Raw genomic sequence first — 57,671 nt, forward strand, 5'->3', positions numbered from 1 at the left:
AGGCCAGCCTGCAAAACTCAAGGAGAAAATTGTTCTGCATTATCCCTGAGCCAAGACCCTGTGGCATAGGGGATTAAAAAAAAACTACACGCCAGCATTGTAAAATGCTGGCGTGTCGGTGATGTTGCTTAAAAACAAAGAATCATGGGTGCTTGTCAGGCTTATTCCAGCACATAGGTGCCCGGCGCTGCGCACAGCTTGGCGTATTTGCGGCTGGAGAGCTTGGGTTTGACCTGCGCACCCGAATACGGGCGCAGCCACTCCACCCAGTTGGGCCACCATGAGCCTGCCACCTGGGTTTTATCCTGCAACCACGCTTCGGCATCCTGCCCTGCAACGGGCTCGCCCTGCCAGAAGCTGCGTTTGCATTTGGGCCCCGGCGGATTGATGATGCCGATAATATGGCCCGACGTTGACAGCGTAAATTGCACCGGCCCAGAGACCCGGTCTGCCAGCGTGAAGGTTTGCTTCCACGGCGCGATGTGATCTTCTTCGGCGCTGACCATATAGATAGGCTGGGTAATTTGCGCCAGATCGATGGGCTGCCCCGCCAGATTCAAAGCATCAGGCTGTACGAGTTTATTCGACCAGTACAGATCACGCAGATAGCTGCGGTGCATTTTCTTCGGCATCCGCGTGGTATCCATATTCCAGTACAACACGTCAAACGCCATCGGCGTTTCACCCATCAGGTAGTTACCAGCCCAGTAATTCCAGATCAGGCTGTTGGAGCGCAGCAAACGAAAGCTGGCGGCCATTTCCTTGCCGTCCAGATAACCTTTTTTCTCCATGACCGTATCAATAAAATCCAGACCGTCTTCGTCAATAAACACTTCGATATCGCCGGGGCGTTCAAAGTCGGTCAGCGTGGTCAACAGTGTTGCCGATTCGACCGGCACGGATTTGATCGCCCCCGCCGCCGCAGCGCGATTGGCCCACGCCAGATACGTTGTGATCAGCGTGCCACCAATGCAGTACCCCAGCAGATTGACCTTGTCACTGCCGCTGATTTCCAGCGCAACATCAATAATTTGCGCCACACCATCGGTCAGATAATCATCAAAGCTCACCTCGGCCATGCTGCTATCCGGGTTTTTCCAGCTGGTGACAAACACCGAAAACCCCTGATCGACGAGGTACTTGATAATGCTTTTTTGCGGGTTCAGATCGAGCACGTAATATTTATTGATCCACGGCGACACCAGCACCAGCGGCACTTGATGCACCGTGGGGGTATTGGCCTCATAGTGAATCACTTCAAGCAGTTTGCCGCGATACACCACGGCACCTTCGGTAGTGGCCAGATTTTCGCCAACGGTAAACGCGTCCAGATCGGTCATCGCGATATCGCCATTGGCCATGTCGCGCATGAAATTATCCAGCCCCTTGACCAGACTGACGCCACGGCTTTCCAGCGCTGTTGCCAGCGCAGTGGGATTGGTGAGCAGGAAATTGGTTGGCGCCATGGCGTTGAGCACCTGACGCAACCAGAAGGCCGAAATACTGCGCTCCTGTTCGCACAAATCCGGGGTGGCGTAGAGATTGTTTTGCAGCCAGCGCGTATTGAGCAAATACCATTCTTTCAGGCTGTCCCAGAAAGGCGAGTCGCACCAGATCGGATCGGCAAAGCGCGGATCATCGGGATGCGGCGGGATTACATCGGTATCGGGCTCGCCCCAGTAGCGGCGCAAGGTAAAGCCTTGCAAGCGCAGCAGATCATTGGCGTAGCTGGTGTAGGCCTGATACAGCTTATCCGGGTGGCGCAGCCAGGCCTTTTGCGCTTTCAGTGTGGTTTCACCCAGACCAAAGGGATCAAAAGTCTGTCGCAACTGGTGTTGCAGCAGCTCAAAGCGCTGCTGTTGATCGGCATAAAACTGGGAAAAAGTGGTTTCAGGCATGACTGACATTGTATGACTCCCCGCTGGCGATATCTCTTAATCTACGCTGCGGTGCAGCATAATTCAATGCACTTTTTCCCGTCCCGGTATTTTGCTTCTTATTGCGGCAAGCTGGCCAGGGCAGCATGTTCACGCGCCAGTGCCAGCCGCTCAACCGTACCGACATCCAGCCATGTGCCGGTATGCAAAGAAGCACTCACCCGGCCTTGCGCCATCGCCTCACGCAACAGCGGCGCCAGCTTTGCTGCTTGCTGCGGCGGCGTCTCGGCAAACAGCGCCGGATGATAAAGACCGACGCCGCTAAAGGTGTATTTTTGCTCGCCATCTACCGCCGCTTTCCCGTCAAGCAGCGCAAAGTCACCCGCCGGATGTTGCGGCGGGTTGGGCACCAGAATCAGATGCGCCAGCATGCCCTGCTCCAGCGTCTGCAGCACAGCTTGTGCAAAGTCGATATCGGTAAATACATCGCCATTAACGACCAGAAAAGGCGCATTACCCAAGATTGGCAATGCAGTGGCAATCCCGCCCGCCGTTTCCAGTGCACTCATTTCCGCCGAATATTGAATTTGAGCGCCATACGCCGCGCCATCTTGCAGGGTGTCTTCAATCTGCTGCCCCAGCCAGGCGTGATTGATCACAATCTGCTCAATCCCGGCAGCGACCAGACGTTTAAGATGCCAGCCGATTAACGGCGTTCCGGCAACATCAAGCAAAGGTTTGGGTGTTACATCAGTCAGCGGGCGCATGCGCTCGCCACGGCCAGCGGCCAGAATCATGGCTTTCATAGGGATGTGAGGAGTAAGGTATTAGAGGTAAGGCGTGAAGAGCGGCGTGACATTCTCCTTCACGCCTCCCCTCACCGTTCAGTCCATCAAAAACTGAATCCGGTTTCTACCGGCGTGCCGTGCAGATTGAGCAGCAAACGACCCAGCGGCGTTAGTTCGCGGTAACGCAGACAAACCTGACGCACATATTCAAACACGCGTGGTTGGTCGGCCAGATATTGTGCTTTGCCATCGCGGTAATTCAGCCGGGCAAACAGGCCGAGGATTTTGATATGGCGTTGCAAGCCCGCCCATTCGAAGGCGCGGTAAAAATCCGAAAAGTCTTCGTGCACCGGCAAACCGGCGTCACGCGCCATTTCCCAGTAACGAATCGCCAGATCAAGCACAAAGGCCTCGTTCCATGTGACATAAGCATCACGCAACAGAGATACCAAGTCGTAAGCAATCGGACCTTTCACTGCGTCCTGAAAATCGATCAGACGCAGCCGATCGTCTTTCACCATCAAATTGCGCGAATGATAATCGCGGTGCATAAACACGGTGGGTTGCTGCAACACTACCTGCGTGATCAGCGCACATGAGCGCTCCCAGACTGCCAGCTCTTTACCTGTCAGCTCGGTATTGAATTGCTGGCCGAAATACCACTCCCGACAGATATCGAGCTCGCGCTGGACAAAGGCTGCATCAAATAGTGGCAGGCCTTCATCGAGGGTATGTGCCTGCAGCTGAACCAGATCATGGATTGCACGCAGATACCACCCCTTGGCATTCTCTTCGTCCAACATACTCGCCAGCGTGGCATCGCCCAGGTCCTCCAATGCCACCAAGCCCAATGCCAGCGCTTGCCCAAGCAGCGCAGGCACGGCTGCGCCAGCACCCGCTAATTGGGCCTGGCGCGCCAGAAACGGCTGCACGTCAAAGCTGGCCGGGTCAAAATCCATCACGATCAGGCTGCGATCATCCCAGCTGGCGCGCCAGTATTGACGCACGCTGGCATCGGCAGCGGCAATCGCCAGCGAAACGGGAGCGCTACCTTGCTCGGCTTGCAACCAGTTGGTAATTTGTTCTTGTCTGTTCATAGGAAGAATTACTCTCAAATCTGCTAATATCACGCAATTCTACCAGTTAGCTGAACAAGGCCACATGCGGGTGCATCATTCACCACCATTTCACCTCACAATTTTAAAGCTTTCGCTCGCGATCCTGCCCGGTTTTGCCGTGGCGCAAACGCCGCAGAGCACGCCCGAACCGCCGATTTTTATCGAAGCTGATCAGGCCAATGTGCAGGAAGGCGATTACACCGAGGCCAAAGGCAATGTCATCATCACCCGCGATACGCTGGAGGTAAAGTCCGACTGGGTCAAATACCAGCAACAAACCGATATGGTGCACGCGGGCGATCAGGTGATCCTGAACAAGGATGGCGACACACTCACCGGGACACGCCTTGATATTGCCGTCACCGCGCGCGAAGGCGAGCTGGAAAACGCCACTTATCTGATGGGGCAAGGCCTTGCGCGTGGCGAAGCGGTCAAAATCCTGTTTGAAGGCAAGGACAAATACCGCATCCAGACTGGTTCGATCACCACCTGCACGCCCGAACAAAACGCCTGGCATCTGCATGCCAAGGAAATGCAGCTCGACTATACGCAAAATTATGGTCAGGCCTGGCATGGCTGGCTGGAGTTTCAATCTGTCCCCGTTTTCTACTACCCGTGGATGGATTTTCCGCTCGATGGCGGCCGCAAAACGGGCTTTCTGATGCCCAATATCGGCTACAGCAGCAGTAATGGTCTGGAGTACAGCCAGCCGTTTTACTGGAATATTGCCCCCAACTATGACGCAACAATCACGCCGAGCTATTTGGGCGAACGCGGCGTGATGCTCGGCGGCGAGTTTCGCTATCTGCAACCTAGCTACACCGGCAGCATCAGGGCCGAAGGCATTGATGATCGCAAAGACCATGATCGCCGCTACAGCGTTGCACTCTCACACAGCCATCTGCTGGCAGACCGGCTCCGGCTTGATCTGACATACCAGAAAGTCTCCGACGATTATTATTTCAGCGATTTTAGCGACCGGCTGGCCGTTGCCTCGCAAGTCAATCTTGAGCAAGGCGCTTTACTTTCGTATAGCGGCAGCAACTGGTCCAGCTATTTGCGCGTACAGCAATATCAGACACTGCAAAGTAGAACCACGCCAGTCGATGAACCCTACGCGCGCTTGCCACAATGGTATGGCAGCTATTCACCCAAACTGGGTGGCGGGACTGAAACGCAGTTTAATGCCGAATTCACCCGTTTTACCCACGACAAAAAAATCCAGGGTGATCGCACGTGGATCTATCCCAGCATGAGCCTGCCACTGGCCAATGCCTACAGCTTTATCACACCCAAGCTAGGTCTGCATGCAACGCATTACCGCAATGAAAGCGCATCAGGCCGTGATCTGGGTACTGAAAGCCGGGTGTTGCCGATTGCCAGCGTCAATACCGGTCTGTTCTTCGAACGCGAAGGCCAGCTGTTTGGCAGCAAGATTTTGCAAACACTGGAGCCTCAGCTCTACTACCTGTATGTGCCATTCAAAGATCAGTCCAAGCTGCCCAATTACGATAGCGGCACGACCGACCTGTCGTGGTCATCACTGTTTGCTGAGAATAAGTACTCAGGCAATGACCGCATTAATGACGCAAATGAAATTACCCTGGCGCTCAATTCACGTATTTTTGCCGACGAAGATGGCGTTGAGCGCTTTTATGCCGGACTAGGGCAAAGGATTTATTTCAAATCCCCCAAGGTGGGAATTGATTCAAATCGCGAATCGAACTCGGAAAAATCGTCCGATCTGTTATTGACGCTGGGCGGCCAGCTACCCTACGACATCCGTGCCAACTACACATTGCAACAGGATATTCGGCACGATAAAACGGCCCGCGCCGATCTGAATTTCAACTGGTCACCGGGTGCCTACAAAACACTGAATCTACGCTACAGCGTTAACCGTACCGCCAATACCGAACAGCTGGACGCCAGTGGACAATGGCCGCTGGGCGGTGGCTGGTACGGTGTAGCCCGCTATAATTACTCGCTCAAGGATAATCAGGCGCTAGAGACCCTGGCCGGACTTGAATACAATGCAGGTTGCTGGGCTCTGCGCCTGGCTGCGCAGCGTTATGTCACCACCGACAGCAAGTACAAAACAAATTACTTTATTTTGCTCGACCTTGGCGGATTGGCCGGGATAGGGATGAACCCCATTTCCGTGTTGCGGCAATCCATTCCTGGCTACGCCAACACTTACTCTTCGCCCAAACTGCGTTAATAGGCATACCGTATGACATTTGCTCTGAATTCAGCTAAGAAACTCAGCTCCACTTTGCGCATTCTGCCTTTACTGGCCGTCTTGCTCGGCAGCACCGTGCAGGCGCAGGTGCTTACCGTTGATCGTGTCGTGGCAGTAGTCGATCGCAATGCCATTACCCAGATCGAGCTGGAGCGCAAACTCGGCACGATCAAGGCCAATCTTGAGCGTCAGCAAGTCAAGCTGCCACCGGAAGACGTTTTGCAGCAGCAGGTGCTCGATCGCATGATCATGGATCAACTGCAGCTGCAGTACGCCGAAAAAACCGGTCTGCGTGTCGATGATCGCCAGCTGGAAGCGAGCATTACCCGCTTGAGCGAGCAAAATAAACTCTCCCCCGCCGCGTTTCGCAAACAGCTGGAGGCCAATGGCGTTAGCTGGCGCGAGTTTCGCGATGATATCCGGCAGGAAATCCTGCTGGCGCGCCTGAAAGAGCGCGAAGTCGATAGCAAAGTGGTCGTAACCGAATCGGAAATTGACGACTACCTGCGTATTTCAGCCGGCAAAGCCAAAATGGAATACGAATTGGCGCAAATCCAGATCAATATTCCGGAAAACGCCACACCGGAGCAGATTGCGGCCAAGCGCGCCCGCATCCAGGCCGCACGGCAGGAAATCGAAGCGGGCAAATCATTTGCCACCGTGGCCGCCAGCTACTCCAATGACGCCAATGCCACCAAAGGCGGCGTGCTTGGCTGGCGCCCTGGCGCAGCCTTGCCACCGGCGTTTACCAGCCTGCTCGACAAACTGCAGCCGGGCGAATACACCGATATTGTCCGCACCCCTGTGGCGTTTCACCTGTTCAAGCTGCTGAACAAACGGGCGCAAGAACAGCGCGTGATCGTCAAGCAAACACGGGCACGCCATATTCTGATCCGCAGCAATGAAGTGGTGTCCATGACCGAAGCGCGGCAGAAATTGCTCCAGATGCGTGATCGCATTCAGGGCGGCCAGGATTTTGCCGTGATGGCCAAATCTTTCTCTGACGACGCCAGCGCCAGCAATGGCGGCAATCTGGGCTGGCTCAATCCGGGTGAAACCGTGCCTGCCTTTGAAGAGGCCATGGAGGCGCTGGCGATTAATGAAGTCAGCATGCCCGTGCAATCGCCATTCGGTTTTCACCTGATTCAGGTGCTTGAGCGCCGTGATCAGGACGTCACTCAGGAACAAGCCCGCTCTAAAATCCGTCAGGAATTGGCCCAGCGCAAAGCCGAAGAGCAGTATGACGACTGGCTGCGCCAATTGCGTGATCGCTCGCGCATTGTCATTCGCCTGAAGGATGAATAATGCCGGCATTGAGTAAACCACTGGCGGTTACCACCGGAGAGCCTGCAGGTATTGGCCCGGATATCACGATACAGATGGCATTGGGCGGCATACCCCACCCGATAGTGATTCTGGGCGATCGCCAGCTTTTACTCCAGCGCGCCGCGCTGCTCGGCCTGGACTGCGGCCAGATCGCAGCCTGGCTCGACTACGATGCCCAGCAGTCGCCCCCGCCTGCGGTGGCGATTTTGCATTGCCCTCTTAAAACCCCGGCGATTGCCGGCCAGCTTGATCCAGCCAATGCGCAATACGTGCTGGATCTGCTCGATCGCGCAACGCAAGGCTGTGTGTCCGGCGAATTTGCCGCCATGGTCACTGCGCCGATCCACAAAGGCGTAATTAACGAAGGCATTCACGCCAACAACCAGGGGTATTTCTCCGGACACACTGAATACCTTGCCGAACAGACACATACCCCACAGGTGGTGATGATGCTGGCGGGCGAGTATGGCAGCGAGAAAAAATCAATCCGCGTGGCACTAGCCACCACGCATTTACCACTGAAAGACGTCGCCAGCGCGCTCAATGCGGCATCGCTCACAACCACTTTGCGTATCCTGCACGCCGATTTGCGCAGCAAATTCGGCATTGCCGAGCCGCGTATCATTGTCGCAGGCCTGAATCCGCACGCCGGTGAATCCGGCCATATGGGGCGCGAAGAAATCGACATCATCATTCCGGTACTCGAAGCCTTGCGCGGCGAGGGAATGAAGCTGATCGGCCCGCTACCGGCAGACACGCTATTTAATCCACCCATTCTGGCGCAGGGCGATGCGGTATTGGCGATGTACCACGATCAGGGTTTGCCGGTGCTCAAATTTGCCACCTTTGGCGCAGGGATCAATATCACACTCGGCCTGCCGATTATCCGCACCTCGGTCGATCACGGCACGGCGCTCGATCTGGCAGGCACCGGCAAAGCCGATATCGGCAGCCTGATTGCGGCCACGAAACTCGCCGCCGAATTATCAACCCATTCATAAAAGCATCCCGGACAGGTACGCACGGAGCATATCGGCCCCGCGCCCGCAGCCTGCTTCGTGGAGCAAGGAATCAAAACCATGGCACACATTCCACGCAAACGTTTTGGACAAAACTTTTTGCAAGACCAAGGCGTGATTGCCAGCATTATCAATGCAGTTGATCCGCACAAGGAAGACGCGATTGTCGAAATCGGGCCCGGTCTGGCAGCGCTGACTATCCCGCTGATGGCACGCATCCCGACGCTGCATGTGGTTGAAATCGACCGCGACATCGTGGCGCATTTATCGGCACGCTACACGCCTGAGCAACTGGTCATCCACAATTGCGATGCGCTGATGTTCGACTTTGGCGCCTTAGCACGCGAAATTGCGCCGGGTGGCCGCATTAAACTGGTTGGCAACCTGCCCTACAACATCTCAACGCCGCTACTGTTTCATCTGGCCAGCTTTGGCGATGTGATTTACGACATGCATTTCATGCTGCAAAAAGAAGTGGTCGATCGCATGGTGGCTGAGCCCGGCACCACCGATTACGGCCGCCTGTCCATCATGCTGCAGTATCGCTATCTGATGGATCATATCCTTGACGTGCCACCAGAAAGCTTCGATCCGCCGCCGAAAGTTGATTCAGCCGTGGTGCGCATGGTGCCTTACGATGTACTGCCACATCCGGCCAAGGACGAAGAACATTTGCGCAATTTGGTGCAAACCGCTTTTGCACAGCGACGCAAAACCATCCGCAATAATCTGAAAGGCATCGCCAACGACGAGGTGCTGGCCGCAGTAGGAATCGAGCCAAGTATGCGACCAGAAAACGTCAGCGTGGCACAGTACGTCGCGCTATCGAACGCGCTGGTCAAATCATAGGGATTTCCCCGCTAGGCTTGACGCCCGGAAGATTGCAAAATCAAAGGCTTGATTGATGAATACAGACACCACCATGATCCGCTTTCAGCAAGTTAATAAATGGTATGGCCCGCACCACCATGTATTAAAAAACCTCAACCTTGAAGTCAAACAGGGTGAGGTGGTTGTGGTGTGCGGCCCGTCGGGTTCGGGCAAATCTACGCTGATTCGAACGATCAACCAGCTGGAAGCCATCAATGACGGTGAAATCTGGGTTGACGGCGTACAGGCCAACAATCCGAAAACCAATATCAACAAATTGCGCGAAGAAGTCGGCTTTGTTTTCCAGCACTTCAATCTGTATCCGCATCTGTCGGTACTGGAAAACATCACGCTGGCACCGATCCAGGTCAAGAAGCAATCGATCGAACAAGCCAATGCCAAGGCGCTGGAGCTACTCGAGCGTGTCGGGCTGGCCCATAAAAAAGACGCCTATCCGAGCAATTTATCGGGTGGGCAGCAGCAGCGCGTGGCGATTGCTCGCGGGCTGGCGATGAATCCGCGCGTCATGCTGTTTGACGAGCCGACCAGCGCGCTCGACCCGGAAATGATTGGCGAGGTGCTAGAGGTGATGAAGTCACTCGCCGAATCGGGAATGACCATGATGGTAGTGACGCACGAAATGGGCTTTGCCCGCGAAGTGGCCGACCGGATTCTGTTTCTGGATCAGGGTGAAATTCTGGAAGACACGACACCCGAAGCGTTTTTCACCCAACCCCAAACCGAGCGCGCCAAACAGTTCCTGCGCCAAATTCTGGCACCGATGCATCAATAAATAGCAGGGGTATATTTATTTAAATCAATGATTAATTAGGTTTCAATCATATACCCCATTAGTATTTAGCTTTCTGCTTTTCTGGACTACCATACAAATTATGGTGGTTTTGAGAGTCAATTATGAAGTGCTGCATTGCCCTCCTTCTGCTGGCCAGCAGCCATCTCAGCCTTGGCAGCGAGAAAGTCATTGTATATACCCAGTACGACTCACCCCCTTTCTGGTCTGCTGACTCGGGCTTGAGCCATGAATTGGTCAAAGAACTCAGTGCCCGCAGCAAAAATCGCTATCAGTTCGAAATCCAGATCACACCGCGCAAGCGCATTGATCTGATTCTGGAAGATCCGCACTGGCAAGGACTCATCCCGTGGTCCAGCCCTAGCTGGTTTCAGGATGCAAAACAACAACGCTACCTCTGGTCAGCGCCACTGTTTCGCGATGCCGACTTGGTAATCAGCCATGTGCCGCTCGACTATACAGGTTCATACAGCCTGCACGGCAAAGTCTTGGGCGGCATACTGGGACACCGGTATAGCGAGCTGGAAGCGGATATTGCGGCCGGGAAAATCATCCGGGATGACGCGCCCAATCAGCCAAGTAATTTGAAAAAACTGCGCAGCCTGCGGGTGGATGTGATTTTCATCCCCAACAGCAGCTGGGGAGAGCTGCGGCTCAAATCCCCCGAGCAGCTCCGCGGCTTATGGGTGGCCAATCAGGTCAGAAATACCTACGAGCGGCGGATTTTGCTTAGCCCGAACAATCCGGAGCTGGCCAGATACGTGCAGGCCACAGTCCTTGATCTTGCTAAAGATCAGAAGTGGCAACAGAAAATAGCCCCTTACCACTTCAACAGCCCGGCGGCGCACTAAAGCCCTACATCTTGGCCTGCAAGCCCAGCCGCATCCATAGCTCGGCGACACCGGGTGGAACGGGCTGGCTAAAGTAAAAGCCCTGCATAAAGTTAACGCCCAGCCCCTGCAAAAAGCGCACGGTTTCCAGGCTTTCAACGCCTTCAATGACCAGATCCAGCTGCAGGCCTTGCGCCATCTGGGCAATCGCCTGCATCACGCGCCGCCCTTCATCGGTGTGCAGGCGCTGGGCAAACGAGACATCAACCTTAAGCATCTGGGCGGGCATATCGTGCAGTTGCGACAGAGATGAATATCCGGTGCCAAAATCATCAATCGCGAGCACAAAACCGGCGTCGCTCAACTGACGCAAATGCCGCATCTGGCGGGCATAATCGGTCAATGCAACGCTTTCGGTAATCTCCACAATCACATCGCTGGGGCGCAGTTTGAAATTCGCCAGCCGCTCGACCAGCGTGGTAACAAAGGTTGGCAAATACAGCTGGCTGCGCGAGACATTGATCATCAGCTTCTGGCTCAAGCCCGATTCGCGCCATTCGCGCAATTTGGCAAAAGATTGCAGCATGATCTGTTCGGACAATTCCTGAATCAGGCCAACCTTCTCTGCCATCGGGATAAACAGCTCAGGGCTGATCCAGCCACTTTTGTCGTCCATCCAGCGCGCTAGCGCTTCAACGGCAATAATGTCCCCGCTGCGAGCGTTGACAATCGGCTGATAAAAAACCTGCAGGCCGCCATGCCGGATGGCGCTGGACAGGCGCGACTGAATCGCCACATGCTCACGCCCCAGCGCTTTCAAATGCACAATGTCACTGTAGAAGCACACACTATTACGCCCGGCATGCTTGGCGTGATACATCGTGTGATCGGCAGCTGAAAGCAGCTCTTCGCCACTTTCGGCATTATCGGGATAGATGGCAAAACCGACGGAGATGGTCGGCTGGGTTTCCATGCCGTTGATCAGCATGCTTTGCCTTGCCGACAGGCGCAATTGCTCGGCAATCTGTGCCAGCTCGCGCTGATCTGCCAGATCGGGAATCAGCGCGACAAACTCATCACCACCCCAGCGGGCGAGTACGGCGTTGTCAGGCAAGGCATCGCGCAGGCGCTGCGAGAGCAGCACCAGCAGATCATCGCCGGTTTTATGGCCAAAAGCGTCGTTAATCTGCTTGAAATGATCCAGATCGACAAAACCCAAACCCACTTTGCGCTGTGCACGGGCGGCTTCATCAATGGCACGGTGGATTTCCGTATCAAGCAGCAGACGATTCGGCAAACGGGTCAGCCCGTCATACAGCGCCATCTGCGTAATATTCTGCTCGTTCAAGTGCGCCACCGTCACATCACGCACCACACCACGCAGCGCAGTGGCGCGCTCATCCGGGCCAAAGTGCGTAACCAGACGCAATTCAACCCAGATAAAGTCATGATCGGCTCGCAGCAGACGGAAACGGACGCTGCTGGCTTCGCGCGACTGCAGCTGCCGCTCGATCAGCTGCGTCACCAGATTCAAATCTTCCGGGTGTACCCATGAATACAGCGTGCGCCCCAGCTCGGCACTTAAATCACGCGGTTCAAGTGCACGCAGCTGCCCCCAAGCGCTGGTGACTTCGGTCAGTACGCCGTTGGGCAAAACATCCACAATCGCTTCGTCGAGCAGATTCAGCGTTTCGAGCAGGGTTTTCTTGCGCGCAGCATCGTGCATTAGCGCCGAAACGTCTTGCAGCAAGACCACCACGCTGCGCTGATGCTCAACGCCAACAGGCTGCATGCGCACCAGTAAACAGACATTCTGCTGCGGCAAGACGCAATTGAACTGCTTGCTGCTTTGCCCAGCCAGTACCTGCGGCAGGCTGCGGATCAGCTCGTGCGCCAGCTCATAGGGCAGCACAGCAGCCATCGGCCTGTCGAGCAGGGTTTCGCCGGCGGGCAAGGCCGGATGGCCTGACCAGACATGCCGGATCACACCATGCGCATCCAGCTCGAAGACCATATCCTGCGTTGCGCCCACCAAGGCACGCAGCCGATGCTGGTTGGCCAGCGATTCGGCTTCCAGCTTGGCCTTGCCCAGCGCCTGGGCAATGTGATTGGAGAGCATGGCCAGCAGTCTTAGCTCGATGGTGTCACGCTGACGGCTATCGCTATCGTTGAGAAAGGCCAGAAAACCAAACAGCTCGCCGCCTTGCAGCAAGGGAATACAGAGCAGCTGGCGTATGCCCACCTGCGCGAGCAACATTTGCTCGGCCAGTGGCAATTCAAGCAGCGATTTATTGAGCACCATACCAACCGCTAGGGTATCTGCCAGCAGAGCATACTGATCATAGTCCAGCGACAAAAACGGGGTGGGGGTATATTCAAGCAAACGGCAATCGGGATCCCGCCACGCGGCAACCAGCTTGGCCAGCTTGCCTTGCTCATCATTCAGATACAAACCGGTCATGCTGCTGCGCGAGGCTTGCCCCAAGACCTGCAGCATATCCACCAGACAGTCCGGATCATGCGCAGCGCTTAAAATGCTGACCACGCTGTCAAACGCATTGAAGTAAGTATGGTAAGTCCCCAAGGCTTGCTGCTCGGACATTGCCAAACCGGAAAAAACAATCGAATCGGACAAAGGAGACCTCGGGTCAAAAAATAGTCAGCTTGTGTCAAGCCAAGGTAAAACGGGAACTCTTCCGAATTCCCGCTAGGCTGCGCAATTACTCTTTTGCCGGAGGCGGGATCAGCACTTCGCTGTAACCGCACTCCTTCTGTGGACACACTTTTTCAGTCCCACGGCGCTTGGTGACCTTGATCGTCATAATCGGCCATTTGCACTGCGGGCAGCTTTCTGCCACCGGCGGGTTCCACGTTGCATATTTGCAATCAGGATAGGTATTGCACGAATAGAACATCTTGCCGTAGCGGCTTTTGCGCTCGATCAGGCTGCCTTTATGGCATTCCGGGCATTCAATGCCGGTATCTTTTGGCTTTTCCAGCGGCTCGATGTGTTTGCACTTCGGATAGTTGGAGCAACCGATAAACTTGCCGTAACGACCCACCTTGATGTGCAATGCCGATTCACACTTCGGACAAGTACGATCGGGTACCACTTCAGGCTCTAACGGCGCTGCATTCGGATCATCGCCAATATTGCGCGTGTAATCGCATTCCGGGTACGAACTACAGCTAATAAAGCGACCACGACGACCGAGACGAATCGATAGTTTATGCTTGCCACATTTCGGACAATCTTCATCCATCGCTTCGTGTGTGACTTCGGCACGCGATAAAGCCTGCTTTTCTTCGCATTGCTTATGGAATTTCTTCCAGAATTCATCCAGTACCGGAACCCATTCGCGTGAACCGGTTGAAATCTCGTCGAGTTTGTCTTCCAGCTTCGCGGTGAAATTGTAATCCACGTATTGCGTGAAATGCTCGGTCAGGAATTTATTCACCACTTCGCCGGTATCGGTTGGCGTGAAGCGCTTTTTATCCAAAATGACGTATTCGCGATCTTTGAGCGTGTAAATAATCGACGCATACGTGGAAGGACGACCAATACCGAACTCTTCCAGTGATTTAACCAAGCTCGCCTCGGTAAAGCGCGGTGGTGGCTGCGTGAAGTGCTGCTCGCCGTAAATTTTCTCTACCGGCAAGGCATCACCTTCGGTCAGAACTGGCAAGCGTGCTTCGTCTTCATCGTCTTCAACATCATCAGCATCTTCCTGATACACGGCAATAAAGCCGGGGAATACCAGCGTTTGCCCCGTCGCGCGGAACAAATTCTCTGCGCCGCCAACGGCAATATCAACGGCGACTGTATCGAACTTGGCCGGCGTCATCTGACACGACAGCGTACGCTTCCAGATCATTTGGTAGAGCTTGAATTGCTCGGGCGACAAGAAGGTTTTCACCGATTCTGGCGTGCGCAGAATCGAAGTAGGGCGAATCGCTTCGTGCGCTTCTTGCGCGTTTTTCGCTTTATTCTTGTACGTAATCGGCGCGTTCGGCAGATACTCTTTGTCGAAATTGCTCGAAATATAATCTCGAATCTCGGCCAGCGCATCGTTTGACAAGGCGACCGAGTCGGTACGCATATAGGTGATCAGACCGACCGTTTCACCACCGAGATTCACCCCTTCATACAGCGATTGCGCCGTGCGCATTGCTCTATCGGTGGTAAACCCGAGTTTTCGTACCGATTCCTGTTGCAGCGTCGACGTTGTAAAAGGCGCAGTTGGGCTGCGCGATTTCTTTTTCTTTTCGACCGAATGAACCACAGCTTCTTTGCCGGCGAATCCATTCAGGATACTTGTTTGCTCTGCTTCGTTCGGAATATCGAACTGATCGAGTTTTTTACCTTGCCAAGTGGTGAGCTTGGCGGCCACTTTGCTGCGGCCTTTTTTAGTATCAAGGTGAATCGTCCAGTATTCCTGCGCAGTAAACGCACGAATTTCGATTTCACGCTCACAGATTAGTCGTAACGCCGGGCTTTGTACGCGCCCGGCCGACAAACCGGTACGCACTTTGCGCCACAGCAGCGGAGACAAATTAAAACCAACCAGATAATCGAGCGCACTTCGTGCTTGCTGGGCATTAACGAGGTTGAAATCCAGATCGCGCGGATTGGCCACCGCATTCAAAACTGCGCTTTCGGTAATCTCATGAAAGACCACGCGCTTGAATTGTTTTTCTGGCTTGAGTAATTTTTTGGCTTTCAGGATTTCCAGAATATGCCAAGAAATTGCCTCACCTTCGCGGTCCGGATCGGATGCGAGATAGACGTTATCGGCTTGTTCGACCGCCTCGCAAATCGCGTCAACGTGTTTTTTATTTTTGTCGATCACCTGATACTTCATTTTGAAGTCGTTTTCAGGATCAACCGAACCATTTTTACGGACTAGGCCGCGCACGTGACCGTAGGAAGCCAAGATCTGGAAATCTTTGCCTAAGTATTTTTGCAGCGTCTTCGCCTTGGATGGCGACTCTACGATTAAGAGATTTGCGGGCATGGTTCCCCGTTATTTTAGATTCAATAGTTTTAATGGTCTTTGTGCCCAATGATGGCGCTTTAATTAATGCAGCGCTGCACCATCGCGGCCAAAGAGGAGGTCTTCGATCAGGAGATTAGACAATGCATCCCGCTTTTGCCAAATCACCATCAGTACAATCAGTTTAATCCGCTCGGCACTCACTTCGCCTTCGGGCTCGCGCCAGACACGATCAAGCACCAGCTCGCGCTCACCTGCGCTTAATATTTTTGCCGCATCCAGTGCAAACAGAAACTGGGCAGCTTCATCGCTAAATCGGGCCAACTCCATTGGTTGCAAGCTGCGCAATGCGCCGGAATGCGTATCCAGAGCGCGATAGGGCGTGACATCAATCTGCTTTAACTCTCCCAGCCAGGCCAGAGCATCATGAATATCTTCGCCTTCAAATCCGGCCAATGACAGTTTTTTGGCCAATTGTGAGACATCGGGCAGGCCATCTGCGTTATAAAACTGCTCAAAAAGGTAGGCCAGCACTTCTAGCATAATCAGCTTTTTACAGCGCCTGCCAGCCTTTGGTAGCGATTACCCGGCAAGCAAGACAACTGCCCTTCTAATTCCAAACCCAACAGAATCGCGCACAGCGCCTCACTAGTCAAGCCAGTCAGCTCAATCAGTGAGTCAAAATCAACCGGATCCCAACCCATTTTGCCCAATATCGGATCGACATCACTTGCTCTTTTGGCCTTCTTGGCAGGTGCTACAGTAGCGTGCTCGGGCAAAGCAAACAGAGAAAGCGGCGCAGCCAGTTCTTCGAAAATATCAGCCCCCGATTCGACGAGTTTGGCACCATTCTTAATCAAGTGATGACAGCCTTTGCTCAGCGGAGAATGAATTGAACCGGGGATAGCAAAAACTTCACGCCCCAAATCAACCGCCTGACGTGCGGTAATCAGTGAGCCACTACCAAGCGCAGCTTCAACCACCAGGCAACCCAGACCTAAAGCGGCAATCATCCGGTTGCGGCGCGGAAAATGCTCGGCCTTCGGTGGGGCACCCAATGCCAGCTCGGATAAAATCAAACCCTGAGCAGCCAGTTGATGCGCCAACTCCCGATTGGATGCGGGATAAACCCGATCAAGCCCGGTACCGACAATAGCAATGCTAGATCCAGCTGCGCTGAGCCCACCGCGGTGCGCCGCAGCATCAATACCACTGGCCAAGCCACTAATGATGCAGATTCCTTGGGTTGAGAGGTGTTGCGCAAAGGCTTGGGCATTTTGCAGACCTTGCATACTCGCATTACGGCTGCCGACGACACTCAAAGCGGCTCGCTCCAGCAAGGCAAGATGACCCTTGGCATAAATCAGGGCTGGCGGATCAGGTAAATTCAGCAGTTTTTTAGGATAGGACTCATCGGCCAGAGTCAGAATGACATGGCCTTCTTTCGAGAGCCAGTCCAGCGTTAAATCGATTTGAGCTTGGGGGATTTGATTTGCGGCCGCGTGGATGGCCTCGGCCACCACAGGAGACACGTACTGCGCCAGTCTATTTTTGCTCGCAGCAAAAATGGCCGCGGGCTCACCCAGAGCCCGCAAAAGTTGAATCTGCCCCCGCGCGCCCAGCCCATTAACTAGACTGAGGCGCAACCAGAGTAGCAATTCATCAGGATGCAATTACTCCTCCGTGTAAGCTGCTTCTGCGCGAACCACATCACCCACGTTCACGGGCTGTGTGCTATCGAGCACCAATGCATAGGAAAGATTAGGAAAAACGCGGTAAACAAACAGGTTGGCGTTCTTGATCGGTGGCGTTAAGCGATCTGGTTCAGTTTGTTCTTCTTTCTTGATCGCACGTGGCGCTTTGTAACTAAAGAAAACTGTTCCCAGGTCAACACCATCCAAAGCACCTTTATTAAGCACGACCGTCATCAGGGAGCCCACGTCGGCTACACCAGCATAAGATGAGGCTACTTTGCCTTCCATCGCCTGCGCAGGCAAATGCGGGGCATAGTTCAGAAATGTTCTTTCTGGTGATTTAACCAAACGGTCACCGATCTGGATTTCGCGGGAGTTTGAGACCACATTCAAAGTGACAACATCGCCGGAACGATTGATGCGCACGTCGCCCAAATAGGTCACCTCCATTCCCAAAAGTAGTTTTGGCTGGTCAGGATCCATGATTTCTTTACCCTGGCGGAACACTTGGAATGTCTCTCCCGCCTCGGCCTCAGGCAAACCTACTGCATAAATTTGATCACCAGCGGTATACATCACGCGGTTATCGGGGCCTGCAGCGATGCGCGGTGCAGCCTTGAAGCTGGCCATATCCATAATCAACGGTTTGTACAGGAAGGGCTCAATCGACGTCATGGCAATACTTGGCGTTGCATCGCCATCCAGGCTGGAAATACGAATACGCGGGCTAAGTTTGCCATTACCACCACGTCCGTCAGCTTTTGCGTTCTTTAGCAGGCGCAAACATGGCTTGCCATTACAATTGCCCAGTACAATAACGTCACCGGGGTAAATCCAGTGCGGGTTTTTGATTTCGGCTTTGTTCAAGCGCCAGATTTCCGGCCAGCGCCACGGCTGCTTCAGAAATTTGCCCGAAATATCCCACAAAGTATCGCCTTTCACGACTACGTAGCTGTCGGGCGCATTATCAGCAAGCTTGAGCTCATCAGCGGTTGCGGTACCTGTGATAAAACCGGCAAGCAAAAGAAAGGATATAATTGATTTACGCATAGTGTGAGCCCAGTTCTCGCCGCTAGCGCGACAAGTGATTTTCGACTTGGATAGGATCAGTGCAGTAAAATGCCGCCCTATTCAAATATCTATATGATGAATTAAGCTTAAGCAATAATTTAACCGATTCTGCAGTATAAACTTTTGGTCTAGCAAGCAAAAATGGCAATTCTTAATATTCTGCACTACCCCGACGAGCGTTTGCACACAGTTGCGCAGCCAATCACCGAATTTGATGCAGCTTTACAACGGCAAATTAATGATATGGCCGAAACAATGTACGCTGCGCCAGGCATCGGTCTTGCCGCCACCCAGGTGGATTATCACAAACGGCTGGTCGTGATCGACATTTCGGAAAACAAAGACGCTCTGCTGGTGCTCGTCAATCCGGAAATTATAGAGCGCGACGGCATCACCACCTATGAAGAAGGTTGCTTGTCTGTGCCCGGCATTTATGAAGAAGTCGAGCGTGCCGAGCGCGTCAAGGTCAAGGCACTGAATGCACAAGGGCAGCCATTTGAATTTGACGCCGATGGCTTGCTCGCCATTTGCGTTCAGCACGAAATCGATCATCTGGACGGCAAGGTATTTGTCGAAAAGCTCTCGCGCCTCAAACTCAATCGCATCGTCCAGAAGCTGAAAAAACGCAAAGCGATGTAAATCCAAGCGGGCCTCTGGCCCGCGATTTTTTGATAGCGAGTGTGATTGACTTATGAAAATAATCTTTGCCGGCACGCCCGATTTTGCCGCCAGCGCCCTGCAAGCTTTAATTGATGCAGGCCATGAGATTGCCCTGGTGCTAACCCAACCTGATCGCCCGAGCGGGCGCGGCATGAAGCTGACTGCGTCAGCAGTAAAAGAAGTCGCAGTCGCTAACCAGATCCCTGTGTATCAGCCGGAAAAACTGCGCACCGCCGAGCAGCAAGAACCCCTACAGGGTATTGACGCAGACATCATGGTAGTTGCTGCCTACGGGATCATACTCCCCCAATCTGTGCTCGACCTACCCCGCCTTGGCTGCCTGAATATTCACGCCTCGCTCTTGCCGCGCTGGCGTGGCGCAGCGCCGATCCAGCGGGCGATTCTGGCTGGCGACACTGAAACCGGTATTACGATTATGCAAATGGATGCCGGGCTCGATACCGGCGATATGCTGTCAATTCACCGCACGGCCATTGAGCCCACCGATAACGCCACCAGCTTGCACGACAAACTGGCCATCAAAGGCGCGCAAGCCATCGTCGCTGCGCTAGCCGATTTGCCACCATTACAAGCCCAGCGCCAAGTTCAGCCTGCAGCTGGCGTGACCTACGCCGAAAAGCTGAAAAAAGAAGAAGCACAAATCGATTGGCAGCAGAATGCCGTGCAACTTGATCGCATGATCCGCGCCTTTAACCCCTTCCCCAGCGCACAGAGCAACTGGCAAGGGCAGGCGGTTAAAATCTGGCAAGCCAGCGTCTGCGATGGACAAGGCCAGGCCGGGCAGATTCTGGCGCTGGAAAAAGACGCGATTGTCGTTGCCTGCGGCGCGGGCGCATTGCGGATCACCGAGCTGCAAAAAGCTGGCGGCAAACGACTGGGCGCACAAGCTTTTTTAAGCGGCAATGAATTGAGCATTGGTCAGTTTTTCGGCCAGTAAGCAACACAACCAACTGGGTATATTGATGCAGACCATATTAAACAATGACCTCATGGATATACCCAAGCCACTGGATGCCTGAATGTTAGTAACACAAACCCTCGCCTGCGAAACCGTCTATGCGGTGCTGTCCGGGCAAAATCTGACCGAAGCACTGAATACCACTTGGCGCCAAAACCCCAGTATCACGCCACAGCAGCGCGGCGCAGTGCAGGACATCGCCTACGGCACGCTGCGCCATCTGGGCTTACTTGAGGCCTTGCTCAATACGTTGGCGAGCAAACCGCTCAAAGAGCTGGAGCTCAAGGTTTTGCTGCTAACAACGCTGTATCAGTTGCAATTTACCCGCGCTGGCGCGCATGCCGTCGTTGATCATGCGGTGAATGTGGCGGCCAAGATTGGTCAGGGCAAAGGCAAAGGGTTGGTCAATGCGGTATTGCGCAGCTTTTTGCGCCAAAAAGATGAATTAGTCACCGCTGCACAAAAAAACGAACGTGCCAAGTTCAACCACCCGAAATGGTGGATGACCGAAATGAAAAACGCCTACCCCAAGCAGTGGCAACAAATCTTGCAGGCCAACAATCAGCACCCGCCGATGACCTTGCGTGTTAACCGCCGCCATTGCGATGCCGATCACTATCTGACGCTACTGGGTGAATGCGGCATCGGCGCACGCCGCCTGGGCGACTTCAGCATTCAGCTGGATAAGGCCCAGCCGGTCGATGCGCTGCCGCATTTCTTTGACGGCTGGGTATCGGTACAAGACTGGGGTGCGCAGGCTGCCGCGCATTTACTTGATGTTAAAGATGGTATGCGTGTGCTGGATGCGTGCGCTGCACCGGGCGGAAAAAGCGGCCATATTCTGGAATTGGCCGCTGTTGAACTCACCGCCATTGACGCCGATGCTGGCCGCCTCAAGCGCGTCGATGACAATCTGGCACGCCTTAATCTAAGCGCTAAAGTGCTGGCTGCCGATGCCAGCAATCCTGCCGCGTGGTGGGATGGCAAACCGTTTGACCGCATTCTGGCCGATGTGCCCTGCTCGGCCACCGGCGTGGCGCGCCGCCACCCCGATATCAAATGGCTACGCCGCCCTGAAGACTTTGCTGAATTCGCCCGTCAACAAGAAAAAATGCTGGATGAACTTTGGCCGCTCATAGCGTCAGGCGGCAAACTCCTGTACGCTACGTGCTCCGTGTTTCCGGCGGAAAACACATTGTCCGCCGAAGCCTTTGCCCGCCGTCACCCTGATGCACGGCGTGAGGAGCTAAGTTCCGAGCATATTCCGGCTGATCTGCTAGATGGTCAGTTGCTACCCAATTCTGAGCATGATGGTTTCTTTTACGCATTATTTACTAAGGTCAATTAACACCGCGACCTTGTGGTGCTGGCGCCTGATCGGCGCCAGCTTGCTATTGCTGCTAGCTTTGCAGGTACAGGCCGCGCAGATCAAGAACCTTAAATCCGAAGCGGAAGTGATTCCACCGCGTATCGAACTCTTTGCCAAATACAGCATTACGCTCAATCCCGATCTGGAAGACGCGTTAAAAAACGGTCTGACACTCCCTTTCGTTTACGAATTCAAACTCAGCAAACCCAGGATGTACGCCTGGTACAGACAAGTAGCTGAAGGATTCGGCCCCAATGCCCAGCTCACGCAAAGATTGAGCTACCAGCCACTGACTAAACAGTACCGCATTGCAACTGGCGGAGTTGCCCGCCATTTTGGCAGCCTGGAAGAAGCCTTGCTGGCGCTGGGACAGATCAAAAACTGGTCGGTTCTGGATGGTAGCGATATTGCCGCCGAAGATTTTGCCGGACGGCTGCGCTTGCGGCTCGATAGCTCGAAGCTGCCCAAAACCTATCAGGTCAGCACCATCGGTAATACCAATTGGCAGCTTGAATCGGGTTGGTCCGATATTCAATTGCGCCGCAATGGCGAAGCGGAGGCGGTGCAGTGAAACGCTGGCTGTTGATTCTCGGCTGCCTAGCCACTGTGCTGCTCTTTCTGCTGGCAACGGCATCGGGCAATACGTCAAGGTTTTCGGAATATTACGCTCAGGTACTGGGCTTAAATATTGCACTGCTGATCGGCATGGCGCTGCTGGTTGGCACCCGCCTGACCCGACTGGTCAAACGCGTCAAGCGCAAGGTATTCGGCTCCCGCCTGACGCTGCGCATGGTGCTGATGTTTGCGCTGGTGGCGGTGCTGCCTGGAGCGCTGGTCTACACACTCTCGGTGCAATTTCTGAATCGCTCGATTGAAGCCTGGTTTGATGTCCGCGTCGATAATGCGCTGGATCGCGGGCTGAATCTGGGCCGCAATGCCATTGATTTCCAGCTGGACGAACTAGAGCGCAAGGCCAGCGTCATAGCCTGGGATATCCACGACAATAACGCCAGCTCGCTACTACCACGCCTGTCCAAACTGAGCGAGCAAACCGGCGTGCAGGAAATGACGCTGTTTGACGACAACAACCAGCTCTATGCCAATATTGGTAATGAATTCGCCTCCCTGATTCCCCACTTGCCCTCGCGCGACCTGATTCGCGAAGCGCTGCGCGGCAGCTACAAAGGTATCGAGAAAGCCGATCATGGCGGGCTGATGATGCGAGTGATTGTGCCGCTACCGGAAGGTAATTTCGCCAATCGCACCCGTCTGCTGCAGCTGATGCAGCCGGTGCCGGAACAGCTGGCCAAAGATGCCGAACTGGTCGAGCAGGTTCGCAGCGACTACAAACAGCTCGCCCAGTCCCGGCAGGGGCTGAAAATGATCTACAGCCTGACACTCACCATCGCACTCACCATCGCACTACTAGGCGCGCTGGCGCTGGCCATTTACCTCTCGGACAAACTAGCAGCACCGCTGAGTGTGCTGGCTGCGGGGACTCGCGCGGTGGCGCAGGGCGATTTTACCCAGCAGCACCCGGTTATCAGCCGCGACGAGCTGGGTATTCTGACGCATTCGTTTAATCGAATGACACGCCAGCTGGCCGATGCCCGCGACAAGCTGGAAGAGAACCAGGCAGAACAGGCCGAGGCCAAAGCCTATGTCGAGGCGATTCTGGGCTCACTCTCGGCTGGCGTTTTGTCGTTTGACGAAGAATGGCAGCTGCAATCGGCCAACCAGAGCGCGCTACGCATTCTGGGGCTGGACCCCGAACGGATTATGGGCGAACCACTGTCGCGCTGGAACGAAAGTTATCCGGCACTGACCGCTTTTGCCGCGCACACCATCCACGGTTTTTTATCCGAGGATGAAGTCTGGCAGCGGCAAATTGAGCTGGCCGATGAAAAACGCGTCTTGCTGGTACGCGGCACCCGCCTGACGCAAATCATCGACGGCGCAGAAGACCTGCACGGCTATGTACTGGTTTTCGACGACATTACCGAACTGCTCTCGGCGCAGCGCGATGCCGCCTGGGGTGAAGTCGCCCGCCGATTGGCGCATGAAATCAAAAATCCGCTCACGCCTATCCAGCTTTCCGCCGAGCGGATGGAAATCAAATTGGTGGATAAACTCGATCAAACAGGTGCAGAATTCCTTACCCGCAATACCCAAACCATTATCAAACAGGTCGCCGCGCTCAAACAGATGGTCGATGCTTTCCGCGATTATGCGCGCAAGCCATCGGGCAAAAAGAAGCCGCTGGACTTTATGGAGCTGGTCAAGGAAGTGCTGGTTTTGTACGAAGCCTCGCCGGTGATTCGCGAATTCAGGGTGCATGATTCGCTCATGGTCAACGGCGATGCCACGCATTTGCGACAGGTGATTCACAACCTGCTGCAAAACGCGCAGGACGCGATTGTCGAGGCCGAAGAAAAACAGATTTGCCTTATTCTCGAAAAAGACGAAAAATGGGCGCGTCTTTATATCGAAGATAGCGGCAAAGGCTTCCCGGCCGATTTGCTCCCGCGCGTTTTTGAGCCGTATGTCACGTCAAAAACCAAAGGAACAGGCCTGGGTTTGGCCATTGTGAAAAAAATTATTGAAGAACATCACGGGCGGGTTCAGGTGGGCAATGCCACTGGCGCTTACGTTCGGATCGAGTTGCCGCTCTGGGAGGAAACAATAAGTGGTTAATCAAGAAATTCTGATCGTTGATGATGAAGTTGGCATTCGCGAGCTTTTATCCGAAATCTTGCTGGACGAGGGGTATAGCGTTGCACTCGCTGAAAATGCTGAGGCTGCACGTCAATACCGTAATCAAGCTGAACCCAAGCTGGTCTTGCTCGATATCTGGATGCCCGATACTGACGGCGTCACCCTGCTCAAGGAGTGGGCGCGCAATGGTCAGCTGACCATGCCCGTGGTGATGATGTCGGGGCATGCCACCGTTGATACCGCCGTTGAAGCCACCCGCATTGGCGCGCTTGATTTCCTAGAAAAACCCATCGGCTTGCAAAAACTGCTGGCAGCAGTGAAACGGGCTTTTGCCCAACCGGCCAACCCGGTAAAGCCGACGCAGGGCCTGCAGAGCCTCGGCAATAGCAGCACAATCAATGCGCTGCGCGAGGCACTTGACCAAGTTGCAAGCCAGTCCCTGCCCCTGATCTTGACTGGCGAACCTGGCGCCGGTTTTGAAGCCTGCGCCCGCCACCTGACCAAAACCGGCGGCGGCTTTGTGGCCCCTAATTCGAACGAAGAGCTGGCACTGCCACCGCAGGACATGCTGACCCGCGCGACAGGCGGTACGATCTTCGTGCGCGATATTGCCTGGCTTGATCGAAAAGCCCAGACCGGCTTGCTGAACCTGATCCCTAAACTGGAAAAACACAAAATCCGGCTGATCACCGCATCAACGCGCCCACTGGATCAGTTGACCAATCAGATCGAGCCCGAGCTGCTGCGTCAGCTGACACAAATTATTGTGCCAGTCCCTGCACTGCGCGAACACGCCGAAGATATTCCGGCGCTGGCAGAAAACTTGCTCTCACAAACCGTCGCCGCCAACAAGCTAGGCGTACGCCGCTTTTCCAAATCGGCGTTGCAACTATTAAGCCAGCAAGACTGGCCGGGCAATATTGACCAGCTGGCCAACGTGGTCAAAAGTCTGGCCCTAACCGGCCGCGATGGCGACATTGATATTCTGCCGGTGAGCCGCCTGCTGGCGCAGCTCTCGCCCGAGTCGCAAGTGGCCACGACCGAAGTGCAGCAAGCGATGCCGCTGCCACAAATCGATCTGGATTTACCGCTGCGGGAAGCGCGTGATCAATTCGAGCGTTTTTATCTGGAGCGTCAGATTGAGCTTTCGAATGGCAATATGAGCCGGGTTGCTGAACGCATCGGGCTGGAACGCACACATCTGTACCGGAAACTGAAACAGCTGGGGATACAAATGCCCCGCAAATTACGCAATCTCGAAGAAGCGTAATTTGCCCACAGCACGCCGACGAAGCCCCCCCATCGTCGGCGTTTTTGTTTGTGCAGCTGGCAAGCTGGAGTGACAATTGCCCAATATTCTGATTCTCGGCGCAGGCCGGGTTGGCACCTCGGTGGCCGAGCAACTGGTGCGAGAAAATTACAGCGTCACCATTGTGGACGACAATCCACACAATCTGCAGCCACTGGCCGACAAACTCGATTTGCGCACCGTACAGGGCCATGCGGCCAATCCGCTGACGCTGGCAGGCGCTGGCGCAGCCGATGCTGATCTGCTGCTAGCGGTGACGCCGTCAGACGAGCTCAATATGGTGGCGTGCAAAATCGCCCAGACGCTGTTTAATATTCCAACCCGGCTGGGGCGAATCCGCGATCAGGATTTGCTGGCCCGTCCCGAGCTGTTTAACGACGATGGTTTCGCCATCGACCACATTATTACCCCCGCGCAGATTGTGACCGATTTGCTGGCGCGGCTGGTTGAATGCCCCGAAGCTTTGCAGGTGCTCGACTTTGCCCAAGGCCGCGCCAAAATGGTCGCGGTACGCGTCGAAGCGGGCGCGCATATGGACGGCAAAGATCTGGCCACGCTGGCGCAATATCTGGACAAAATTGATTGCCGCGTGGTGTCGATTTACCGCAAAAACAAGCGCATCTCTCCCGACGGTGGCACCACGCTCAGCGTCGGTGATGAAGTGTTCTTTTTGGCTGCCAGCAAGGATATCCGCGCCGTGATCGGGCAATTGCGCGCCAACGAGCGTGCAATCAAGCGCATCACCATTTGCGGTGGCGGCAATGTCGGCTATCGGCTGGCCATGGCGCTGGAAAACGACTATCAGGTCAAAATCATTGAAATCAATCGTGAACGCGCGCAATGGCTGGCCGAACACCTGCCCAATGCGCTGATTTTGCGTGGCGAAGCCACCGATGAAAACCTGCTCGACAATGAACAGATTGACCGGTGCGATCTGTTTCTGGCGATCACCTCGGACGACGAAGACAATATCATGTCGTCCCTGCTCGCCAAGCAAATGGGCGCACGTAAAGTGGTCGCGATTATCAATCGCTCACGCTATGTCGATCTGTTGCAGGGCGGCAAAATCGACGTGGCCATTTCTCCGGCGCAAGCCACGATTGGCGCACTGCTGGCGCACGTTCGCCAGGGTGATATTGTCGCGGTACACAGCCTGCGCCGTGGCGAGGCCGAAGCGATCGAGCTGATTGCGCACGGCGATAAAAACAATTCGCGCGTCATCGGGCGGCGTGTGGAAGAAATCAAACTGCCGCAAGGTGCCAATCTGGCAGCGCTGATTCGGGGTGACAAGGTCATCATGGCCCACCACGACACCGTGATCGAAAACGAAGACCATGTGATTGTGTTTATCGACAACAAGCAGCATATCCGGGCGATTGAGCAACTGTTTGCCGTCAAAATCGGGTTTTTCTAAATGACGCTGTCACAACGCCTGCTCCCAACTATCAATGTCCTTGCGCGCGTTTCGGCGCTGTTTTCGCTGTCAATCATTGTGCCTATCGCTGTCGCCTGGTGGTATGAGGACGCTGGCTTATGGCCGTTTATCGACGCACTGGCGGGCTTGCTGCTCGTTAGCCTGAGTACCATTGCACTCACGCAGCGCTACAAACGCGAAATGCGTTCACGCGATGGCTTTGTACTGGTCGTTGGTGTCTGGAGCCTGCTACCCGCGGTAGCAGCCGTGCCGCTACTCATTTACAACCCGGCCACCAGCTTTACCGACGCTTATTTTGAAACCATGTCGGCGCTAACCACCACCGGCGCCACCGTGTTTACCGGGCTGGACCAGCTGCCGCCGTCAATTAATCTATGGCGGCACCTGCTCAATTGGCTAGGGGGTATGGGCATCATCGTATTGGCTGTCGCCATTTTGCCGCTATTAGGGGTGGGGGGTATGCAGCTATTCAAAGCCGAAACGCCAGGCCCGATCAAAGACAGCAAGCTCACGCCGCGCATCCGCGAAACGGCGCGCAATCTGTGGCTGATCTACGCTGGCCTGACGCTGATCTGCGCCTTGCTACTCAAATACGCCGGCGGCATGAGCTGGCTGGACGCCGTCTGCCACGCATTTGCCGCGCTGTGTCTGGGCGGTTTTTCCACGCACGACGCCAGCGTGGGTTATTTCAATTCGCCGCTGATCGAAGGCATTCTGATTGTGTTTATGCTGCTGGCCGCGACCAATTTTGCCACGCATTATTTTGCGCTATCGGGGCGCAAGCTGTCGGTCTACCTGAAAGACAGCGAGTTCAAAGCCATGCTGGCGCTGATCACGGCGAGCACGCTCTCGCTCGCGGGCTTTCTGTACTGGCAGCAAACCTACCCCGATTATCTGCTCGCGCTAAGGCATGTGGCGTTCAATCTGGTCTCACTGGCCACCGACTGCGGCTTTGCCAGCGTTGATTTTGGCGCCTGGCCGATTTTTGTCCCGCTGGTGATGTTGCTACTTTCCTGCGTTTGCGCCTGCGCGGGCTCGACGGGTGGCGGGATCAAAATGATCCGCACCATGATCCAGGTGCGTGAAGTCTCACGGCAAATGTCATCGCTGCTGCACCCGCAAGGCGTTCACCCGCTGCGCGTCAACGGACAAATTATCCCGAATCAGGTGCTGTTTTCGGTGATGGGTTTTGTGTTTATCTATTTTGCCAGCATTGTGGTGCTGACCTTCGTCCTGCTGCTCTCGGGGCTGGATTTTATCAGCAGTTTTTCGGCCATTATCGCCTGCATCAATAATGCCGGCCCCGGGCTGGGCGAAGTCGGCCCGGCAGGCAATTATCAGGGACTGAACGACTTTCAAACCTGGGTTTGCACCTTCACCATGTTGCTGGGGCGGCTGGAGATTTTCTCGGTGCTGATCCTGTTCACCCGCGCCTTCTGGCGCAGCTGATAGTCGATGAGGGTGCGACACTGAAAATACGGCCTCACCGAGTGCTTGCTTGACCAAGCCAGTTGCACAGGTATTGCCATACAGACCACTAAAGGTAATATCTGCAGCGATATACCCTTGCAACTATCTACTTCCCTAATACCCTGCCTATGAGTCAAACTGTAAGCTTGACCGATGGATACTTTTTTTACCGGCTTTTTGCTCTCGCTGTCTCTGTGTCTCGATATCGGGATTGTGAATGTGGCGATGATTGATGTCACACTCAAATACGGCCGCAAGGCGGCGCTGTGGATGGGTTTTGGTTCCTGCTTTGGCGATCTGTTCTACGCCGTTCTGGCACTGGCCGGGATGAGCTTTTTGCTGCAGTTTGTCTGGGTGCAATGGCTTACCTGGCTCGGTGGCGGCACTTTGCTGCTGTGGCTGGCGTTCAAAATGGCGCGCGAGGCGCTGCGTGACGCAACGCGGGCCGAAACCACGCACCCTGCCCTGCCTAGCCGCCGTCATCTGTTTGGCCGGGGCCTGACGCTGGCGATGGCTTCACCATCGTCGATCCTGTGGTTTGCGGCAGTAGGTGGCACGCTGATTGCGCAGGCTACCGACGGCAGCTGGTTGGGCACGGTGGATTTTCTGGCCGGATTTTTTATCGGCGGCGTAGCGTGGACTATTTTTATTACGCTGGGCGCACACCACGGTGGCAAAACACTGGGCACCCGTTTTCAACAGGGCTGCCATATTGTATCGGCGCTGTTGTATCTGTATTTCGCGCTGCTGGTCATCCGCAACGGCTATCAGGCGCTCGCCTAGGGGTATTACATGCCGACTGCAACCCATGAGTGAATAAGCTTCGCTTGACCAGCGCTTGCGGCACAAGCCAGATAAAACAAAGCCCCGGATCAACCGGGGCCTATGCACACATCCAGCCTACACATCAGTCAGCAACGGCCTTAATCAGCAATTTCGGTTTTGCCGCGACCGCTGTTCTTGGCGCGGTAGAGGGCTTCATCGGCGCGCAAAACCATGGCGCGGCCGTTTTCATCGTTGCGCAATTGCGCCATACCGGCCGAGAACCGAATATCAATGCGTTTGGCATGATGCATATACGGCGTTCGCCCGGTCACCAGCCGCAAGCGGTCGATCACATAAGCCGCGCCCTTGCTGTCGGTATCGACCAGCAGAATCAGGAATTCTTCGCCGCCATAGCGCACCAGAATATCCGACTCGCGCAACACGGCCTTGGTCAGATTGGCCATATGCACCAAGACCTGATCGCCCACCAGATGGGTAAATTTGTCGTTGATGGTTTTGAATTCGTCCAGATCCAGAATCACCGCCGTCAGGCGAGAATCATTGCGTTGCGCGCGTTTGACTTCGCGCATCAGCAAATGATCGAGGCCTTGGCGATTGAGTGCGCCGGTCAGCGCATCTTGCTCGAGCACTTTACGATTAAACGCCAGATCTTCCTCGATATGACGGATAGAATCGCGAATCGTCTGCAAATCGGCGTGCGAGGTTGTCACGGTAGAGTGGACATTGTGCGTGGTGCTAATCACCACATTGAGCAAATCTTCCAGCGTGGCGTGTGTTTCTTCCGGTGGCACCGATTGCGCCGCGTGCGCCTCGCGCACCGCCTGCAGGCTACCTAGGCTGTCTTGCATCACGGCGCTGGAGCCGGACAAATGACTCAGCAGACCGTCAGTCACTTCACCCATCTCATGGGCGGCGTCATCGAGCTTGTAGAGCACCTGCCAGGCCAGTTGCATTTCGGTGGCCGTTTTGCTTTCAGGCGCCTTAATGGTGACAATCGCATTGTAAAATTGCGCGTAGTTCTCCGGCGTGGGGGGCAAGCCGCGCTCGGACAAGCGTTTGAGCGCGATACGGGCAATTTCAACCGGATTGACCGGCGTTACTGAAGACATCTGAAAGCTACCTAAGCAAAAGCTAATACAGGAAAATTGATTGTAAGGGTTGACGCAGACTACGCCAAGCAAGTTCGCTACAATGATGCATCTTTTTATGAAAAATCAATATTGTCGATTGCTCGCACTCGACAAGCGGAATCAAACTCTATGCACATTCACATTCTGGGTATTTGTGGCACGTTTATGGGCGGTATTGCCGCACTGGCTCGCGAGGCGGGTCACAAGGTGACCGGTTGCGACGCGAATGTTTATCCGCCAATGTCGACCCAGCTGGAAAGCTTAGGGATTGAGCTCATCGAAGGCTTTGGTGCCGAGCAAATTACGCTCAAACCTGATCTCTTTGTGATTGGCAATGTGGTCAAGCGGGGTATGCCGCTGATGGAGGCGATTTTAAACGCCGGCCTGCCCTATACCTCGGGCCCGCAATGGCTGGGCGAGCATTTGCTGCGCGATAAATGGGTGCTGGCCGTGGCTGGCACGCACGGCAAAACGACCACCACCTCGATGCTGGCGTGGATATTGGAAGACGCCGGTTTCGCGCCCGGTTTTCTGGTCGGGGGCATTCCGGAAAACTTTGGCGTTTCCGCCCGCGCACCGGGTACGCCGCGCCAGGATGTGGCGAGCACTTCGCCCTTCTTTGTGATTGAAGCCGATGAATATGACACGGCGTTTTTCGACAAACGCAGCAAATTTGTTCACTACCGCCCGCGCACGGCGATTTTGAATAATCTGGAATTCGATCACGCCGACATTTTCGCCGATCTCTCAGCCATCGAAACGCAATTTCACCATCTGGTGCGCACCGTCCCCGGCCAGGGCCGCGTGATTGTGAATGGCCAGGAAGACAGCCTGCAACGCGTACTTGATCGCGGCTGCTGGTCGGAAGTGGAGCTCTTCGCGGCTAATGATGGCTGGGCACTGGGCGAGGTACATGCCGATGGTTTTGACGTGCTATTTAATGGCGAGCCACAAGGCCGCCTTGCCTGGAGCCTGATGGGTGAGCACAACGCGCACAACGCGCTGGCCGCGATTGCCGCCGCCCGCCATGTGGGCGTTACGCCTCAAGTGGCGATTGAAGCGCTGGGCCGGTTTGAAAACGTCAAACGCCGGATGGAAATCAAAGGCGTGGTTAACGACATCACCGTGTACGATGATTTCGCCCACCACCCCACCGCGATTGCCACCACTGTGGCTGGCTTGCGCGCCAAAGTGGGCACGCAGCGCATTCTGGCCGTACTCGAGCCGCGCTCGAACACCATGAAGCTGGGCACCATGAAAGAAGCGCTGCCCGGCAGTCTGATCGACGCCGATCGGGTGTTTTGCTATGGCGCCAATCTGGGCTGGGACACAGCGGAAGCGCTCGCGCCACTGGGCGCGAAAGCACAAAGCTTCACCGAGCTGGACAGGCTGATCGCCGCCATCGTGGTCGAGGCGCAACCGGGCGACCAGATTCTGGTGATGAGTAATGGTGGTTTTGGCGGCATCCACGACAAATTGCTCGCCGCGCTAGCCTAGGGGTATTACCCTGTAAACAATGCAGCAATTAGCTTAGCAGCACATACCCATAAAAAAGCCCGCAACTGCGGGCTTTTTTATGGCTGAAACAGCCGCGCGCACTCGCGCAGTGTTTAGGCGTAATAGCGTTTAGAAAATTCCAGCATGCGCTCGATCGGGGCGCGTGCGGCATCCATATCGGCGCTCGTCAGGTAATCAATCACCGTGCCCTGCCCCGCTTGTGCGCGTTTCACCGCCTCGATGGTGTTCATCTTCATATATGGGCAGGAATTGCACTGGCAACCGGCATAAATTGGCGCTTGCTCGATATTCAGATCTGGGCGAGCCAGGCGCATATTGTACAAAATGCCGTCTTCGGTCGCGACGAAGATCGCCGCATCGGCCTCTTTGTCGAATGACTTGATCCAGTTGAGCATGCCTGATGTTGAACCAACATAATCGGCCAGCTTCAGTACCGGCAACGGGCTTTCCGGATGCGCAATCAGATACTTGGCGGTGGAGCAGGCCGCAAAGGCTTCATCCAAGGCTGTCTGGTTAAATTTATCATGCACTTCACACACGGCCGACCACAGCGGCATCTCGTAACCATGCTGATAATTCAAATACCCGCCCATATTGTAATCCGGCGAGAAAATCACTTTTTTACCTTCGGCGTACAGATGCGCAATGATGTCGTCCACGTTGCGGCTGGTTACAATCCAGTCGGAGAGCGCCTTATGCTCGGCCGAGCTATTGATGTACGACACATGCACATGATCAGGATACGACTCGCGCCAGGCTTTGAGCGCAGCCACATCGGTCTGCGTAACCAGCGAACAGGTAGAACCGGCATCGGGCAAAATCACCGTGGCATTCGGGTTCAAAATCTTTGCCGTTTCCGCCATAAAGCGCACACCGGCAAATACAATAATGTCAGCATCGGCATCGCGTGCGAACAGGGACAATTCCAGACTATCGCCCACCTTGTCCGCCATCTGCTGAATTTCCGGGGCGGTATAGTAATGGGCAAGTGTCACAACGCGTGGCATAGGGCTATCCTCGATCAGACTAGACAAAGACGACGCTCGCCAAAGGCATGGCGGCGCCTAAATTCATAGCTGCGAATCTTACCATGCCCCACGCCACTCGCTCAGTAGCAAAAACGCCATTTTTAATTAAAAAATCAACATTTAGCCAAAAAGTGCATTTGCAGTGCTTGACACATTCAAAGCCCTTAGCCATAATTGCGCTCCTCTGCAAATCACACAGAAATGCAGAAAAGTGATGCGGGATTAGCTCAGTTGGTAGAGCGATACCTTGCCAAGGTATAGGTCGAGAGTTCGAGCCTCTTATCCCGCTCCATCACACACTGGCGTAGTACAATTTAGTAGTTGCATCATGCGATGCGGGATTAGCTCAGTTGGTAGAGCGATACCTTGCCAAGGTATAGGTCGAGAGTTCGAGCCTCTTATCCCGCTCCAAATCTGCCAAGCAGACGATGCGGGATTAGCTCAGTTGGTAGAGCGATACCTTGCCAAGGTATAGGTCGAGAGTTCGAGCCTCTTATCCCGCTCCAAAATCTGCCCAGCACACGATGCGGGATTAGCTCAGTTGGTAGAGCGATACCTTGCCAAGGTATAGGTCGAGAGTTCGAGCCTCTTATCCCGCTCCAAATTTTAAAGAAAGTAATCATTACTTTCTTTGCCCCTTAAGGCGGGGTAGCAAAATGGTTATGCCGCGGATTGCAAATCCGTTTACGCCGGTTCGATTCCGGCCTCCGCCTCCAGCTTAAAAGCCCAGCATTGCTGGGCTTTTTTGTAAAGCAAGGCTAGCAAGCCTGCAGCAAGGCTGTTAAGATTTACTTCAAGTTGCTCGGATGGTGAAATAGGTAGACACAAGAGACTTAAAATCTCTCGCCGCAAGGTGTGCCGGTTCGATTCCGGCTCCGAGCACCACCAATCAAGGGTTTAGCCGCAAGGTTAAGCCCTTTTTTGTTGCCCTCCCCGCCTCAGCTGCCGCCAATGGCTGATCGCAGATATAATCTGACCCTACTCTTTCAAAAAAAAGCTGCAACCCTCCTCCATGCTCCAAGACATCCAAAAAACCCTGTGGGCCGCTGCTGATAAGCTGCGCGCCAATGTGGACGCTGCCGAATACAAACACATAGCGCTCGGCCTGATTTTCCTGAAATTCATTTCCGACTCGTTCGCTGCCCGCCGTGCCGAACTTACCCGCCGCTTTGCCGATGAAAACGACGAATATTTCCTGCACGATTGCGACGACGAAATGCTGGCCGAAGAGCTCGAAGAGCGCGATTACTACCGCGAGGTGAACGTATTCTGGGTGCCCGAAGCCGCCCGCTGGGAAGCCTTGCGCGCCAATGCCAAGCAGGCTGACATTGGCAAACGCATCGACGATGCGCTGGCGATTATCGAAGTCGAAAACCCGCGTCTGAAAGGCATTCTGGACAAACGCTATGCCCGCGCGCCGTTGCCCGATGGCAAGCTCGGTGAACTGGTCGATTTGATTTCCACCATCGGTTTTGGCGAAGACCAAAGCAAAGCCCGCGATATTCTCGGCCAAGTGTACGAATACTTCCTCGGCCAGTTCGCCAGCGCCGAAGGCAAAAAGGGCGGGCAGTTCTACACGCCGCAATCCATCGTTAAAACGCTGGTCGCCGTGCTCGACCCGCATCAGGGCAAAGTCTACGACCCGTGCTGCGGCTCGGGCGGCATGTTTGTGCAGTCGGAAAAATTCATCGAAGCGCACGGCGGCAAGCTCGGTGATGTGTCGATTTACGGGCAGGAATCCAACCCGACCACGTGGCGCTTGGCGGCGATGAACCTCGCCATTCGCGGCATCGACTTCAATCTGGGCCGCGAGCCGGGCGACACCTTCACCAAAAACCAGCACCCCGACCTGCGCGCTGACTTTATTCTCGCCAACCCGCCGTTCAATATCAGCGACTGGTGGCATGGCTCTCTGGAAGGCGATTCGCGCTGGGTGTACGGCACGCCGCCGCAAGGCAACGCCAACTACGCGTGGCTGCAACACATGCTCTACCACCTCAAACCCACCGGCCGCGCTGGCATTGTGCTGGCCAACGGCTCGATGTCGTCCAGCCAGAATAGCGAGGGCGACATCCGCCGCGCCATGCTCGATGCCGACGTGGTCGAAGTAATGATTGCGCTGCCCGGCCAGCTGTTTTTCAACACCCAAATTCCTGCCTGCCTGTGGTTCTTGGCCAAAACCAAAACCACCCGCCAAGGCGAAGTGCTGTTCATCGACGCGCGCAAGCTCGGCAAAATGATTTCGCGCGTTCAATGCGAGCTGGATGACGAGGGTATTTCCCGCATCGCCAATACCGTATTGGCATGGCGCGCCGGGCCGCAGGCCCAAGTGCCGCTTGCGGCCGGGGAGGAAAATTTGGTTTACCAGGACGTCGCAGGCTTCTGCCGCAGCGTGAAGCTGGCCGAAATCGCCGAACACGGCCACGTGCTGACCCCCGGCCGCTACGTCGGCGCGGAGGAAGTGGAAGACAACGACGAAGATTTTGCGACCAAAATGACCGCGCTTTCTGAGAAGCTCGGCGAGCAAATGGCCAAAGGCGCAGAACTCGACCAGCTGATTCGCCAGAAACTGGGAGGGCTGGGGTATGAGTTCTGAACTGCAAATGTGCAAGATACTCCCTCAGCAAGAAGACGACATCTCCAGTCGAGCAGATTTGCTTCCTACAAATAAGCTTGATGAATGGTTCTTCTCAACAATTGGAAGCCAAGCTACTTTACAAAGAGGATTTGATATTACGAAAGCAGAGCAGCGTAGTGGAGCTGTTCCTGTAGTTTCGTCATCAGGCATCAGTAGTTTTCATGATTCAGCGAAGGTGAAAGGCCCCGGAGTTGTGCTTGGGCGAAAAGGGGTTGTTGGAAGCGTGCATTTTCTAGAAGTTGATTTCTGGCCGCATGATACGACCCTGTGGGTTAAGGATTTTCATGGAAACAATCCGAAGTTTGTTTATTACTTTTTCTTGGGTAACTCACATGAATTGAAAGGATTAGATGTTGGGTCAGCGAATCCGACATTGAACCGAAATCATGTTCACCCAATTAAAACAATTTGGCCATCTTTAGCCGAGCAAAATAATATTGCCGAGTTTCTTGGCACCCTCGACGACCGCATTGCGCTGTTGCACGAGACTAATGCGACGCTGGAAGGCGTAGCGCAGGCGCTGTTCAAGTCGTGGTTTGTCGATTTTGACCCCGTCCACGCCAACGCCGGCACCCAAGCCGCCACGCTCCCCCCCGAACTCCAAACCCTCTTCCCCGCCACCTTCACCGAAACCCCACAAGGCTCGGTGCCGGAGGGGTGGGGATGGGTAACGCTGGATGAAATTTCAGAGGTAGGCATTGGCAAAACGCCACCAAGAAAAGAGCAGCACTGGTTTTCAGAGAGTCCTAGCGATACTCGCTGGGTGTCAATTCGCGATATGGGAATGTGCGGCGCATATATCGCAACCACCAGCGAATTCCTCACTCAAGAGGCTGTTGAGCGATTCAATGTCCGTGTTGTGCCAACAAATACGGTTATGCTGAGCTTTAAGATGACGATTGGGCGTGTTGCCATTAGTGATGGCGCAATGACAACCAACGAGGCGATTGCGCACTTCAAGCTCAGTGAGAAATCGCAGATTTCTAGTGAGTTTATTTATTTACATCTGAAATCGTTTGATTACTCGACACTCAGCAGCACCTCATCTATCGCGGATGCGGTGAACTCCAAGACAGTAAAAAACATACCTATTTTGTTGGCTGATGCGAGTGTGCTTGCTGAGTTCCAAAATCGAATCGAGCCAATTTTTGGCAAAATCAAAGTCATTGAGCAGCAAGCCCAAACCCTCGCCACCCTGCGCGACACGCTACTGCCACGCCTCATCTCCGGCCAGCTCCGCCTGCCGGATGCCGAAGCTGCACTGGCGGAGGTGGTGTGATGTTGGGCAGGTATATTCATGCAGCCATTGCTAATCAATGGCTATGGCTACATAGGCTAGTGGGTATATCGCCCCGCAGCGTTCCGGTGGGTTACGCCGCTGCACAGCCAAATCACCTACAACTCTGTAATCCTAGTTTGATATGTCGAGGCAAGATAAACTCGGCGCACATGCTAAAAGGGAATATAAATGATTAGCAAAATTTCTCTGAATTGCTTCGGTCCGACAGAAAGTTTGTGCTGGACAGCGCTTGGGCCAATTAATCTTATCATTGGCGGGAATGGCTCAGGCAAAACTTTTCTGCTTAAAGCCATCTATAGCAGTCTGCGTACACTGGAAGAATATAAGCGTGGACAGGAGCAACGAACCGCAGCGGAAATTCTGGCGGATAAGCTGTATTGGACATTCCAACAGGACAAGATTGGTGACTTGGTCAGAAAGGGGCACAGCACCTTGAGCTTTGAGCTTGAACTTGAGCAGCGCGCTTTTAGCTTCTCTTTTGGCAAGGACACGACCAAGCAAATTACAACCTTGGAAAACCATGTTCCCCCACGCGCTGCGAATTCAATCTTTTTGCCGCCAAAAGAAGTATTAAGCTTGCAGCACGTTATTCTGAAAAGTCGCGAGCAAGATAAGGATTTTGGCTTTGATGACACTTATTACGATCTGGCCAAAGCTCTGACTTATGGAACCAGTGCGGGTAGAAATTACAATGAATTTGCCAAGTCCAGAGCTGCGCTTGAATCTATCCTTGGCGGGAAAATCGAATTTGATCCTGCTAGTCAAAAATGGCAATTCAAGAATGCTAGAAACCAGAAATTCCAGATTGGCGTCACAGCCGAAGGCATCAAGAAAATAGCCATCCTTGATACCTTGTTGGGGAATCGTTTCTTGAGTCCAGAGTCGGTAATTTTCATTGATGAACCCGAGTCGGCGCTACATCCGGATGCCATCGAGAGATTGATGGAGATTATTACGGTGCTCGCTGCGCGCGGGATTCAGTTTTTTATTGCCAGCCATTCATACTTTGTTATCAAAAAGCTGTACCTGCTGGCACAAGAGCAGCAAATGTCTATTCCAGTGCTTTCATCTGTGGCTGATCAGTGGAAGGCTGACGATCTGTTGAGTGGCATGCCGGATAACCCGATTATTGAGGCCTCTATCGCTTTGTACCGAAAAGAAATGGAGATTACGCTGGGATGACGAAAACCATTATCGAATCCGGCATGAATTTTGGCCCTTATCCCGATGACGATTGTTTTGAGCTGGAAAAATCAGCGATTTATCTTCGTATCCAGCAAGGCGTAATGATGGCCGAATTTGCTTTGATTAGGCACTCGCCAAACAAGCCATCTGTCATCTGGTTAGTTGAGGCCAAGCGCTCTTCTCCTCGCCCAGGAGATCAGGTCAAATTTGATAATTTCATTGATGAAATTAGGCAGAAACTCACCAATGCACTGCACATGGTGATAGCTGCAAGATTAAATCGACATCCAGAAGCGGCTGGCGATTTGCCACTGGGGTTTAATGCACTGAACTTGCAGGAAGAGTTCAAATTGGTTTTGGTCATCAATGGTCATCAAATGGCGTGGCTTCCCCCGTTGCAGGATGCCCTTCGTGCTGCATTATCCACGCTGTGCAAAACCTTTGGCCTTAAGCCAACTTCTGTTGCTGTCATTAACGATCAGTTAGCCCAATCGCACGGACTAATTTGAGTAATAGGTAGCACCAAAGCGTTCGCGCCAAGCTGCGCCTGATGGTGAAACGTATCCTGCGCAAATACAAATACCCACCGGATGACCAAGAAGAAGCTGTGCAAGTGGTGCTGCAACAAGCAGAAGCATTAGGCTGCGAATGGACTTAGCTGACACCGGCTAGATCAGCAGACGAAAAAATGGGTTACAACCGTGAAGCTGTAACCCATTGTTTTATTTGGTCGGAATAGCGGGATTCGAACTCGCTACCCCTTGCACCCCATGCAAGAAAATCAAAATATAGCAAGGTTTCGTAGAATCCAAAATCAACATCAAATCATTGATATTGTTGAATTTTAACAAAGTCAAAAAACAAACATCGTCCTTTAATGTATCATAGCGTCCAACACAACCCAGTCATTTTGTCGGGGCATTTGTCGGGGCGCTAGATAATGGCAAAGAGCGAAAATATACTTACCGTATTGAAATTAAAAACACTCAAACCGGAGCAAAAAGGCGAACGCCTGAGTGATGGCGGCGGGCTATCTGGATGTGTGTCAGTAGGTCGTGATGGCCGAGTAACGGTGCAATTTACTTACCAGTTCCGCATCGGGGAAAGGCGCAGAGAAAAACGATGTGGCACATGGCCGATCAAAGACCTTGCTGATATACGCGCAGAACGCGAAAAACTGCGTAAACAGGTTAATCAGGGGATAGACCCCATTGAGCAGGAACGTCGCGACAAGGAAGAGGCCGAACGCCAGCAAAGAAACCGCGAGCTACAGCACCAGCTACAGGCCGCTGAGGCTGCACGATTAGCCGCCCGCATGACGTTTAGCGAACTATTCGAGAAATGGCATGCCCAGCAATTACAACAGACCCGAAAAGACAAAGGCGCAGAAATTCGCCGCCAGTTTGAAAAGGATGTAATCCCAACGCTGGGTAACATGTTTGCCGACGAAGTAACTCGACGCGATATTGCTGCCCTATTGAATGCCATTGTAGCGCGAGGCTCTAACCGCATGGCGAATGTTACACTGACCGACTTACGGCAATGTTTCGGCTGGGCTATTGGCGGCGGGCTATTAGAAAATGACCCTACCAGCCATTTAAAGAAAGCTAGCTTTGGTGGAAAGGAAGAAGAACGCGACCGTGTATTGTCCGATAGCGAGCTACGCCACTTACTGCAGGTAGCCCTACCCTCCTCAAATCTGAGCGTTAAAGGCAAAGCAGGCATTCGGATTATGCTGTCCACTGTTGCGCGGGTAGGTGAACTCCTACGGGCAAAGCGTGAAGATATTGACCTTGATCGTCGCGAATGGCTCATACCAAAAGAGAATGCTAAAAACGGCAACGCCCACATTATTCATCTATCCACTTTCGCCTGCACCGCATTCACTGAGCTGCTATCTGTGCAAGATCACCCCGTTTGGCTATTCCCTGACCGCACAGGCACAACCCACGTTTGCCCCAAAACATTAACCAAGCAAATAGCCGACCGACAGCGCGACAGCGTACCGATGACAGGACGTAGCAAAGACGCGACCAGTCTTATTCTATCCGGCGGGCAATGGCGGTCGCATGACCTACGCCGTACAGGGTCAACACTAATGGGTGAAATTGGAATCAGGCCGGATGTGATAGATAAATGCCAAAACCACATCGAAGAAAACAGAGTAACCCGAACGTATCAACGACAAGAGCTACTTGCCGAACGCAAAGCGGCATTTAATGCACTTGGTGAGCGGCTCGAATTATTAAGCAACCCTACAGCAGTCAACGTAATAACGCTTAAACGCGCCTAATTAATAAAAATCAGCTACTTAAGTAGTGTTGCGTAACAAAATGGAAAAGATTCAACTCCCCCAGCATGGATGCCGCTTGTTCATTGGCTTTGCCACGGCATGGGTTCGGAGTCTTTCCATTTAGTTGCAACAGACTACTTATACAAAAGAATCTGAAATTAGCCTCAGCATCATTGGATGCAAATAGACATTCCTGAATATGAAGCGTGTAAAATCTAGATTGAGGTGATCGGCATTTTGCTGATGTACATCAAGTCAGAAAAAGGAACTTTACATATGGCTTCAATTAATGACTTTGCATTGAATGATGCAGAAATGGCGGCAAATCACGCAAGCAACCACTTAGATAACAGTACAACCATGAAAGCACTAAAAGCCGCACTAGCATACACACAAGGAAAATCAGGTGATTATATTCAGTCAGCGATAGACAACTATTTAAAACCTATACGTATGCTTAAAAATTGCGCTGAAATTCTAAGCCGTACCGTGGGCTATTTCATCGTAAGAACAGGCCATTCGCGCTCAGCAGCGCCAGCCATTCGCACAACTGGCAACAATGTTACGAAATCGAGTAGCAGCGGCTCAAGCGACCCCGACCCCGAGCCGCGACGACAAAGACAAGTGCTACAAACGCGGCTTGATCTAGCCCGCGCTCTAACTGCCACCACCCAATTCGTTGGAGGTGCGCGATGAATACCCAATTCAAAATTCACCGACTACCCGAAGTCATCAGCATGACTGGCCTAAGCCGCTCAAGCATCTACGCCATGATGGCAAGTGGACAATTCCCGCAGTCCATTAAGCTTGGTGCGCGTGCAATTGGTTGGCGCTCCGACAATCTTGCCGCATGGTTTGAATCACGAGGGGTGGCAAAATGACCAAAAAAAATGCCACTCCTAAGAGCAGCACCCAAAAAACACAATTCGATTTTAAATCATGCGCTGATCGCGTGAAAGCCGCCGTGCAAGGTTGCTGGCCTGTCGCACTGCAACGCTTAGGAGTGCCCGCAAAACTGCTAGACGGTCGCAATCACCCTTGCCCCGCGTGCGGTGGTACAGACCGCTTTCAATTTACCGTGCGGGGCGCTGGTGCTGAATATGGACGTTTCGCTTGCCGTGGTTTGGATGAGCAAGGCGGTGATGGATTCAAGCTGGTGATGCACGTTTTCAATCTGAGTTTCCCCGATGCGGTGCGAGCCGTGGCCAAGGCGCTGGATATGACGATTGAAGGATGTAGCGAAATCCCGCGCTATCAGTTGCCAGAGCCAAAAGCAGCACCAGCGACAGCGATTGACCGCACCGAGCGCCTAAGTGCCTTATTCAATTCAGGCCATGCACTGAGTGAGGCCAATAATGCAGGGCAGTATTTATCCGCGCGTGGTATCAGCAGCACCGTTTGGGAATCAGCGGGCGAATTGAGGCATATCGACAGCTTGCCTTACTGGCATTCGGTAAATTCAGAAGCCGTACAGCTAGGCACTTACCCCGCAATGATTGCCCGTATAACCCGCCCTGATGGCTCAATAGCTGGAATCCATCGCACCTACCTTAGCGGATCTCAAAAATTGGATTTAAGGCTTGATGGTGATGAAAACCCATTGCCAGCAAAGAAAATCCAGATTGTCCGTGATGGCGCTTTAGGTGGTTCAGCAGTCCGTTTGTTTCCACTCGATAGCTCAGGCCGTCTAGGCGTAGCAGAAGGCACAGAAACCGCACTAGCCTCGCATGAAATGACCTTAATACCCGTTTGGGCTTGCCTAAGCACTGGGGGCTTGCGGTCGTTTGTTGTGCCGGATGGCGTGCATGAAATCATTATTTTTGGTGATAACGACACGCCCGACCGACAAGGCCGGAACGCTGGAAAAGAAGCTGCAAAAGCACTGGCACGCCGTCTAATTTCAGAAGGCTTCAAAGTGAAGATGATGCTGCCTTCAGTAGCGGGCACAGATTGGCTTGATGTGCTGAATGATCGGAGGGCGGCAAGATGAATGACCAGATCACACTTGATCTTGATAGCGCGCCACACCTTACCCTTGAAATGCTGGACGCATCGAAAGTGCCGACTACCGGCATGACGACCCGCACCGAAGATGAATTGATTAATGAACTGGCAGGGTTGACCACCATTCAATATGAACGCCGCCGCGCTGGTGCTGCTAAGGCTTTGGATATTCGCGCTAACGTACTAGATAAGCTGGTGGCTGCTGCTAGAAAAGACCGCGAAGCCGCGCAAGACGATAACAAACAAGGGACGCTAGTTCTGTTTGATGAGATCGAGCCGTGGCCTGATACGGTCTGCGGCGCAGAGGTACTGACTGAGGCGTTTCAACTGCTGCAAAAATATGTGATTGCCGACAAGGAAACATTGCGAGCTGCTGCGCTGTGGTGCGCTTTAACTTGGCTAGCTGATCGCGCTACCGTGCTACCTATCGCCTTGATTAGCGCACCAGAGAAAGGCTGCGGCAAGTCGGTATTGCTGGAGGCGCTTTCGCACTTGTGCTTTAAGCCGCTACCCGTAGCCAGTGTTTCCGCTGCTGCGATGTTTCGGGCGATTGAGAAGTGGAGTCCGACGCTATTCATTGATGAGGTTGATACCTTCATGCGTGATAACCCCGAACTGGTGGGCGTTATCAATTCAGGCCACACCCGCCGCAATGCGTTTGTGTTGCGCACCGTGGGTGATGACTTTGAGCCAAAGGCGTTTTCGACGTGGTGCGCCAAGGCTTTATCGGGTATCGCAGCAAAGAACCTGACCGACTCGCTAGTTAGCCGTTCGATTATTTTTAATCTACGCCGCAAGCTCAAGACCGAAACCGTAGCGCCATTACGCCGCGATTCAGAGCGATACTTTATCGACACTCGCCGCAAGCTGGCACGACTGGCGCAAGACATCGGGGAGCAGTTCAGTAACACCGTGCCTGAGCCGTTCGGCCTTGATAACCGCGCTGCGGATAACTGGGAAGGTCTGGTAGCCATTGCTGATATTGCTGGCGATGTTTGGCCTGTGTGGGCGCGTCATGCAGCGCATCATATCGCGGGGGCTGTGGATGACGCGCCAAGCGTGAATCAGGAATTATTAGGCGACATTCAAACCGCTTTTGAGCGCCGTAAAACCGATAAATTGCACACCGCGCAACTACTGGCAGAGCTGTGCAATGATGCCGAATCATCATGGGCAACTTATAACCGTGGGCGTGAACTTTCACCAAAACAGCTTTGTATTCGCCTAAAAGAGTTCGGCATTAAGTCAAAGCAGATTTGGATTAGTGGGGAAGGCAATCGGAATGGTTACGAATTGGCGCAATTTAAAGAGGCGTTTTCTAGGTATCTAGCGGTAGATAGACACGACGTTAATTTAAAGGATTTTTTACCCCTACCGCTGCAAGGTGAGTATGAAAACCTACTAAACGACGCGAATTCGTCCGCGCCCCCTATTTTGCCCTCTATAACTCTAGACCCCAATAACGGCGCGGGTTTCAGCCCAATTCGTCCATCTAGAACCTCACACACTCTAGAGGGTGAAAAACCGCTACAACTCAATATCCATGCGGGTTCTAGAGTTCTAGAGGGAGAAATACCCCTAAGTGCAGAGGAAAGCAAGAAATCACCGGAAAATCAGAGTAACGATGACTGGCTGGCAGAACTGGATGCAGAGGAATTTTAAACATGATGGCAGCACTGGCAACATTGGCTGGTGCTGGCCTGAGTGCCAGCATTAAGCAAGACGGCAAAACCTTGGTTGTGATTCCGGCTTCACACATTACGCCGGATATTCGCCAATACATTATCAAGCACAAGGCCGAACTATTAGCCGAACTCAAATCAGCGAATGACGCTAATCAGCGGGCAGTTATCACCTACCACCTCAATGACGGTAAGGGCGGCGTATTGATCGACCCCGAGGGGGTAGCCAGTGCCGTTTCTGATTTGCTTGATAGATATGGTGGCAGGCTGGATATGCTGGCCTTGATTGATACGCTGAATGGCATGGGTGAAGCAGCAAGAACCGAGGCAGCAAAACTATTCGAAAGAGTTTAACTAGGAGCACCAAGCAATGACCAAAATCAAACGCCTTAAATTACTCACCAAGCTATTTAAGCCCGAATTTAAAAATGCGGGCATCTGGGAAAGGTTCAAAGAAGGCCGTGGGACTGGATGTAGTGTTATCGCGCGTGAACTAATGCTGCATGAGTCATACCGATATTATATTGAAGTCATGGCGATGATTCGTACTGAAGCCGACTAGTTTCTTTAGTCCCTAAAGGCAACTGTGCACCATGCTCCTTCTAGTTTGCTTTTGTCCAAATTTTTTGGGGTAAATGGGACAGCAAAAGACGCTAGTGTCATCAGATAGCGCAACATGATTTTTAAGGTGTTATGCTGCAAATTATTTATGCTTAAAATGCTGCAAGGAGTGATGAATGAATCCGGTAAGAATTCTGGGGTGGTGTATTGTCTTGTTTGCAGGGCTAACGCCAATCAATTGGCTACGATTGCTAATTATTGGCGAGCTACCACAAAGCACTACTATACCGATGCTTATATTTTCAATGTTGATTGCTTGGGCTATCGCTGGAGGCGTAGGTTATTTGCTAGTCATAAATGCACGCAAAGCAGCGTTGAAGCCTGTTGCTGAGGGACGTTTTTTTTGTACAGCATGCGGCCATCAAGGGGAGTCGCATAGCCATACCTCTGGCTCGATTGGAATCGAAGTTGTGCTTTGGATTTGCTTTTTAATTCCCGGTTTGATCTATAGTATTTGGCGGTTGAGCAGCAGGCACGATGTATGTTCATTTTGTGGGAGCAAAAGTTTGATTCCTGCCAATTCTCCTAAGGCCGTGGCTCAAAAACGGCAGATGGGTTTGTAAATTTTTACAAGTTAAATACATGCCCGCCAATACGGCGGGTTTTTTTACGGACTAAAATCAATAGCTCAATTGGTTATATTTGGTAAAATAAACCTATTAATTGAGTATATAGGTGGCATAAGTGGTTGATTTTGACACTGAGAATAATGCTACAGACGGCGCAAAACCTAGGCGAAACCGTAAGCCCCCCCTTGATACCGTTTGCCGTGTAAAAAAAGAAATGGCGAAACTCTATCGAGATGCACGCGCTGGTGCTGTGGATGTCAGCGATGCAAGCAAACTGGCGAACATGCTTAACGTATTGGCGCGACTGATTGAAACCAGCGAGCTAGTGCAACGAATGGAAGCATTAGAGAAGGCGGTAAAAAAATGAGGAAAAATCTACTCAAACGACTGGCATTGCTTGAGGTGGCAATCATTGGCGAGCCAAGCCCGTTGTACGGTGTGCTGGTAAGGCTGACACTAGCTAAAGGTGAACCAGTGCCGACAGTTGCTAAATACGACCATGCGGCTGTTGAGTCGGCACTGATCGAATGCTTGCCCTGCTGAATATCAGAGGCCGCCTGAGAGCTTTAGAGCTGGCAACCGTACAGGATATCCCGCCCCGCGTGCTAATCATTCGGCATAGTAAGAATGAGGCCGCATTGATGGCTGTGGCAAGAAAGGCACGCTGCGATAATTTGATGATGATTCGGATAGTAAGGGCGGGACGAGAAGCCAACTAGAAAGAATTTATGGAGTCCATAAGTAAAGTGCGCAAAACTGCGCAACTCAAATCGCTGTCGGGGCATTTGTCGGGGCATTAGGGGTAAATATGCCTAAAAATAAAAAATGGGTTACAACCGTTAAGCTGTAACCCATTGTTTTATTTGGTCGGAATAGCGGGATTCGAACTCGCGACCCCTTGCACCCCATGCAAGTGCGCTACCAGGCTGCGCCATATTCCGAGAGAGTGCATTCTAACAGAGCTTACATTTCACCTCAAGACACCTCATGGATTTTTCTATCCATGCGACCTCCTGCACCCCAGGCAAAATGCTTAATTTTCCAGCCACGCCAGCAAGTCCTCCAGCTCGTGTCGCACTTCGGTCAGGCTTACCTCGCCCGAGTCAAAGTGCCCTACTTCAGCCAGATGCGCCCCCAGTTGATTGCGCGCCCCGCTGATGGTGAACCCTTGCTCATATAGCAGTGAGCGAATCCGGCGTACCAGCAATACTTCGTGATGCTGGTAATAACGCCGATTGCCCCGGCGTTTAACCGGCTTTAACTGCGTAAACTCTTGTTCCCAGTAGCGCAGAACATGAGGTTTGACACCGCACAAATCACTGACTTCACCGATGGTGAAGTAGCGCTTGGCCGGTATCGACGGTAACTCATTGGTTGGAATAACGCTGCTGGAGTTTTGCATAGTGAACTTCAACCATACCTTTTAGTTTTTGGCTGGCGTGGAATGTCACCACGCGGCGCGCTGAAATAGGAATCTCTTCACCGGTCTTTGGGTTGCGGCCAGGGCGCTGCGGCTTGTCGCGCAGCTGGAAATTGCCAAAACCTGACAATTTCACCGTATCGCCTTCAGCCAAAGCACTACGAATTTCATCAAAAAACGCTTCCACCATGTCCTTGGCTTCGCGTTTATTCAGACCCACCTTATCAAACAGCATATCGGCCAAGTCAGCCTTGGTTAAGGTCAAAGTACTCGCTTCGTACTGCATTATGTTCTCAAGATCGCGCCGCATGTTTCTGCCTTCTTAATCAACGCCGCCACAGCTGCGTCGACTTCTTCATCTGTTAAAGTTTTGTGAGTATCTTGCAATAACACTTTGAATGCAAGGCTCTTTTTACCTTCTGGCAAACCTTTTCCACGGTAAACATCGAACACATCAATGTTGGCCACAATGGACTGCTTGGCACTTGCAAAAGCAGTTTTGAGTTGATCTACCGTGACGCTCTCATCCATCAGCAAAGCCAGATCCCGGCGCACGGCTTGGAATTTCGATACCGCACCCGCACTCAATGTCTGCACTTGCGTCAGCGCAGCGACATCCAGCTCAAACACCACCGGGGCATTTTGTAGGCTGTATTTTTGCACCCACTGTGGGTGTAGCTCGCCGACAAAACCAATCGCTTGGCCATCAAGCACCACCTCAGCCGAACGGCCCGGATGCAGCGCTGGGTGACTGGCGCGACGGAATTCAGCTACGCGTGGTGCTAGCAAGGCTTCGACATCAGCTTTGACATCAAAGAAGTCAACGCGCTCTTTACCCGCTCCCCACTGCTCAGCCACACGGCCACCCCAAGCAAGGGCGGCGATTTTCTCAGGTTGCTGCTCGGCATTCAAGCCATTAAACACGCGGGCTACCTCAAACAGGCGCACGCGGTCTTGCTTGCGGTTTTGATTGTGCTGCAAGGCTGAAATCAAACCACCGAGCAAGGTTGATCGCATCACGCTCATCTGGCTGGCGATCGGATTGATCAGCTTGATCGGCGCATTATTCGCAGCAAAGTCCGCTTCCCATTGCGTTTCGACAAAAGCGTAGGAAATGGCTTCCTGATAGTCACGACCCGCGATGATTTGCTTCAGTACGTTTTTACTACGCAGATGGCCGGGCTGCGGCAACATGGCGCTGCGCGCATTGCTTGGCTGCACCGGAATATTGTCATAGCCAAACACACGCGCCACTTCTTCGATTAGATCTTCTTCGATCTCGATATCAAAACGGTACGAAGGCGGTGTCACGGTGATCACATCACCTGCAAGCTCGCTCGCCAGACCCAAGCCTTGCAGTAGAGCAACGATCTCAGCCGCTGGCAGGCTAATGCCCAACACTTTAGCCACGCGAGACACACGCAGAGCAACAGGTTTGCGCGCTGGCAACTCAGCCACAGATTCAGTCACCGGGCCAGCCTGACCACCGCAGATCTCAATAATCAATGCAGTCGCGCGTTCGAGCGCTTCACGAACGAAGCCAAAATCAACGCCACGCTCGAAACGATGGCTAGAATCGGATGAGAAACCAAAACGACGGCCTTTACCGGCGATCACGTCAGGCGCAAAGAACGCCGACTCGAGGAAAATATCGGTGCAACCGGCTTCAACGCTCGATTCTGCGCCGCCCATAATGCCGGCCAAAGCGACAGGCTTCACGTCATCAGCAATCACCAGCAAATCGTCGGTCAGTTCCAACTCTTTTTCGTTCAAGAGTTTGATTTTCTCGCCAGCTTTAGCAAAACGCACATTGATGTCGCCTTGCAGCTTTGCCAGATCAAACGCGTGCATTGGTTGGCCGAGTTCGAGCAAGACGTAGTTGGTCACATCGACAATCGCAGAGATCGAACGAACGCCACAGCGCTCAAGGCGTTGCTTCATCCAATCAGGGGTATTGGCTGCTTGATTAACACCCACAATGGCTCTACCCGCATACCGTGGGCAAGCATCTCCAGCTTGCAAATTTACCGCGCGTGTTTGGCCAGCTGTTACTGCCACCGCAGGCGTTTCAACCGAACACAATTCGGCCTTGGTCAGCGCAGCCACTTCACGCGCCAGACCACGGATTGACAGGCAATCACAACGATTTGGCGTCAGTTTCAAAGTCATCAGGCGATCATCAAGATCGAGGTATTCGCGAATCGGCATCCCGACTGGGGCATCCGCAGGCAAAATCAGCAAGCCCGAGGATTCTTCAGCCAGGCCGATTTCCTGCTCGGCACACAACATGCCCATCGACTCAACGCCACGGACTTTGGCTTTCTTGATTTTAAAGTCGCCCGGCAATACAGCTCCAACGCGCGCGCACGGCACTTTAATTCCAACGGCAACATTGGCCGCACCGCAGACAATTTGCAATGGCTCGGCTTCGCCAACATTGACGCTACATACGTTTAAGCGGTCTGCGTCGGGGTGCTTGGTCACGCTGAGCACTTCAGCCACATACACTTCAGTAAATTCAGGCGCGGCCGGATCGTTCTCTTCCACTTCAAGGCCGGCCATCGTCAACAGATGAGCCAACTCGTCAGAATTGATCGCAGGATTAACCCAGCTACGCAACCACTGTTCAGAAAATTTCATACACAGACTCGGCTTTTAATTTATACAAAAACGCACTAGCAAGGCACGACGTCAAAGACAGTACACAGGTACGGCAAGACGGAGTAACGCGGCTGGCGCGTTTTTGCCTTAACACTTATTTGAATTGAGACAAGAAAGACAGATCATTGTCGAAGAACTGGCGCAAATCGTTCACGCCGTAATACAGCATCGCAAAACGATCCAAGCCAATCCCGAACGCGAAACCGGTGTATTTCTCGGCATCAATATTGACGTTTTTCAATACATTCGGATGCACCATGCCGCAGCCACCGACTTCCATCCAGCCTTTTGACCACTTCACGTCAATCTCGGCCGATGGCTCGGTAAATGGGAAGAATGAGGGGCGGAAACGCACCTCAAGATCATCACGCTCAAAAAAGCGGCGCAGGAAGTCGACGATCACCGATTTTAGATCGGCAAACGACACGCCTTCATCAACCCAGAGACCTTCCATCTGGTGGAACATCGGCGAGTGCGTCGCATCCGAATCAACGCGATAAACACGCCCCGGCGCCACAATCTTGATCGGCGGCTCATTATTGAGCATGTAACGCACCTGAATCGGCGACGTATGCGTGCGCAAGACCAGTGGTTCGCCATCATTTTCTACGTAAAACGTATCCTGCATCGCCCGCGCGGGGTGATTTTTAGGAATATTCAGCGCTTCAAAGTTATGGAAGTCATTTTCGATTTCCGGGCCATCAGCCACGGCAAAGCCCATGCTGGCAAACAGCGTTTCAATGCGTTGCTGCACCAAAGTCACCGGATGCAGACCACCCTTGGCAGTGCCACGCCCTGGCAGGCTGATATCGAGCGCCTCGGCCGCCAATTGTGCAGCGAGTTTTTGCGCAGCAATCGCATCACGTTTTGCATTGAGTGCAGCTTCAAACGCTTGCTTGGCCTGATTGACCGTTGCGCCGAAAGATTTTTTCTCTTCTGGCGGCAAAGCAGCCAATTGCTTCATGAGTTGAGTAATTTCGCCCTGTTTACCGACGTAAAGGGCTTTGACATTTTCTAGCTCTACCGGATCATTGGTCGCATCTAATGCGGCCAAACCGGCTTCAAGTAACGTTTGCACGTTCGCAACCATGGTTCTGCGCCCGATCTATTGAAATGTGAATGGAAAATATTTAAGCAAACCAACGGCTTGCCAAGCAGATTGGCTCACAGTTGTGTTGACGAAATATTTTCGAAAGCAGAGAAAAAACTGAATAAAAAAGGGAGGCTAAGCCTCCCTTCTCATCAGCAGAACCGATTATACAGCGAGACTAGCTTTAGCTTTTTCAACAAAAGCAGCAAATGCTGGTTTGTCGAATACAGCCAAGTCAGCCAACACTTTACGGTCAACCACGATGCCAGCCTTTTTCAGGCCATTCATGAAGCGGCTGTACGCCAGACCGCACTCACGTGAAGCGGCGTTAATACGCGCGATCCACAATTGACGGAATTGACGTTTTTTCTGACGACGGTCACGGTACGCGTATTGACCGGCTTTCATCACCGCTTGTTTAGCGATGCGATAGACGTTCTTACGACGACCACGATAGCCCTTAGCGAGGGCTAAAACTTTCTTATGACGAGCACGAGCGGTTACACCACGTTTAACGCGAGGCATGTGATTCTCCTTAGGTTATGCGTAGGGCAACATTGCACGAACAGACGCCATATTGGTCGCATCGACCATAGACGTACCGCGCAATTGACGCTTGGTTTTAGTAGTTTTCTTGGTCAAGATGTGACGTTTGAACGCATGGCTGCGCTTAACACCACCACCGCCAAGTACTGTAAAGCGCTTTTTCGCGCTGCTCTTGGTTTTCATCTTTGGCATTGCATTGCTCCGATGAGCTATTAGATCAGGCGACAGGCGTCTAATAAAAATAGAACTTAATACCCGCCACCCCGCTTTTGTTACGACTGTTAGCACTGCCTTGCGGCAGGCTTTATACAGACACAGTCGCCAGTCTGTTATTTTTTCTTCGGTGCCAGCATCATGACCATCTGACGACCTTCTAGCCGTGGATATTGCTCAACCACCGCCAACTCTGCCAGATCAGCTTCTACACGTTTGAGCTGAGCCATACCGATTTCCTGGTGAGCCATTTCACGACCACGGAAACGCAAAGTAAATTTGCATTTATCGCCGTCATTCAGGAAGCGAATCGCACCACGCAGCTTAACCTGGTAGTCGTTTTCGTCGGTACCTGGGCGCAACTTGATTTCTTTAACCTGTACCTGCTTTTGCTTGAGCTTGGCAGCGTGCTTCTTTTTGGCCTCTTCGTAACGGAATTTGCCAAAGTCCATCAGACGGCAAACTGGTGGCTGTGCATTAGGCGCAATCTCGACGAGATCGACATCTGCATCTTCAGCCATTTGAAGAGCTTGATTCAGCGAAACAATACCGAGTTGATCGCCATCCACACCTTGTAAACGAATTTCGCGCGCGGTGATCTCACCATTGATCCGCGGGCCTTTGTCCTGAGCAGCTATTGTCATTACTCCAAGTCATTCAAAAACAAAACCGTGCATCGGCAAGCGTTAGACTTTGGGCATTTCCGACTGGATGAGCGCTACAAGCGCATCAACCGTCATCTGGCCCAAGTCTTCACCGCTGCGATTTCGCACGGCCACCAAACCTGCATCACGCTCTTTATCACCGATAATCAGCTGATAAGGCAAACGCTGCAAGCTATGTTCGCGAATTTTATAGGTTATTTTCTCATTTCTCAAGTCAGCAATAGCACGAAGTCCATTTTGATTGAGACGAGCGGTTACATCCTGCGCATATTCGCGCTGCGATTCAGAAATATTCATCACCACCAATTGCACCGGCGCGAGCCACACTGGGAATGCACCGGCAAAGTTTTCGATCAGGATACCAATGAAACGCTCAAGCGAGCCGAGCACGGCACGGTGAAGCATGATTGGGCGATGTTTGGCATTGTCTTCGCCCACATATTCAGCACCAAGGCGCTCTGGCAAATTCGGGTCAATCTGCAAAGTACCGCACTGCCACAACCGACCCAGACAGTCTTTGAGCGTAAATTCAATTTTAGGGCCGTAGAACGCACCTTCACCCGGTAGATACTCAAACTCCAAGCCTTGTGACTGCAAAGCGGCCGCCAGCGCTGCTTCTGCTTTGTCCCAGCTCTCTTCAGTACCCACGCGTTTTTCTGGGCGAGTTGATAGCTTGACTAAAATCTCGCTAAAACCAAAGTCAGCGTAGACTTCTTTGAGCAAATCAATGAAGGCGGCTGCCTCTTGCTGCACTTGATCTTCAGTACAGAAGATATGAGCATCATCTTGCACAAAGCCACGTACACGCATAATGCCGTGCAGAGAGCCTGATGGCTCGTTACGGTGGCATGAACCAAACTCAGCGTAGCGCAACGGCAAATCGCGGTAAGAGCGCAAGCCTTGGTTAAAGACTTGAATATGACCAGGACAATTCATCGGCTTAACAGCGTAATCACGTTTTTCCGATTCAGTCGTAAACATATTGTCGTGATAATTTTCCCAGTGGCCTGATTTCTCCCACAAGGTGCGATCCATCACCATCGGCGTACGAATCTCATCGTAGCCATGATGATTCAGCTTGCGACGCATATACTGTTCAATCGTCTGCCACAGCGTCCAGCCTTTAGGATGCCAGAACACCATGCCTGGCGCTTCATCTTGCATATGGAACAAATCGAGTTGCTTACCGATTTTACGGTGGTCGCGTTTTTCTGCCTCTTCCAGCATATGCAGGTACTGTGCCAGATCTTCTTTTTTGGCCCAAGCTGTACCGTAAATACGCGTCAGCATTTCGTTTTTGCTGTCACCACGCCAGTAAGCACCAGCCACCTTCATCAATTTGAAGACTTTAAGCTTACCAGTAGAGGGTACGTGCGGGCCACGGCACAAATCGGTGAAGTCGCCTTCGCGGTACAGGCTCAATGTTTGGTCGGCAGGGATTGATTCAATAATCTCGGCCTTATAGATTTCACCGATGCTTTTGAAATAAGCCACCGCTTCATCACGCGATAGCTCGTAGCGCTCGACGGGAATATCTTGCTTGGCCAGCTCCTGCATTTTCTTTTCAATCAGTACCAGATCATCGGGCGTGAATGGGCGCTCGTACGAAAAATCGTAGTAAAAGCCATTTTCAATCGCAGGGCCAATCGTTACTTGCGCAGTGGGAAAGAGCTGTTTGACCGCATAAGCCAATAAGTGAGCAGTTGAGTGGCGAATCACTTCCAGACCATCTGCATCTTTCTCGGTGATGATCGCCAAATTGACATCACGCTCAATCGTATAGCTGGTATCCACCAGCTGACCATCAACCTTACCTGCAAGCGCCGCACGGGCAAGGCCAGCACCAATACTTGCTGCGACTTCAGCAATTGTCACTGCGGATTCAAACTGGCGCTGCGAACCATCTGGAAGAGATACAACTGGCATTTTTTTCGCCCTTACAAGTATCGGCTGGTGCCGAGATCAATATTGAAACGAGATAAAAAAAAAGTGCGGCTTACGCCGCACTTTTTAAGAAACAAGAACTGTGAACGGCTTAACCCAAATTGAAAAAGGTTGTTGTGCGCGTTGTGGTCATTCTTGTTCCTCTGTGTTGGTAGGCACGATTGGACTCGAACCAACGACCCCCACCATGTCAAGGTGGTGCTCTAACCAGCTGAGCTACGTGCCTAAAGAAGCGCAATCATAAACGGGCTAGGCCACTTTGGCAAGAACTAAGCCAGCGACGAAGATCGAATGAAGCAAAGCTTACAATCCAGGCTTGCGCCAGAAAAATCGCCAAACAAACCCGGGCCAAGCCAATACCAGAAAGAGCGATAGCGTACTGGCATAGAACTGCCAATTCTGCGCATGGACCGGGCTGGCCTGACCTTCAATCAGCCTGGCAATAAAGCCAAGCAGAACAAAGAAAAACCCTAATTCCAGCACTCGCCAGAAAAAAAGCTTTTTCCCTGATTTAGGCTGCAAAACAAACAGAATTTTTTCCGTGAGGAAAGGCAAATTGGCGGCCAAAGCCGCCAAGGTGCCAATTAATAGCAAATTTTGCATTTAATCGATATCAATCTTAGTGAACACCAGGAATGATGGAACGCTGCACGGCATCAATCAGCACGGTCATTAATGTGTTTGGCATCAGACCGAGAACCAATAGAAGCAGACAGTTGATTGACAATACCACTTTGGCATCAAAACCAGCGATTAATGGCTCGGAGCTTTCCGGATTATCAAAGTACATCACTTTCACAACGCGAAGATAGTAGAAAGCACCGATCAGCGAGAATGCTACCGCCACCACAGCCAGCCACACCATTTGCATATTGACGATCTCTTTCAAGACCGACAGTTTCGCAAAGAAACCCAGGAATACCGGAATACCTGCCATCGAGAACATGGTAAACAGCATCATCAAGGCAAACCATGGGCTGCGTTGATTCAAGCCTTTCAAATCGGCAATCTGGTCTGCCTCAAAGCCTTCGCGCGACAACAGCATTAGCACGCCAAAACCGGCAGCGCCCATCAGCAGATAGCTCATGACATAGAAGAAGGATGCGGCGTAGCCATTAGGCGTTGCCACCAGAATACCCAGCAATACAAAACCCATGTGCGAGATGGTTGAGTAACCGAACATGCGTTTGATATTGGTTTGTGCAATCGCAGTGATGTTACCCAGACCAATTGACAATACAGCCAAGATCATCAGCATGCCGCGCCAATCGGGCGCAAAACCTTCCAGCGCCTGAGCCAAGACGCGCAAAGTAAATACAAACACGGCAATTTTTGGCGCAGTCGAAATCAGCTGAGTCATTGGTGTAGGCGCGCCCTGATAAACGTCAGGTACCCACATATGGAATGGCACTGCACCAAATTTAAAGCCCAGACCAGTTACAACAAACACCAAACCGAAGACCACCAGCAGATTATTTGCAGAACCTTGCTGAATCGCTTTCGCAATCGCGAATACGTCCAGAGTACCTGTCGCGCCATACAGCATAGACATGCCGTAGAGCAACATGCCTGACGCCAAAGCACCAAGGACGAAGTACTTCATCGCAGCTTCAGTTGAAGCGAATGAATCACGGTTCAGCGCTACCATCGCGTAGATCGACAGCGACATCAATTCCAGACCCACGTATAGAGTCAGGAAGTTAACCGCCGAAGCCATCACCATCATCCCGAGCAGAGAAAACAGTGCCAAGGTGAAAAACTCACCACGGTATAGGCCGCGAGCCTTTGCGTACGAACGGCCGTAGACCAATACCAGGGCAACACCCAGAATCATACCCAGCTTGGCGTAATCAGACAGAGCATCAGCCAGGAAAGAATTACTAAAGCCAAGACGCGCTTGCGGCTCGTGACCAGCCACCACCAGCGCAGCGGTTACGCCCAAAGTGAGCAAGGTCAAAACATAGGTAATGCCACGCTTGGCATCACTGATAAATAAATCAATCAGCAGGATGGCACAGACCGCACAGAGCAAAAAGATCTCTGGCGTTGCCACCCATGGATTAAGACTGGTCCAGGTCATGGTTCTAGCCTACTTTGTATAAGTCGATGATTAGTGGAGCTTGGATTGCGAAACGTGCCAGATCAGATCGTTGACTGACTGGTGCATCACATCAGTAAATGGTTTAGGGAACAAACCCATACCCAATACTGCGATCGCCAAAATGGCCAAAACCAAGAATTCACGTGTGTTGACGTCTTTCAACTCGGCCACATTATCGTTGCCCACATCGCCAAAAATGACACGTTTATACATCCACAGCGTGTAGGCCGCGCCGAAGATCAGCGTGGTCGCAGCAGCAAAGGCGTACCAGAAGTTCACCTGAACCGCACCCAAGATCACCATGAACTCACCGGCAAAACCAGAAGTGGCTGGCAAACCCGAGTTGGCCATTGCAAACAACATCATGAATGCAGCAAAGATTGGCATCTTGTTGGCAACGCCGCCGTAATCGGCAATCTTGCGGCTGTGTACGCGGTCATACATCACACCAATACAGAAGAACATCGCGGCAGAAACAAAACCGTGAGAAATCATCTGCACCAAGGCACCTTCAACCGCCCAGGCGTTCAGCTCATTGCCGTTGACGCCACCAAACATAAAGAAGCCCAGCGACACGAAACCCATGTGGGAAATCGAAGAATACGCCACCAGCTTTTTCATATCGGTTTGCACCAAGGCCACCATACCGATGTATACGACTGCAACCAGTGATAACGCTACAAATACCCAGGCATACTCCCTGGAGGCATCGGGTGCGATTGGCAGAGCAAACCGCAGGAAGCCATAAGCACCCAGTTTGAGCGTAATCGCCGCCAGCACCATCGAACCACCAGTCGGTGCTTCAACGTGAGCGTCGGGCAACCAGGTGTGCACTGGCCACATTGGTACTTTCACTGCAAACGCAAAGAAGAACGCCACCAGCAACAGGGTCTGTGCTGCCATACCCAAAGGCAGGCGATGGTAATCAGCAATCTCGAAGCTGCCACCAGACTGGTAGTAGAGGTAGATGAAGGCCACCAAAGTCAGCAGTGAACCCATCAGCGTATAGAGAAAGAACTTCACTGATGCGTAAACGCGGTTCGGGCCGCCCCATACACCGATAATCAGGTACATCGGGATCAGCATCGCTTCAAAGAACACGTAGAACAGAATTGCGTCCAGCGCGACAAATGCACCATTGATCAAACCTGACATGATCAGGAATGCAGCCATGTATTGCGCTACGCGCTTTTCAATGACTTGCCAGCCAGCCAATACCACCATCAAGGTGGTAAAGCTGTTCAGGATCACAAAGAACATCGACAAGCCGTCAACACCGAGGTGGTAGTTGATGTTCAAACTCTGAATCCACGGTTTCATTTCTTCAAACTGCATGCCGCCATGCAGAAGATCGAAACCGGTGTACAGCGGAATCGTTACAAGGAAAGAGGCCAAAGCGCCAAAGAGCGCCAGCCAGCGCGCAGCAGGAGCATTTTTATCGCTTCCTGTCGCGAGCACGATCAGGCCTGCCAGAATTGGCATCCAGATCGCAAGGCTGAGGAGATTACCCGTCATAGTTAACCTACTTGTTAATAATTAAATCTGGCAATCAGTGAACCCACTGATTACTGCACTTGCAGTAAACCACCCAACCAAATCGTCAGCAGCAACAATGCGCCGAGAATCATGGCAAACGCGTAGTGATAGATATAACCGCTTTGAATACGACGGGTCAGATTAGAGAACAATCCAACCAATTT

52 protein-coding genes, 8 tRNA genes and 1 pseudogene (1 of these 61 running past the window's edge) are annotated in these 57,671 nt (G+C 52.8%); 37 read left to right on the forward strand and 24 right to left on the reverse strand.

Going from position 1 to position 57,671, the window contains the following annotated elements:
* Nucleotides 1-161 precede the first annotated feature (161 nt).
* The 3 genes from FLS37_RS01010 to FLS37_RS01020 form a co-directional block, all read right to left on the reverse strand.
* Nucleotides 162-1,907 carry an alpha/beta hydrolase gene (locus FLS37_RS01010; protein WP_232522456.1) on the reverse strand — a complete coding sequence of 582 codons (1,746 nt, stop codon included), beginning with the start codon at nt 1,905-1,907 and terminating at the stop codon, nt 162-164.
* 89 nt (nt 1,908-1,996) lie between these two features.
* A complete protein-coding gene (gene murU, locus FLS37_RS01015; RefSeq protein ID WP_157314058.1) occupies nt 1,997-2,683 on the reverse strand; it encodes an N-acetylmuramate alpha-1-phosphate uridylyltransferase MurU in 687 nt (228 codons plus the stop codon).
* Between the two features lie 86 nt (nt 2,684-2,769).
* Complete coding sequence (locus tag FLS37_RS01020; protein WP_157314059.1) at nt 2,770-3,762, reverse strand: aminoglycoside phosphotransferase family protein; 993 nt, start codon at nt 3,760-3,762, stop codon at nt 2,770-2,772.
* A 70-nt stretch (nt 3,763-3,832) separates the two neighbouring features.
* Between FLS37_RS01020 and FLS37_RS01025 the strand changes: the two genes are divergently transcribed.
* The 6 genes from FLS37_RS01025 to FLS37_RS01050 all read left to right on the forward strand — a co-directional run bounded on the left by FLS37_RS01025 (nt 3,833) and on the right by FLS37_RS01050 (nt 10,902).
* The gene (locus tag FLS37_RS01025) at nt 3,833-6,004 is read left to right on the forward strand and encodes an LPS-assembly protein LptD (RefSeq protein WP_198314435.1); all 2,172 of its coding nucleotides are present in this window, start codon (nt 3,833-3,835) and stop codon (nt 6,002-6,004) included.
* A gap of 12 nt (nt 6,005-6,016) precedes the next feature.
* Nucleotides 6,017-7,330: a peptidylprolyl isomerase gene (locus FLS37_RS01030; RefSeq protein ID WP_157314061.1), complete on the forward strand. Its 1,314-nt coding sequence runs from the start codon at nt 6,017-6,019 to the stop codon at nt 7,328-7,330.
* Nucleotides 7,330-8,352: a 4-hydroxythreonine-4-phosphate dehydrogenase PdxA gene (gene pdxA / locus FLS37_RS01035; protein WP_157314062.1), complete on the forward strand. Its 1,023-nt coding sequence runs from the start codon at nt 7,330-7,332 to the stop codon at nt 8,350-8,352. The genes FLS37_RS01030 and pdxA overlap by 1 nt, the downstream gene beginning before the upstream one ends.
* 78 nt (nt 8,353-8,430) lie before the next feature.
* Nucleotides 8,431-9,219, forward strand: coding sequence for a 16S rRNA (adenine(1518)-N(6)/adenine(1519)-N(6))-dimethyltransferase RsmA (gene rsmA / locus FLS37_RS01040; RefSeq protein ID WP_157314063.1), 789 nt, complete (start codon nt 8,431-8,433; stop codon nt 9,217-9,219).
* 73 nt (nt 9,220-9,292) lie between these two features.
* Nucleotides 9,293-10,033, forward strand: coding sequence for an amino acid ABC transporter ATP-binding protein (locus tag FLS37_RS01045; RefSeq protein WP_157314192.1), 741 nt, complete (start codon nt 9,293-9,295; stop codon nt 10,031-10,033).
* A 122-nt stretch (nt 10,034-10,155) separates the two neighbouring features.
* A complete protein-coding gene (locus FLS37_RS01050) occupies nt 10,156-10,902 on the forward strand; it encodes an ABC transporter substrate-binding protein (protein WP_157314064.1) in 747 nt (248 codons plus the stop codon).
* Nucleotides 10,903-10,906: 4 nt separating this feature from the next.
* Here the strand turns inward: FLS37_RS01050 and FLS37_RS01055 are convergent, their stop codons facing one another.
* From FLS37_RS01055 to FLS37_RS01075, 5 genes are all read right to left on the reverse strand, one after another.
* Nucleotides 10,907-13,516: an EAL domain-containing protein gene (locus tag FLS37_RS01055; RefSeq protein WP_157314065.1), complete on the reverse strand. Its 2,610-nt coding sequence runs from the start codon at nt 13,514-13,516 to the stop codon at nt 10,907-10,909.
* An 85-nt stretch (nt 13,517-13,601) separates the two neighbouring features.
* Nucleotides 13,602-15,896, reverse strand: a complete 2,295-nt coding sequence (topA, locus tag FLS37_RS01060) for a type I DNA topoisomerase (RefSeq protein WP_157314066.1) — start codon at nt 15,894-15,896, stop codon at nt 13,602-13,604.
* A 63-nt stretch (nt 15,897-15,959) separates the two neighbouring features.
* Complete coding sequence (locus FLS37_RS01065) at nt 15,960-16,418, reverse strand: DUF494 domain-containing protein (RefSeq protein ID WP_157314067.1); 459 nt, start codon at nt 16,416-16,418, stop codon at nt 15,960-15,962.
* Nucleotides 16,419-16,420: 2 nt separating this feature from the next.
* Complete coding sequence (gene dprA / locus FLS37_RS01070) at nt 16,421-17,548, reverse strand: DNA-processing protein DprA (protein WP_157314068.1); 1,128 nt, start codon at nt 17,546-17,548, stop codon at nt 16,421-16,423.
* Complete coding sequence (locus tag FLS37_RS01075) at nt 17,549-18,619, reverse strand: LysM peptidoglycan-binding domain-containing protein (RefSeq protein WP_157314069.1); 1,071 nt, start codon at nt 18,617-18,619, stop codon at nt 17,549-17,551.
* A gap of 162 nt (nt 18,620-18,781) precedes the next feature.
* Between FLS37_RS01075 and def the strand changes: the two genes are divergently transcribed.
* From def to FLS37_RS01120, 9 genes are all read left to right on the forward strand, one after another.
* Nucleotides 18,782-19,279, forward strand: a complete 498-nt coding sequence (gene def, locus FLS37_RS01080) for a peptide deformylase (RefSeq protein WP_157314070.1) — start codon at nt 18,782-18,784, stop codon at nt 19,277-19,279.
* A gap of 52 nt (nt 19,280-19,331) precedes the next feature.
* Nucleotides 19,332-20,258, forward strand: a complete 927-nt coding sequence (gene fmt / locus FLS37_RS01085) for a methionyl-tRNA formyltransferase (RefSeq protein ID WP_157314071.1) — start codon at nt 19,332-19,334, stop codon at nt 20,256-20,258.
* A gap of 82 nt (nt 20,259-20,340) precedes the next feature.
* Nucleotides 20,341-21,627 carry a 16S rRNA (cytosine(967)-C(5))-methyltransferase RsmB gene (rsmB, locus tag FLS37_RS01090; RefSeq protein ID WP_157314072.1) on the forward strand — a complete coding sequence of 429 codons (1,287 nt, stop codon included), beginning with the start codon at nt 20,341-20,343 and terminating at the stop codon, nt 21,625-21,627.
* Nucleotides 21,628-21,637: 10 nt separating this feature from the next.
* Nucleotides 21,638-22,219, forward strand: a complete 582-nt coding sequence (locus FLS37_RS01095; RefSeq protein WP_157314073.1) for a DUF4390 domain-containing protein — start codon at nt 21,638-21,640, stop codon at nt 22,217-22,219.
* The gene (locus FLS37_RS01100; protein ID WP_157314074.1) at nt 22,216-24,342 is read left to right on the forward strand and encodes an ATP-binding protein; all 2,127 of its coding nucleotides are present in this window, start codon (nt 22,216-22,218) and stop codon (nt 24,340-24,342) included. The genes FLS37_RS01095 and FLS37_RS01100 overlap by 4 nt, the downstream gene beginning before the upstream one ends.
* Entirely contained in the window at nt 24,335-25,633 is a 1,299-nt protein-coding gene (locus FLS37_RS01105; RefSeq protein WP_157314075.1) for a sigma-54 dependent transcriptional regulator, read from the forward strand. Before FLS37_RS01100 ends, FLS37_RS01105 begins: the two co-directional genes overlap by 8 nt.
* Before the next feature lie 76 nt (nt 25,634-25,709).
* Complete coding sequence (trkA, locus tag FLS37_RS01110) at nt 25,710-27,086, forward strand: Trk system potassium transporter TrkA (RefSeq protein ID WP_157314076.1); 1,377 nt, start codon at nt 25,710-25,712, stop codon at nt 27,084-27,086.
* Complete coding sequence (locus tag FLS37_RS01115) at nt 27,087-28,556, forward strand: TrkH family potassium uptake protein (protein WP_198314436.1); 1,470 nt, start codon at nt 27,087-27,089, stop codon at nt 28,554-28,556.
* A 174-nt stretch (nt 28,557-28,730) separates the two neighbouring features.
* Nucleotides 28,731-29,360: a LysE family translocator gene (locus FLS37_RS01120; protein ID WP_157314077.1), complete on the forward strand. Its 630-nt coding sequence runs from the start codon at nt 28,731-28,733 to the stop codon at nt 29,358-29,360.
* A 140-nt stretch (nt 29,361-29,500) separates the two neighbouring features.
* Here the strand turns inward: FLS37_RS01120 and FLS37_RS01125 are convergent, their stop codons facing one another.
* On the reverse strand, nt 29,501-30,472 hold the full coding sequence (locus FLS37_RS01125; protein WP_157314078.1) for a GGDEF domain-containing protein: 972 nt from the start codon (nt 30,470-30,472) through the stop codon (nt 29,501-29,503).
* 150 nt (nt 30,473-30,622) lie between these two features.
* Here FLS37_RS01125 and mpl point away from each other — a divergent pair, with 150 nt between their 5' ends.
* Complete coding sequence (gene mpl, locus FLS37_RS01130; RefSeq protein ID WP_157314079.1) at nt 30,623-31,990, forward strand: UDP-N-acetylmuramate:L-alanyl-gamma-D-glutamyl-meso-diaminopimelate ligase; 1,368 nt, start codon at nt 30,623-30,625, stop codon at nt 31,988-31,990.
* Between the two features lie 113 nt (nt 31,991-32,103).
* On the opposite strand, the gene nadA is transcribed toward mpl, so the two are convergent.
* Entirely contained in the window at nt 32,104-33,018 is a 915-nt protein-coding gene (gene nadA / locus FLS37_RS01135) for a quinolinate synthase NadA (protein ID WP_157314081.1), read from the reverse strand.
* 237 nt (nt 33,019-33,255) lie between these two features.
* Here nadA and FLS37_RS01140 point away from each other — a divergent pair.
* The 21 genes and pseudogenes from FLS37_RS01140 to FLS37_RS01240 all read left to right on the forward strand — a co-directional run bounded on the left by FLS37_RS01140 (nt 33,256) and on the right by FLS37_RS01240 (nt 45,874).
* Nucleotides 33,256-33,331 (forward strand) — tRNA-Gly (locus FLS37_RS01140).
* Between the two features lie 43 nt (nt 33,332-33,374).
* Nucleotides 33,375-33,450, forward strand: a tRNA-Gly gene (locus FLS37_RS01145).
* Nucleotides 33,451-33,469: 19 nt separating this feature from the next.
* Nucleotides 33,470-33,545, forward strand: a tRNA-Gly gene (locus FLS37_RS01150).
* Between the two features lie 20 nt (nt 33,546-33,565).
* A tRNA-Gly gene (locus tag FLS37_RS01155) sits at nt 33,566-33,641 on the forward strand.
* Nucleotides 33,642-33,681: 40 nt separating this feature from the next.
* Nucleotides 33,682-33,755: transfer RNA gene (locus FLS37_RS01160), tRNA-Cys, on the forward strand.
* An 84-nt stretch (nt 33,756-33,839) separates the two neighbouring features.
* Nucleotides 33,840-33,924 (forward strand) — tRNA-Leu (locus tag FLS37_RS01165).
* Nucleotides 33,925-34,051: 127 nt separating this feature from the next.
* The gene (locus FLS37_RS01170) at nt 34,052-35,635 is read left to right on the forward strand and encodes a class I SAM-dependent DNA methyltransferase (protein WP_157314082.1); all 1,584 of its coding nucleotides are present in this window, start codon (nt 34,052-34,054) and stop codon (nt 35,633-35,635) included.
* A complete protein-coding gene (locus tag FLS37_RS01175; RefSeq protein ID WP_198314437.1) occupies nt 35,625-36,956 on the forward strand; it encodes a restriction endonuclease subunit S in 1,332 nt (443 codons plus the stop codon). The genes FLS37_RS01170 and FLS37_RS01175 overlap by 11 nt, the downstream gene beginning before the upstream one ends.
* A gap of 189 nt (nt 36,957-37,145) precedes the next feature.
* On the forward strand, nt 37,146-38,159 hold the full coding sequence (locus FLS37_RS01180) for an ATP-binding protein (RefSeq protein WP_157314083.1): 1,014 nt from the start codon (nt 37,146-37,148) through the stop codon (nt 38,157-38,159).
* Nucleotides 38,156-38,671, forward strand: a complete 516-nt coding sequence (locus FLS37_RS01185) for a hypothetical protein (RefSeq protein WP_157314084.1) — start codon at nt 38,156-38,158, stop codon at nt 38,669-38,671. Before FLS37_RS01180 ends, FLS37_RS01185 begins: the two co-directional genes overlap by 4 nt.
* Before the next feature lie 26 nt (nt 38,672-38,697).
* A pseudogene (locus tag FLS37_RS01190) lies at nt 38,698-38,820 on the forward strand (type I restriction enzyme endonuclease domain-containing protein); the annotation flags it as partial.
* 282 nt (nt 38,821-39,102) lie between these two features.
* The gene (locus FLS37_RS01195) at nt 39,103-40,455 is read left to right on the forward strand and encodes a site-specific integrase (RefSeq protein WP_157314085.1); all 1,353 of its coding nucleotides are present in this window, start codon (nt 39,103-39,105) and stop codon (nt 40,453-40,455) included.
* A 276-nt stretch (nt 40,456-40,731) separates the two neighbouring features.
* Entirely contained in the window at nt 40,732-41,151 is a 420-nt protein-coding gene (locus FLS37_RS01200) for a hypothetical protein (RefSeq protein ID WP_157314086.1), read from the forward strand.
* Nucleotides 41,148-41,336, forward strand: a complete 189-nt coding sequence (locus FLS37_RS01205) for an AlpA family transcriptional regulator (RefSeq protein ID WP_157314087.1) — start codon at nt 41,148-41,150, stop codon at nt 41,334-41,336. Before FLS37_RS01200 ends, FLS37_RS01205 begins: the two co-directional genes overlap by 4 nt.
* Nucleotides 41,333-42,445: a toprim domain-containing protein gene (locus FLS37_RS01210; RefSeq protein ID WP_157314088.1), complete on the forward strand. Its 1,113-nt coding sequence runs from the start codon at nt 41,333-41,335 to the stop codon at nt 42,443-42,445. Before FLS37_RS01205 ends, FLS37_RS01210 begins: the two co-directional genes overlap by 4 nt.
* A complete protein-coding gene (locus FLS37_RS01215; RefSeq protein ID WP_157314089.1) occupies nt 42,442-44,121 on the forward strand; it encodes a DUF3631 domain-containing protein in 1,680 nt (559 codons plus the stop codon). Before FLS37_RS01210 ends, FLS37_RS01215 begins: the two co-directional genes overlap by 4 nt.
* A gap of 2 nt (nt 44,122-44,123) precedes the next feature.
* Nucleotides 44,124-44,495, forward strand: a complete 372-nt coding sequence (locus FLS37_RS01220; RefSeq protein ID WP_157314090.1) for a hypothetical protein — start codon at nt 44,124-44,126, stop codon at nt 44,493-44,495.
* A 16-nt stretch (nt 44,496-44,511) separates the two neighbouring features.
* Entirely contained in the window at nt 44,512-44,703 is a 192-nt protein-coding gene (locus FLS37_RS01225) for a hypothetical protein (RefSeq protein WP_157314091.1), read from the forward strand.
* A 175-nt stretch (nt 44,704-44,878) separates the two neighbouring features.
* Complete coding sequence (locus tag FLS37_RS01230; RefSeq protein WP_157314092.1) at nt 44,879-45,325, forward strand: hypothetical protein; 447 nt, start codon at nt 44,879-44,881, stop codon at nt 45,323-45,325.
* Nucleotides 45,326-45,446: 121 nt separating this feature from the next.
* Entirely contained in the window at nt 45,447-45,698 is a 252-nt protein-coding gene (locus FLS37_RS01235; RefSeq protein ID WP_157314093.1) for a hypothetical protein, read from the forward strand.
* Nucleotides 45,695-45,874 carry a hypothetical protein gene (locus FLS37_RS01240; RefSeq protein ID WP_157314094.1) on the forward strand — a complete coding sequence of 60 codons (180 nt, stop codon included), beginning with the start codon at nt 45,695-45,697 and terminating at the stop codon, nt 45,872-45,874. The genes FLS37_RS01235 and FLS37_RS01240 overlap by 4 nt, the downstream gene beginning before the upstream one ends.
* A 321-nt stretch (nt 45,875-46,195) precedes the next feature.
* Here the strand turns inward: FLS37_RS01240 and FLS37_RS01245 are convergent.
* The 14 genes from FLS37_RS01245 to nuoL all read right to left on the reverse strand — a co-directional run.
* Nucleotides 46,196-46,272: transfer RNA gene (locus tag FLS37_RS01245), tRNA-Pro, on the reverse strand.
* Nucleotides 46,273-46,364: 92 nt separating this feature from the next.
* Nucleotides 46,365-46,733 (reverse strand): MerR family transcriptional regulator, encoded by a 369-nt coding sequence (locus FLS37_RS01250; protein ID WP_157314095.1) that lies wholly within the window; start codon nt 46,731-46,733, stop codon nt 46,365-46,367.
* Entirely contained in the window at nt 46,699-47,016 is a 318-nt protein-coding gene (locus FLS37_RS01255) for an integration host factor subunit alpha (RefSeq protein ID WP_157314195.1), read from the reverse strand. The genes FLS37_RS01250 and FLS37_RS01255 overlap by 35 nt, the downstream gene beginning before the upstream one ends.
* Nucleotides 47,017-47,036: 20 nt before the next feature.
* On the reverse strand, nt 47,037-49,391 hold the full coding sequence (gene pheT, locus FLS37_RS01260) for a phenylalanine--tRNA ligase subunit beta (RefSeq protein WP_157314096.1): 2,355 nt from the start codon (nt 49,389-49,391) through the stop codon (nt 47,037-47,039).
* A 115-nt stretch (nt 49,392-49,506) separates the two neighbouring features.
* Nucleotides 49,507-50,502: a phenylalanine--tRNA ligase subunit alpha gene (pheS, locus tag FLS37_RS01265; RefSeq protein WP_157314097.1), complete on the reverse strand. Its 996-nt coding sequence runs from the start codon at nt 50,500-50,502 to the stop codon at nt 49,507-49,509.
* Between the two features lie 165 nt (nt 50,503-50,667).
* Nucleotides 50,668-51,027 (reverse strand): 50S ribosomal protein L20, encoded by a 360-nt coding sequence (gene rplT / locus FLS37_RS01270; protein WP_157314098.1) that lies wholly within the window; start codon nt 51,025-51,027, stop codon nt 50,668-50,670.
* A gap of 15 nt (nt 51,028-51,042) precedes the next feature.
* The gene (gene rpmI / locus FLS37_RS01275; protein WP_157314099.1) at nt 51,043-51,240 is read right to left on the reverse strand and encodes a 50S ribosomal protein L35; all 198 of its coding nucleotides are present in this window, start codon (nt 51,238-51,240) and stop codon (nt 51,043-51,045) included.
* 137 nt (nt 51,241-51,377) lie between these two features.
* Nucleotides 51,378-51,905: a translation initiation factor IF-3 gene (gene infC, locus FLS37_RS01280; RefSeq protein ID WP_157314100.1), complete on the reverse strand. Its 528-nt coding sequence runs from the start codon at nt 51,903-51,905 to the stop codon at nt 51,378-51,380.
* A 42-nt stretch (nt 51,906-51,947) separates the two neighbouring features.
* Nucleotides 51,948-53,852, reverse strand: a complete 1,905-nt coding sequence (gene thrS / locus FLS37_RS01285) for a threonine--tRNA ligase (RefSeq protein WP_157314101.1) — start codon at nt 53,850-53,852, stop codon at nt 51,948-51,950.
* Nucleotides 53,853-54,019: 167 nt separating this feature from the next.
* Nucleotides 54,020-54,096: transfer RNA gene (locus tag FLS37_RS01290), tRNA-Val, on the reverse strand.
* 77 nt (nt 54,097-54,173) lie between these two features.
* Complete coding sequence (locus tag FLS37_RS01295; RefSeq protein ID WP_232522457.1) at nt 54,174-54,437, reverse strand: DUF2818 family protein; 264 nt, start codon at nt 54,435-54,437, stop codon at nt 54,174-54,176.
* A 52-nt stretch (nt 54,438-54,489) separates the two neighbouring features.
* Nucleotides 54,490-55,950 (reverse strand): NADH-quinone oxidoreductase subunit NuoN, encoded by a 1,461-nt coding sequence (nuoN, locus tag FLS37_RS01300; RefSeq protein ID WP_157314103.1) that lies wholly within the window; start codon nt 55,948-55,950, stop codon nt 54,490-54,492.
* Nucleotides 55,951-55,980: 30 nt separating this feature from the next.
* Nucleotides 55,981-57,486, reverse strand: a complete 1,506-nt coding sequence (locus FLS37_RS01305; RefSeq protein ID WP_157314104.1) for an NADH-quinone oxidoreductase subunit M — start codon at nt 57,484-57,486, stop codon at nt 55,981-55,983.
* A gap of 50 nt (nt 57,487-57,536) precedes the next feature.
* On the reverse strand, nt 57,537-57,671 hold the 3' portion of the coding sequence (gene nuoL, locus FLS37_RS01310) for an NADH-quinone oxidoreductase subunit L (RefSeq protein ID WP_157314105.1). Its footprint extends 1,908 nt past the window's final position; only the last 135 of its 2,043 coding nucleotides appear in the window; the start codon falls outside the window, past its right edge; it ends in the stop codon at nt 57,537-57,539.

The organism is Chitinibacter sp. GC72 (assembly GCF_009760905.1).
GTDB lineage: Bacteria > Pseudomonadota > Gammaproteobacteria > Burkholderiales > Chitinibacteraceae > Chitinibacter.

What these genes read in the sequence shown, in the direction of transcription:
- FLS37_RS01205 (WP_157314087.1), top strand. Translation starts at nt 41,148, where the DNA reads ATGAATACCCAATTCAAAATTCACCGACTACCCGAAGTCATCAGCATG.
- murU (WP_157314058.1), bottom strand. Translation starts at nt 2,683, where the DNA reads ATGAAAGCCATGATTCTGGCCGCTGGCCGTGGCGAGCGCATGCGCCCG.
- nadA (WP_157314081.1), bottom strand. Translation starts at nt 33,018, where the DNA reads ATGCCACGCGTTGTGACACTTGCCCATTACTATACCGCCCCGGAAATT.
- nuoN (WP_157314103.1), bottom strand. Translation starts at nt 55,950, where the DNA reads ATGACCTGGACCAGTCTTAATCCATGGGTGGCAACGCCAGAGATCTTT.
- FLS37_RS01020 (WP_157314059.1), bottom strand. Translation starts at nt 3,762, where the DNA reads ATGAACAGACAAGAACAAATTACCAACTGGTTGCAAGCCGAGCAAGGT.
- FLS37_RS01045 (WP_157314192.1), top strand. Translation starts at nt 9,293, where the DNA reads ATGATCCGCTTTCAGCAAGTTAATAAATGGTATGGCCCGCACCACCAT.
- pheT (WP_157314096.1), bottom strand. Translation starts at nt 49,391, where the DNA reads ATGAAATTTTCTGAACAGTGGTTGCGTAGCTGGGTTAATCCTGCGATC.
- def (WP_157314070.1), top strand. Translation starts at nt 18,782, where the DNA reads ATGGCAATTCTTAATATTCTGCACTACCCCGACGAGCGTTTGCACACA.
- FLS37_RS01210 (WP_157314088.1), top strand. Translation starts at nt 41,333, where the DNA reads ATGACCAAAAAAAATGCCACTCCTAAGAGCAGCACCCAAAAAACACAA.
- FLS37_RS01220 (WP_157314090.1), top strand. Translation starts at nt 44,124, where the DNA reads ATGATGGCAGCACTGGCAACATTGGCTGGTGCTGGCCTGAGTGCCAGC.
- FLS37_RS01180 (WP_157314083.1), top strand. Translation starts at nt 37,146, where the DNA reads ATGATTAGCAAAATTTCTCTGAATTGCTTCGGTCCGACAGAAAGTTTG.
- mpl (WP_157314079.1), top strand. Translation starts at nt 30,623, where the DNA reads ATGCACATTCACATTCTGGGTATTTGTGGCACGTTTATGGGCGGTATT.
- FLS37_RS01115 (WP_198314436.1), top strand. Translation starts at nt 27,087, where the DNA reads ATGACGCTGTCACAACGCCTGCTCCCAACTATCAATGTCCTTGCGCGC.
- rsmB (WP_157314072.1), top strand. Translation starts at nt 20,341, where the DNA reads ATGTTAGTAACACAAACCCTCGCCTGCGAAACCGTCTATGCGGTGCTG.
- FLS37_RS01215 (WP_157314089.1), top strand. Translation starts at nt 42,442, where the DNA reads ATGAATGACCAGATCACACTTGATCTTGATAGCGCGCCACACCTTACC.
- FLS37_RS01195 (WP_157314085.1), top strand. Translation starts at nt 39,103, where the DNA reads ATGGCAAAGAGCGAAAATATACTTACCGTATTGAAATTAAAAACACTC.
- FLS37_RS01010 (WP_232522456.1), bottom strand. Translation starts at nt 1,907, where the DNA reads ATGTCAGTCATGCCTGAAACCACTTTTTCCCAGTTTTATGCCGATCAA.
- FLS37_RS01065 (WP_157314067.1), bottom strand. Translation starts at nt 16,418, where the DNA reads ATGCTAGAAGTGCTGGCCTACCTTTTTGAGCAGTTTTATAACGCAGAT.
- FLS37_RS01175 (WP_198314437.1), top strand. Translation starts at nt 35,625, where the DNA reads ATGAGTTCTGAACTGCAAATGTGCAAGATACTCCCTCAGCAAGAAGAC.
- FLS37_RS01250 (WP_157314095.1), bottom strand. Translation starts at nt 46,733, where the DNA reads ATGCAAAACTCCAGCAGCGTTATTCCAACCAATGAGTTACCGTCGATA.
- FLS37_RS01050 (WP_157314064.1), top strand. Translation starts at nt 10,156, where the DNA reads ATGAAGTGCTGCATTGCCCTCCTTCTGCTGGCCAGCAGCCATCTCAGC.
- FLS37_RS01240 (WP_157314094.1), top strand. Translation starts at nt 45,695, where the DNA reads ATGAGGAAAAATCTACTCAAACGACTGGCATTGCTTGAGGTGGCAATC.
- rsmA (WP_157314063.1), top strand. Translation starts at nt 8,431, where the DNA reads ATGGCACACATTCCACGCAAACGTTTTGGACAAAACTTTTTGCAAGAC.
- fmt (WP_157314071.1), top strand. Translation starts at nt 19,332, where the DNA reads ATGAAAATAATCTTTGCCGGCACGCCCGATTTTGCCGCCAGCGCCCTG.
- FLS37_RS01030 (WP_157314061.1), top strand. Translation starts at nt 6,017, where the DNA reads ATGACATTTGCTCTGAATTCAGCTAAGAAACTCAGCTCCACTTTGCGC.
- pdxA (WP_157314062.1), top strand. Translation starts at nt 7,330, where the DNA reads ATGCCGGCATTGAGTAAACCACTGGCGGTTACCACCGGAGAGCCTGCA.
- pheS (WP_157314097.1), bottom strand. Translation starts at nt 50,502, where the DNA reads ATGGTTGCGAACGTGCAAACGTTACTTGAAGCCGGTTTGGCCGCATTA.
- rplT (WP_157314098.1), bottom strand. Translation starts at nt 51,027, where the DNA reads ATGCCTCGCGTTAAACGTGGTGTAACCGCTCGTGCTCGTCATAAGAAA.
- topA (WP_157314066.1), bottom strand. Translation starts at nt 15,896, where the DNA reads ATGCCCGCAAATCTCTTAATCGTAGAGTCGCCATCCAAGGCGAAGACG.
- FLS37_RS01305 (WP_157314104.1), bottom strand. Translation starts at nt 57,486, where the DNA reads ATGACGGGTAATCTCCTCAGCCTTGCGATCTGGATGCCAATTCTGGCA.
- infC (WP_157314100.1), bottom strand. Translation starts at nt 51,905, where the DNA reads ATGACAATAGCTGCTCAGGACAAAGGCCCGCGGATCAATGGTGAGATC.
- FLS37_RS01225 (WP_157314091.1), top strand. Translation starts at nt 44,512, where the DNA reads ATGACCAAAATCAAACGCCTTAAATTACTCACCAAGCTATTTAAGCCC.
- FLS37_RS01230 (WP_157314092.1), top strand. Translation starts at nt 44,879, where the DNA reads ATGAATCCGGTAAGAATTCTGGGGTGGTGTATTGTCTTGTTTGCAGGG.
- FLS37_RS01200 (WP_157314086.1), top strand. Translation starts at nt 40,732, where the DNA reads ATGGCTTCAATTAATGACTTTGCATTGAATGATGCAGAAATGGCGGCA.
- FLS37_RS01120 (WP_157314077.1), top strand. Translation starts at nt 28,731, where the DNA reads ATGGATACTTTTTTTACCGGCTTTTTGCTCTCGCTGTCTCTGTGTCTC.
- FLS37_RS01075 (WP_157314069.1), bottom strand. Translation starts at nt 18,619, where the DNA reads ATGCGTAAATCAATTATATCCTTTCTTTTGCTTGCCGGTTTTATCACA.
- rpmI (WP_157314099.1), bottom strand. Translation starts at nt 51,240, where the DNA reads ATGCCAAAGATGAAAACCAAGAGCAGCGCGAAAAAGCGCTTTACAGTA.
- FLS37_RS01185 (WP_157314084.1), top strand. Translation starts at nt 38,156, where the DNA reads ATGACGAAAACCATTATCGAATCCGGCATGAATTTTGGCCCTTATCCC.
- FLS37_RS01170 (WP_157314082.1), top strand. Translation starts at nt 34,052, where the DNA reads ATGCTCCAAGACATCCAAAAAACCCTGTGGGCCGCTGCTGATAAGCTG.
- FLS37_RS01125 (WP_157314078.1), bottom strand. Translation starts at nt 30,472, where the DNA reads ATGTCTTCAGTAACGCCGGTCAATCCGGTTGAAATTGCCCGTATCGCG.
- thrS (WP_157314101.1), bottom strand. Translation starts at nt 53,852, where the DNA reads ATGCCAGTTGTATCTCTTCCAGATGGTTCGCAGCGCCAGTTTGAATCC.